This is a genomic window from Ideonella sp. (assembly GCF_036277275.1).
Lineage (GTDB): Bacteria > Pseudomonadota > Gammaproteobacteria > Burkholderiales > Burkholderiaceae_C > Ideonella.
The window spans coordinates 1-57,006 of record NZ_DASUNH010000165.1; the positions used below are offsets into that span (position 1 = coordinate 1).

General features: G+C 69.9%; 49 protein-coding genes (1 of these 49 only partly in view). 34 read left to right on the forward strand and 15 right to left on the reverse strand.

The window, feature by feature from the left end; genetic code table 11:
- A partial coding sequence (locus VFY73_RS27960; RefSeq protein WP_329724867.1) for an NAD(P) transhydrogenase subunit alpha occupies nt 1-904 on the reverse strand: 904 nt, incomplete at its 3' end.
- Nucleotides 905-1,022: 118 nt separating this feature from the next.
- Between VFY73_RS27960 and VFY73_RS27965 the strand changes: the two genes are divergently transcribed.
- A complete protein-coding gene (locus VFY73_RS27965; protein ID WP_329724868.1) occupies nt 1,023-1,520 on the forward strand; it encodes an NUDIX hydrolase in 498 nt (165 codons plus the stop codon).
- 81 nt (nt 1,521-1,601) lie between these two features.
- A complete protein-coding gene (gene mnmA / locus VFY73_RS27970) occupies nt 1,602-2,729 on the forward strand; it encodes a tRNA 2-thiouridine(34) synthase MnmA (RefSeq protein WP_329724869.1) in 1,128 nt (375 codons plus the stop codon).
- A 72-nt stretch (nt 2,730-2,801) separates the two neighbouring features.
- Here mnmA and VFY73_RS27975 read toward each other — a convergent pair whose 3' ends face one another.
- The 4 genes from VFY73_RS27975 to VFY73_RS27990 form a co-directional block, all read right to left on the reverse strand.
- The gene (locus VFY73_RS27975; protein WP_329724870.1) at nt 2,802-3,452 is read right to left on the reverse strand and encodes a thioredoxin fold domain-containing protein; all 651 of its coding nucleotides are present in this window, start codon (nt 3,450-3,452) and stop codon (nt 2,802-2,804) included.
- A 110-nt stretch (nt 3,453-3,562) separates the two neighbouring features.
- Complete coding sequence (locus VFY73_RS27980; protein WP_329724871.1) at nt 3,563-5,965, reverse strand: PBP1A family penicillin-binding protein; 2,403 nt, start codon at nt 5,963-5,965, stop codon at nt 3,563-3,565.
- A 415-nt stretch (nt 5,966-6,380) separates the two neighbouring features.
- Nucleotides 6,381-6,827 (reverse strand): inner membrane protein YiaA, encoded by a 447-nt coding sequence (gene yiaA, locus VFY73_RS27985; protein WP_329724872.1) that lies wholly within the window; start codon nt 6,825-6,827, stop codon nt 6,381-6,383.
- A 129-nt stretch (nt 6,828-6,956) separates the two neighbouring features.
- Entirely contained in the window at nt 6,957-7,574 is a 618-nt protein-coding gene (locus VFY73_RS27990) for a glutathione S-transferase N-terminal domain-containing protein (RefSeq protein ID WP_329724873.1), read from the reverse strand.
- 165 nt (nt 7,575-7,739) lie between these two features.
- Between VFY73_RS27990 and purB the strand changes: the two genes are divergently transcribed.
- The 3 genes from purB (at nt 7,740) to VFY73_RS28005 (ending at nt 11,568) form a co-directional block, all read left to right on the forward strand.
- Nucleotides 7,740-9,122, forward strand: coding sequence for an adenylosuccinate lyase (gene purB, locus VFY73_RS27995; RefSeq protein WP_329724874.1), 1,383 nt, complete (start codon nt 7,740-7,742; stop codon nt 9,120-9,122).
- Nucleotides 9,123-9,256: 134 nt separating this feature from the next.
- A complete protein-coding gene (locus VFY73_RS28000) occupies nt 9,257-10,501 on the forward strand; it encodes a YjgN family protein (protein WP_329724875.1) in 1,245 nt (414 codons plus the stop codon).
- The gene (locus tag VFY73_RS28005) at nt 10,498-11,568 is read left to right on the forward strand and encodes a M48 family metallopeptidase (protein ID WP_329724876.1); all 1,071 of its coding nucleotides are present in this window, start codon (nt 10,498-10,500) and stop codon (nt 11,566-11,568) included. The genes VFY73_RS28000 and VFY73_RS28005 overlap by 4 nt, the downstream gene beginning before the upstream one ends.
- 28 nt (nt 11,569-11,596) lie before the next feature.
- On the opposite strand, the gene VFY73_RS28010 is transcribed toward VFY73_RS28005, so the two are convergent.
- From VFY73_RS28010 to VFY73_RS28020, 3 genes are all read right to left on the reverse strand, one after another.
- Nucleotides 11,597-11,779, reverse strand: coding sequence for a hypothetical protein (locus VFY73_RS28010; protein WP_329724877.1), 183 nt, complete (start codon nt 11,777-11,779; stop codon nt 11,597-11,599).
- Nucleotides 11,780-11,990: 211 nt separating this feature from the next.
- Entirely contained in the window at nt 11,991-15,038 is a 3,048-nt protein-coding gene (locus VFY73_RS28015; protein WP_329724878.1) for a protein kinase domain-containing protein, read from the reverse strand.
- 16 nt (nt 15,039-15,054) lie between these two features.
- Nucleotides 15,055-15,654: an ECF-type sigma factor gene (locus tag VFY73_RS28020; RefSeq protein WP_329724879.1), complete on the reverse strand. Its 600-nt coding sequence runs from the start codon at nt 15,652-15,654 to the stop codon at nt 15,055-15,057.
- A 51-nt stretch (nt 15,655-15,705) separates the two neighbouring features.
- Between VFY73_RS28020 and pyrF the strand changes: the two genes are divergently transcribed.
- From pyrF to VFY73_RS28060, 8 genes are all read left to right on the forward strand, one after another.
- Nucleotides 15,706-16,521, forward strand: coding sequence for an orotidine-5'-phosphate decarboxylase (gene pyrF / locus VFY73_RS28025; RefSeq protein ID WP_329724880.1), 816 nt, complete (start codon nt 15,706-15,708; stop codon nt 16,519-16,521).
- A gap of 193 nt (nt 16,522-16,714) precedes the next feature.
- Entirely contained in the window at nt 16,715-19,498 is a 2,784-nt protein-coding gene (locus VFY73_RS28030) for a PAS domain S-box protein (protein ID WP_329724881.1), read from the forward strand.
- 61 nt (nt 19,499-19,559) lie between these two features.
- Complete coding sequence (locus VFY73_RS28035; RefSeq protein WP_329724882.1) at nt 19,560-20,438, forward strand: putative selenate ABC transporter substrate-binding protein; 879 nt, start codon at nt 19,560-19,562, stop codon at nt 20,436-20,438.
- A gap of 105 nt (nt 20,439-20,543) precedes the next feature.
- The gene (locus VFY73_RS28040; protein ID WP_329724883.1) at nt 20,544-22,376 is read left to right on the forward strand and encodes a DUF885 domain-containing protein; all 1,833 of its coding nucleotides are present in this window, start codon (nt 20,544-20,546) and stop codon (nt 22,374-22,376) included.
- A 186-nt stretch (nt 22,377-22,562) separates the two neighbouring features.
- On the forward strand, nt 22,563-24,380 hold the full coding sequence (locus VFY73_RS28045) for a GMC family oxidoreductase (protein WP_329724884.1): 1,818 nt from the start codon (nt 22,563-22,565) through the stop codon (nt 24,378-24,380).
- 2 nt (nt 24,381-24,382) lie between these two features.
- Nucleotides 24,383-25,000: a gluconate 2-dehydrogenase subunit 3 family protein gene (locus tag VFY73_RS28050; protein ID WP_329724885.1), complete on the forward strand. Its 618-nt coding sequence runs from the start codon at nt 24,383-24,385 to the stop codon at nt 24,998-25,000.
- Between the two features lie 71 nt (nt 25,001-25,071).
- Complete coding sequence (locus VFY73_RS28055; RefSeq protein ID WP_329724886.1) at nt 25,072-25,665, forward strand: DUF1080 domain-containing protein; 594 nt, start codon at nt 25,072-25,074, stop codon at nt 25,663-25,665.
- A 72-nt stretch (nt 25,666-25,737) separates the two neighbouring features.
- Nucleotides 25,738-26,358 carry a hypothetical protein gene (locus tag VFY73_RS28060; protein WP_329724887.1) on the forward strand — a complete coding sequence of 207 codons (621 nt, stop codon included), beginning with the start codon at nt 25,738-25,740 and terminating at the stop codon, nt 26,356-26,358.
- Between the two features lie 420 nt (nt 26,359-26,778).
- On the opposite strand, the gene VFY73_RS28065 is transcribed toward VFY73_RS28060, so the two are convergent.
- Nucleotides 26,779-27,705: a carbohydrate kinase gene (locus VFY73_RS28065; protein ID WP_329724888.1), complete on the reverse strand. Its 927-nt coding sequence runs from the start codon at nt 27,703-27,705 to the stop codon at nt 26,779-26,781.
- Nucleotides 27,706-27,946: 241 nt separating this feature from the next.
- On the opposite strand from VFY73_RS28065, the gene VFY73_RS28070 reads away from it, so the two are divergent.
- From VFY73_RS28070 to VFY73_RS28095, 6 genes are all read left to right on the forward strand, one after another.
- A complete protein-coding gene (locus tag VFY73_RS28070) occupies nt 27,947-28,966 on the forward strand; it encodes a sugar ABC transporter substrate-binding protein (RefSeq protein ID WP_329724889.1) in 1,020 nt (339 codons plus the stop codon).
- Between the two features lie 88 nt (nt 28,967-29,054).
- Nucleotides 29,055-30,014: an ABC transporter permease gene (locus tag VFY73_RS28075; RefSeq protein WP_329724890.1), complete on the forward strand. Its 960-nt coding sequence runs from the start codon at nt 29,055-29,057 to the stop codon at nt 30,012-30,014.
- Nucleotides 30,015-30,153: 139 nt separating this feature from the next.
- Nucleotides 30,154-30,945, forward strand: coding sequence for an ATP-binding cassette domain-containing protein (locus VFY73_RS28080; RefSeq protein ID WP_329724891.1), 792 nt, complete (start codon nt 30,154-30,156; stop codon nt 30,943-30,945).
- Between the two features lie 471 nt (nt 30,946-31,416).
- Complete coding sequence (locus tag VFY73_RS28085; protein WP_329724892.1) at nt 31,417-31,872, forward strand: RbsD/FucU family protein; 456 nt, start codon at nt 31,417-31,419, stop codon at nt 31,870-31,872.
- Nucleotides 31,862-33,100: an ROK family protein gene (locus VFY73_RS28090; protein WP_329724893.1), complete on the forward strand. Its 1,239-nt coding sequence runs from the start codon at nt 31,862-31,864 to the stop codon at nt 33,098-33,100. The genes VFY73_RS28085 and VFY73_RS28090 overlap by 11 nt, the downstream gene beginning before the upstream one ends.
- A gap of 4 nt (nt 33,101-33,104) precedes the next feature.
- On the forward strand, nt 33,105-33,677 hold the full coding sequence (locus VFY73_RS28095) for a GNAT family N-acetyltransferase (protein ID WP_329724894.1): 573 nt from the start codon (nt 33,105-33,107) through the stop codon (nt 33,675-33,677).
- Nucleotides 33,678-33,892: 215 nt separating this feature from the next.
- Here the strand turns inward: VFY73_RS28095 and VFY73_RS28100 are convergent, their stop codons facing one another.
- Entirely contained in the window at nt 33,893-34,327 is a 435-nt protein-coding gene (locus tag VFY73_RS28100) for a putative zinc-binding protein (RefSeq protein WP_329724895.1), read from the reverse strand.
- 306 nt (nt 34,328-34,633) lie between these two features.
- On the opposite strand from VFY73_RS28100, the gene VFY73_RS28105 reads away from it, so the two are divergent.
- Nucleotides 34,634-35,914 (forward strand): hypothetical protein, encoded by a 1,281-nt coding sequence (locus tag VFY73_RS28105; protein ID WP_329724896.1) that lies wholly within the window; start codon nt 34,634-34,636, stop codon nt 35,912-35,914.
- A 15-nt stretch (nt 35,915-35,929) separates the two neighbouring features.
- A complete protein-coding gene (locus VFY73_RS28110) occupies nt 35,930-36,874 on the forward strand; it encodes a hypothetical protein (protein ID WP_329724897.1) in 945 nt (314 codons plus the stop codon).
- Nucleotides 36,875-36,902: 28 nt separating this feature from the next.
- On the opposite strand, the gene VFY73_RS28115 is transcribed toward VFY73_RS28110, so the two are convergent.
- The gene (locus VFY73_RS28115) at nt 36,903-38,156 is read right to left on the reverse strand and encodes an FAD-dependent monooxygenase (protein ID WP_329724898.1); all 1,254 of its coding nucleotides are present in this window, start codon (nt 38,154-38,156) and stop codon (nt 36,903-36,905) included.
- Nucleotides 38,157-38,238: 82 nt separating this feature from the next.
- Between VFY73_RS28115 and VFY73_RS28120 the strand changes: the two genes are divergently transcribed.
- The 3 genes from VFY73_RS28120 (at nt 38,239) to VFY73_RS28130 (ending at nt 41,358) form a co-directional block, all read left to right on the forward strand.
- Entirely contained in the window at nt 38,239-39,294 is a 1,056-nt protein-coding gene (locus VFY73_RS28120) for an SPFH domain-containing protein (RefSeq protein WP_329724899.1), read from the forward strand.
- Nucleotides 39,295-39,419: 125 nt separating this feature from the next.
- Entirely contained in the window at nt 39,420-41,114 is a 1,695-nt protein-coding gene (locus VFY73_RS28125) for a DUF4178 domain-containing protein (RefSeq protein ID WP_329724900.1), read from the forward strand.
- A 22-nt stretch (nt 41,115-41,136) separates the two neighbouring features.
- Nucleotides 41,137-41,358 (forward strand): DUF350 domain-containing protein, encoded by a 222-nt coding sequence (locus tag VFY73_RS28130; protein WP_329724949.1) that lies wholly within the window; start codon nt 41,137-41,139, stop codon nt 41,356-41,358.
- A 22-nt stretch (nt 41,359-41,380) separates the two neighbouring features.
- Here VFY73_RS28130 and VFY73_RS28135 read toward each other — a convergent pair whose 3' ends face one another.
- On the reverse strand, nt 41,381-42,361 hold the full coding sequence (locus tag VFY73_RS28135; protein WP_329724901.1) for a phytanoyl-CoA dioxygenase family protein: 981 nt from the start codon (nt 42,359-42,361) through the stop codon (nt 41,381-41,383).
- A 28-nt stretch (nt 42,362-42,389) separates the two neighbouring features.
- Between VFY73_RS28135 and VFY73_RS28140 the strand changes: the two genes are divergently transcribed.
- The 10 genes from VFY73_RS28140 to VFY73_RS28185 all read left to right on the forward strand — a co-directional run bounded on the left by VFY73_RS28140 (nt 42,390) and on the right by VFY73_RS28185 (nt 53,842).
- Complete coding sequence (locus tag VFY73_RS28140) at nt 42,390-43,967, forward strand: polyamine aminopropyltransferase (RefSeq protein ID WP_329724902.1); 1,578 nt, start codon at nt 42,390-42,392, stop codon at nt 43,965-43,967.
- Nucleotides 43,964-45,583: an FAD-dependent oxidoreductase gene (locus tag VFY73_RS28145; RefSeq protein ID WP_329724903.1), complete on the forward strand. Its 1,620-nt coding sequence runs from the start codon at nt 43,964-43,966 to the stop codon at nt 45,581-45,583. Before VFY73_RS28140 ends, VFY73_RS28145 begins: the two co-directional genes overlap by 4 nt.
- A 45-nt stretch (nt 45,584-45,628) precedes the next feature.
- Entirely contained in the window at nt 45,629-46,807 is a 1,179-nt protein-coding gene (locus tag VFY73_RS28150) for a hypothetical protein (protein ID WP_329724904.1), read from the forward strand.
- Between the two features lie 38 nt (nt 46,808-46,845).
- Nucleotides 46,846-47,373, forward strand: a complete 528-nt coding sequence (locus VFY73_RS28155; RefSeq protein WP_329724905.1) for an O-acetyl-ADP-ribose deacetylase — start codon at nt 46,846-46,848, stop codon at nt 47,371-47,373.
- A 45-nt stretch (nt 47,374-47,418) separates the two neighbouring features.
- Entirely contained in the window at nt 47,419-48,294 is an 876-nt protein-coding gene (locus tag VFY73_RS28160) for a GNAT family N-acetyltransferase (protein ID WP_329724906.1), read from the forward strand.
- Between the two features lie 181 nt (nt 48,295-48,475).
- Nucleotides 48,476-49,243, forward strand: coding sequence for a hypothetical protein (locus VFY73_RS28165; RefSeq protein WP_329724907.1), 768 nt, complete (start codon nt 48,476-48,478; stop codon nt 49,241-49,243).
- On the forward strand, nt 49,240-50,601 hold the full coding sequence (locus tag VFY73_RS28170) for a PQQ-binding-like beta-propeller repeat protein (protein WP_329724908.1): 1,362 nt from the start codon (nt 49,240-49,242) through the stop codon (nt 50,599-50,601). The genes VFY73_RS28165 and VFY73_RS28170 overlap by 4 nt, the downstream gene beginning before the upstream one ends.
- A 291-nt stretch (nt 50,602-50,892) precedes the next feature.
- Nucleotides 50,893-52,473 (forward strand): hypothetical protein, encoded by a 1,581-nt coding sequence (locus VFY73_RS28175; RefSeq protein ID WP_329724909.1) that lies wholly within the window; start codon nt 50,893-50,895, stop codon nt 52,471-52,473.
- A 115-nt stretch (nt 52,474-52,588) separates the two neighbouring features.
- Nucleotides 52,589-53,362, forward strand: coding sequence for a hypothetical protein (locus VFY73_RS28180; RefSeq protein ID WP_329724910.1), 774 nt, complete (start codon nt 52,589-52,591; stop codon nt 53,360-53,362).
- Nucleotides 53,363-53,422: 60 nt separating this feature from the next.
- On the forward strand, nt 53,423-53,842 hold the full coding sequence (locus VFY73_RS28185; protein ID WP_329724911.1) for a VOC family protein: 420 nt from the start codon (nt 53,423-53,425) through the stop codon (nt 53,840-53,842).
- A gap of 66 nt (nt 53,843-53,908) precedes the next feature.
- Here VFY73_RS28185 and VFY73_RS28190 read toward each other — a convergent pair whose 3' ends face one another.
- The 3 genes from VFY73_RS28190 to VFY73_RS28200 all read right to left on the reverse strand — a co-directional run.
- The gene (locus VFY73_RS28190) at nt 53,909-54,226 is read right to left on the reverse strand and encodes a hypothetical protein (RefSeq protein ID WP_329724912.1); all 318 of its coding nucleotides are present in this window, start codon (nt 54,224-54,226) and stop codon (nt 53,909-53,911) included.
- A 260-nt stretch (nt 54,227-54,486) separates the two neighbouring features.
- The gene (gene otsB / locus VFY73_RS28195; protein WP_329724913.1) at nt 54,487-55,263 is read right to left on the reverse strand and encodes a trehalose-phosphatase; all 777 of its coding nucleotides are present in this window, start codon (nt 55,261-55,263) and stop codon (nt 54,487-54,489) included.
- Nucleotides 55,241-57,006, reverse strand: the 3' portion of a protein-coding gene (locus tag VFY73_RS28200; protein ID WP_329724914.1) for a trehalose-6-phosphate synthase. 490 nt of this gene lie beyond the right edge of the window; only the last 1,766 of its 2,256 coding nucleotides appear in the window; the start codon falls outside the window, past its right edge — the gene reads right to left on this strand; it ends in the stop codon at nt 55,241-55,243. The genes otsB and VFY73_RS28200 overlap by 23 nt, the downstream gene beginning before the upstream one ends.

The following is a 57,006-nucleotide window of genomic DNA, read 5'->3' on the forward strand; positions in this document are numbered from 1 at the left end:
CGGCTTCACCGTTCGGGCCGGTCGGGCCCTTGCCGGCGGCGATGTCGATGATCACCGAACCCGGCTTCATCGACTTGACCATCTCTTCGGTCACCAGCACCGGCGCCGCACGGCCCGGGATCAGCGCAGTCGAGATCACCACGTCGGCCATCGCAACGCGCTTGGCCACCTCGACCTTCTGCCGCTCGAGCCAGCTGGGCGGCATCGGCCGCGCATAGCCGCCCACACCTTCCGCGGCTTCCCTTTCTTCGGCCGTCTCATACGGCACGTCGATGAACTTGCCGCCCAGCGACTCGACCTGCTCCTTCACCGAGGGCCGCACGTCGGACGCTTCGATCACCGCGCCCAGGCGCTTGGCGGTGGCAATGGCCTGCAGGCCGGCGACGCCGACACCGAGGATCACGACGCGTGCGGCCTTGACCGTACCCGCCGCCGTCATCAGCATCGGGAAGAACTTCTGGTACTTGTCGGCGGCCATGATCACCGCCTTGTAGCCGGCGATGTTGGCCTGGCTGCTCAGCACGTCCATGCTTTGCGCGCGGGTCGTGCGTGGCGCCGCTTCGAGCGCGAAGCTGGTCAGGCCAGCCGCGGCCATCTGAGCAAGGCCGTCCTTGTCGAACGGGTTCAGCATGCCGACCAGCGCGGTGCCCGGCTTCATCAGCGCCAGCTCGTCGGCCGACGGACGCTGCACCTTCAGCACCAGTTCGGCCGCGAAAGCCGCAGCGCGGTCGACGATCTGCGCGCCCACGGCTTCGTAGGCTGCATCGGTGGCGCTGGCGGCGACACCGGCACCCGACTGGACCCTCACGGCATGGCCCTGGGCCACGTACTTCTTCGCCGTCTCGGGGGTGACGGCAACGCGGGACTCGCCCGCCGCCGTCTCGAGCGGAACGCCGATCAGCATGGAACTCTCCTCTTGACCCGGGAAGCGGCCCGTCATGGCAGGCCACGTGACTGTCCGGCGGCGAGCTTACCAGCCGAAACCGACATGATGGCTTGGGGACAGGCTCTAAGATCGTCGCATGGGAGACAACCACGTCCGCTGGAAACCCAGCGTCACCGTCGCCGCCGTCGTCTCGCAGGGCGGCCGCTACCTGCTGGTCGAAGAGATGACCGCCGAGGGCCTGAAGCTGAACAACCCGGCCGGCCACCTGGACCCGGGCGAGTCGCTGCTCGATGCGGTCGTGCGTGAGGTGCTGGAAGAAACGGCCCGCCCGTTCCACCCCGAAGCGCTGGTCGGCGCCTACCTCGCACGCTTTCGCCACGCGCGCAGCGGCGAGGACATCAGCTACCTGCGCTTCGCGATCTGCGGCGAAGTCGGCGAGGCGATTGCGGGCCGGGCCCTTGACGCACCGGTGCAACGCACGCTGTGGATGACACCGGCCGAGTTGCGCGCCTGCCCTGAACGCCACCGCAGCCCCCTGGTGATGCAATGCATCGCGCACCACCTGGCCGGCGTGCGGGCGCCGCTGTCGCTGCTGCACGCCGACCCCAGCCTGTACGGCCACACCGCCACCTGACTGCCCCGACAAGCGCCCCGGGCCGCATGAGGCCAAGGCCTTCGGCGGACAATCCGGTGGTTGTCCAGCTCGGGTGTGAAGGTGAATCAGCAAAAGCAGCGCGTGGTCGTGGGCCTGTCCGGCGGGGTCGACTCGGCCGTCAGCGCCTGGCTGTTGAAGCAGCAAGGCCACGACGTCGTCGGCATCTTCATGAAGAACTGGGAAGACGACGACAACGACGAGTACTGCTCGTCGCGGCAGGACTTTCTCGACGCCGCCTCGGTGGCCGACGTGATCGGCATCGAGATCGAGCACGTCAACTTCGCGGCCGAATACAAGGACCGCGTGTTCGCCGAGTTCCTGCGCGAATACCAGGCCGGCCGCACGCCGAACCCCGACGTGCTGTGCAACGCCGAGATCAAGTTCAAGGCCTTCCTCGACCACGCGATGCGGCTCGGCGCCGAGAAGATTGCCACTGGGCACTACGCCCGCGTGCGCGAACACGGGAACGCGGTGCAGTTGCTGAAGGGCCTCGACCCGCTGAAGGACCAGAGCTACTTCCTGCACCGGCTCACACAAGCGCAGCTGGCCAAGACGCTGTTCCCCGTCGGCGAATTGCCGAAGACCGAGGTGCGACGCTTGGCGGCCGAGATCGGCCTGCCGAACGCGAAGAAGAAAGATTCGACCGGCATCTGCTTCATCGGCGAGCGGCCGTTCCGTGAGTTCCTGAACCGCTACCTCAGCCACGCGCCCGGCCCGATCAAGGACGACCGCGGCCGCAAGCTCGGCGAGCACGTGGGCCTGAGCTTCTACACGCTAGGTCAGCGCCAGGGCCTGGGCATCGGTGGCGTGAAAGACAAGAAGGCCGCCCGGGGTGGCGGCGAGCACGCGCCCTGGTATGTGGCACGCAAGGACCTCGACACCAACACGCTGGTCGTCGTACAAGGCCACGAGCATCCGTGGCTGCAGTACCGATCGTTGCAGGCCGACGACCTGAGCTGGATCGCCGGCACGGCCCCGGCGCCCGGCGCCTTGGCCGCCAAGACGCGATACCGCCAGGCCGACGCGCCATGCACGCTGGCCGGCGCCTCGGCCATCGGTATGCGGCTCGATTTCGCGCCAGAGGCGTTGCAGTGGGCCGTGACGCCGGGCCAGTCTGCCGTGCTGTACGACGGTGATGTGTGCCTGGGTGGCGGCGTGATCAACGAAGCAACCATGGCAACGGCCTGAGGACCGGTCGCGCTTGCCGAGGCGACGGGTCTCAGGCCTGGCGCAGCCCCGACGAGGGCGTGGGGGCTCTCTTTATAGGCCGGCGAACGCCAACAGCTCGGCGGCCGTGACGGCGCCGGCGTGCTGGCCCACCTGGCCGGTCTTGCCGTTGCGGTAGACGATCAGCGGCACGCTGTCCGAATTGAGCTGCTTGAACATCGAGGTGTTGGCCTTGACCTTCGCAATCACGGCATCGTCGAGCGAGGTCGATGCCGTGATGCCGTTGCCGCGGTGGGCCACGCTGGCCTCGTTCTCGTCCATCGCCGCGATCGGGTCGGCGGCGCCCAGGATCGTCGCCCCCTGTGGCAGCGACTGCGGGCGCAAGAAGGCCACCGGGATCCAGACGACCTTCAGCTGGCCGGTCACCGTCTTCGCCGCCTGCCACAGGTGGGCACAGTGCGGGCAGGTGGTGTCGAAGAACACGTAGACCGTGTGCGCCGACATGATCGGGCCAGTGCTGAAGCCGTTGCCGGTGGCGGCGAGCACGTAGGCGTCTTGCGCGGTGCTGATTGCCGTAGCAGCCGGGCTCTCGGTGCCACCGGCCCCGGCGGGCGTGGGGGCGGGCGCGCCGGCTGAAGCGGGAGAAGAGGTCGTCGATGAGGCTGTCGTGTCGGCCTGCTTCTGACAGGCACTCAACCCGATCAGCGAAGCCAACGCGGTCAAGGCAAAAAGGCGTCGTTGCATGGCAGGTGGACTGGTTGGGGTGAAGGGTGTCGGCATCCCGGCGTGCGCCCCTGTCGGGCGCTGGCCTCTGATGCGACAGACGCCCGCCGAGCCGGATTGGTTCCGTCGCCTCAAGGGCTGAACACCGGCACGGCGTTCGGCGCTGGTGGCGCCGAGGCCGAAGCAGCCGGCACCGAGGCCTCCGCCTCGAAGCCGATGCGTTCGACGGCACCGCCTTCGGCCCATTCGCTGTAGACCCACTCGCCATCGCGCTGTGTCACGCCTTCGGGCGCCGGATCGGCCACCACCGGCACGCGGGCCAGCGCGACGCGCATGTAGTCCAGCCAGATCGGCAGCGCCAGGCCGCCGCCGGACTCGCGGCTGCCCAGGCTCCTGGGGTCGTCGTAGCCGACCCAGGCCACCCCGACCAGGCCCGGCTGGAAGCCTGCGAACCAGGCATCGACCGCATCGTTGGTGGTGCCGGTCTTGCCGTACAGATCGTCTCGCGGCAACGCCGCGTGGACGCGCGCCGCAGTGCCGCTGGTGACCACATCGTGCAGCAGCCGGCGGGTGATGAAGCTGTTGCGTGCCGGCAGTACCCGGCTGTTTTCTTCCAGTGTCGGCGCAGCCGGGGCCTCGTAGACCAGCTTGCCGTCGGCATCGGTGATGCGCTCGATGACCTGCGGCATGACGTGCCAGCCGCCGTTGGCCAGCATCGCGTAGGCACCGGCCAGTTGCAGCGGCGTGGTGCTGCCGGCGCCCAGTGCCAGCGTCAGGTTGTCGGGTTGCTTGTCGGGGTCGATCCCGAAGTTCGCGGCCCAGGCGCGCGTCGTGTCGATGCCGATGTGCTGCAACAAGCGGATGCTGACCGAATTCTTCGAGCGTGCCAACGCCTGGCGCAGCGTCAGCGGGCCGTCGAACTGGCCGTCGGAGTTCTGCGGCCGCCAACCGGTCGGCCCGGTCGCATCGGGCAGCGCCAGCTCGGTGTCATTGATCAGCGTAGACGGCATCACGCCGTGCTCGAGCGCCGCCGAGTAGAGGAAGGGCTTGAAGCTGGAGCCCGGTTGGCGCCACGCCTGCGTCGCGTGGTTGAACGGCTGACGCGCGAAATCGAACCCGCCGACCAGCGCGCGCACGCGGCCGCTGACAGGCTCCATCGCGACGAAGGCCGCCTCGGCCGCCGGCCACTGCGCGATCGCCCAGCCGACCTTGTCGAGTTTTTGCAGCCGCACGATCGCGCCACGCTTGATCGCGAGTGACGCCTTGGCCTTGGGCGACAGCGCCGGCAGCGCCCAGCGCAGGCCCGTGCCGCTGAGCTTGACCTGCTCGCCGCTGGCCAGCTGCAGCTTCAGCTCCTTCGGCGCCGCATGGAGCACGATCGCGACGCGCAGCTCTTCGTCGTCGCGATGGTCCTTCAGCGCCTGCGCGGCGGCACGCTCCAACTCACCGGCGTCGCTGTCCTCGTCGGGCAGATCCTCATGGTCTTCCGGCCCACGCCAGGGCTGGCGGCGCTCGTGTTCGATCAGGCTGCGCCGAACACCGGCCCACGCGGCCTGCTGCTCGGCAGCGACCAGCGAGGTCACGACCTTGTAGCCGCGGGTGTAGGCCTGCTCGCCGAAACGCTCGACGACCGCACGGCGCGCCATCTCGGCCACATGCTCGGCGTGGACCTCGACGGCGAGCTGCGAATGAATGCTCAGCTTTTGCTCACGCGCGGCGTCGTGTTCGGCGGCGCTGAGCAGCCCCTGATCGCGCAGCACCGCCAAGACGACACGCTGACGCTCTTGCGCCCGGGGCAGGTTGACGATGGGGTTGGCGAAGTTCGGGTTCTTGGGCAACCCCACCAGCACGGCAGTCTCAGCCTGCGTGAGCTGATCCAGCGGCTTGCCGAAATAAGTGCGCGCCGCCGCACCGAAGCCATAGGCGCGTTGGCCAAGGTAGATCTGGTTCAGGTACAGCTCGAGGATCTCGTCCTTGCTGAGCGCCTGCTCGATCTTCAATGCCAGCAGTGCCTCCTTGAACTTGCGCTCCAGGGTGCGGCGCTGCGACAGAAAGAAATTGCGCGCCACCTGCTGCGTGATGGTCGATGCGCCTTGCCACCGACCACCACCGAGCTTGACGACCACGGCGCGGGCGACGCCGATGAGATCGATGCCGAAGTGCCGGCGAAACCGCTTGTCCTCGACCGCGACCACCGCATCCTGAAAACTCTTCGGGATCTGCGCCAGCGGCAAGTAAATGCGCCGCTCCGCGCCGAACTGCGCGATCTCGACGCCGTCGCGCGTCAACACCGTCAGCGGCTGGCGCGGCTGGTAATCGGTGACGCGGTCGAGTGATGGCAGGTTGGGCAATGTCAGTGCAACGGCGATGCCGAGCACGAGCAGGCCCGAGGCGAAGGTGATGCCACTGACCAGCGCCCACGCGCGCCAATCGCGCCCGCCACGCCAGTCGGCCCAGGTGGGCCAGCGCAGGGCGCCGCGTTGCACACGTCGAGAAGCCGGCACTTGCTGCCGGCGCGAGATCGGATCGGGCATGGTGTGGGGCGATTATCGACAAGTCACTGACGGTCGCTGCCGACACATCGCCGGTCAGCCGTGGTCGTGTGAAAGCGAGCAAGGGTCGACCGCTCACGCAGCGGTCGGAGCCCTTGTCGACTCTGCCGGCTACACCAGTGCGGTTGGCATGGCGATCAGGGCGCGCGCCGTCAACCAATCCCCCCGATCGTGCAGCGGCTCGCCGCTCGCAGCTCCGGCGCGGAACGCGGCCATGGCATCGACCAGTTGTGCCGCCGCCAGGCAACCACGCCGATTTGCTGTCGCGAAATCAGGGTCGCCAATGCTGCGCTCGGGTTGCCACGGCGCCTTGTGACGGGTCGTCACGATCAACCAGCCCGGCCGGCCCTGCGGGGGGAGATCAACCGTTTGTTCAGGCTCACGCGACGAGCTACCGTCAAGAGCCTACCGTGTCGCCGTTGTCGTCTGCGGCGCCCGCCAGCAAAGCCACATCCCGCACGTTTTTCTGCACCGCCACCGCCGCGAACAGGCTCATCAAGAAGCCCATCGCATAGAAGCCTTTTTCGCTGGCGCTGAGGGTCGCGTTCCACAGGCCGATGCCCAGCAATGCGACCGACAGGCCCAGCGAGAACCAGCACAGGCCGAAATAGATACCGGTGACGGGGATGCCTTCGAGTCGGTCGCGCACCGACTTCTGCAGCGACACGGCCGAGAACAGGCCATACATCAGCAGCGTGAAGTAGTAGCCCTTCTCGTTGAGCGCCATCGCGGCGTTCCACAAGCCGAAGAGGTAGGTCGCCGCGCCGACGAACAGCGCGGCCCATGAGGCGCCGATGAAAGCACCGGTCGGGCGCTGAAGGGTCTTGGGCTGACGGGCGGGCATGGTGTGTTCTCCTCCTTGGTGGCTCGGCAGTGTAGGCGGGGCCATGTGGCCTCGCGCTGCGGGCGCGCCCTAGGCGAATGCGTTGCCGAGCGCCTTGTCGTGCATCAATGCGCGCGACGCGCCGACACCTCACGCGGCCGGCGGCAGCGTGTCGACGAAGCTCGGCCGCGCGGCCAGCTTGTCATGGAGCTTGTGCAGGTTGGGGTGTTCGCTGCGCCAGTCGATGGCCGGGTAGCGGAAGTCGAGGTAGCCGAGCGCACAGCCGACGGCGATGTCGGCCAGCGTGAAATGGATGCCGGTGCAGTGCGGCTTGTCGCCCAGGCCACGGCTCATGGCCTTCAGCGCGGCGTCGACGCGGGTCATCTGACGGTCGGCCCACGCCTGGCAGCGTTGGGCCTCGGTGCGGCCGGGCCAGTGCATCTCGAGCCGGGCCAGGACGCTGGCGTCGAGCAGGCCGTCGGCCAACGCTTCCCAGGTGCGAACTTCGACCCGCTCGCGGCCGCTGGCGGGAATCAGCTTGCCCACAGGCGACAGCGTGTCGACGTATTCGACGATGACGCGTGAGTCGAAAACGGCCTCGCCGCCTTCCATCACCAGGCAGGGCACCTTGCCGAGGGGGTTGGCCGCCAGGATGGCCTCGCTGTCCCAGACGTCTTCCAGCGCGAACTGGTAGTCGAGCTTCTTTTCGGCCAGCACGATTCGGACCTTGCGCACATAGGGGCTGGTGTAGGAGCCGATCAGTTTCATGAGCTGTGTGGTCTTCCCTTGATGAACGATTCTATCGAAGCACCCCCTGCGCCATGGGGCTTCGCCAGGCGGGGTGCCCCCCTAAAATGACGGACTGCCTCGACTGCGGCGAGACCTCGTCTGTGCCGCACCACAACGATCGAACGACCTGCTGGAGCTAAGGCCATGCCGAATCCTCTCTCGACCCTGATGGCCCTGTCTCCGCTCGATGGGCGCTACGCGCCGAAGGTGGCGCCGCTGCGTCCGTTGCTGTCCGAATTTGGGCTGATGCACCGCCGCGTGCAGGTGGAAGTGGAGTGGTTCATCGCCTTGTCCGATGCCGGTCTGGAAGGTTTCGCGCCTTTTTCCGAAGCCGCTCGCGGCTTGCTGCGCGGTCTGGTGGTGCGTTTTTCGGAGGTCGACGCGTCGGCGATCAAGGACATCGAGAAGACCACCAACCACGATGTGAAGGCGGTCGAATACTGGCTGAAATCGCGGCTGGAAAACCAGGCCGAATTGAAGGCCGCGTCCGAATTCGTGCATTTCGCCTGCACCAGCGAAGACATCAACAACACCAGCCACGCGCTGATGCTGAAGGCCGCGCGCACCGACGTGGTGCTGCCGGCCATCGACAAGATCGTCACCAAGCTGACCGAGATGGCGAGGGCCTTTGCCACCGTGCCGATGCTGTCGCGCACGCATGGCCAGACGGCCAGCCCGACGACGGTCGGCAAGGAAATCGCCAACGTCGTGGCGCGCCTGCACACCGCGCGTGCCCGCATCGCGGACGTCAAGCTGCTGGCCAAGATGAACGGCGCGGTGGGCAACTACAACGCCCATCTGGTCGCCTACCCAACGAAGGACTGGGAGGCTTTCTCGCGCCAGGTCGTCGAGCAGCGTCTGGGCCTGGTCTTCAACCCCTACACGATCCAGATCGAGCCGCACGACTACATGGCCGAGCTGTTCGATGCGGTCACGCGCACCAACACGATCCTGATCGACTGGTCGCGCGATGTCTGGGGCTACATCTCGCTCGGGTTCTTCAAGCAGCGCCTGAAGGAAGGCGAGGTCGGTTCGTCGGCGATGCCGCACAAGGTCAACCCGATCGATTTCGAGAATGCCGAGGGCAACTTCGGTCTGGCCAATGCGCTGCTGACCCATCTGTCGCAAAAGCTGCCGATCAGCCGTTGGCAGCGTGACCTGACCGACTCCACCGTGCTGCGCAACATGGGCGTCGCGCTGGGCTACGCGGTGCTGGGCTACGACTCGTTGGCGCGCGGGCTGGACAAGCTCGAGCTGAACACCGAGGCGCTGGCGGCCGACCTGGACGGCGCGTGGGAAGTGCTGGCCGAGGCGATCCAGACGGTGATGCGCCGCCACGGCGTGCCGCAGCCCTACGAGCAGTTGAAAGCCTTCACGCGTGGCAAGCCGATGACACGCGAGCTGATGCAAGGCTTCATCAACGACCCGGCGCTGAAGCTGCCGGCTGACGAGAAAGCGCGCCTGCTGGCGATGACCCCGGCCGACTACACCGGCCTGGCCGCCACGCTCGCGCAGCGCATCGGCTGACCGATCGACACGCCTCCAAAGGCGGTGATCTTTCGCAGCCCCCGTCGTGAATTGCGCAAAACACTGAGGGCGGCTGGTCGAGACCTCCCTACACTCGGGCGCACCAAAAAATGTGCGCACCGAGGGAGGTCTCCATGCACCACGACACCACCGAACACGGCGGCGACGCAGACGCGTCCGCAACGATGTTCGCCGCGACGCAACCCAGCACGCTGGACGAGTCGCCCACCAGCCCGCAACGATTGAGCGTTGAGTTCACCGGCTCGGGCAGCGAGTACTTCCGCATCTGGCTGGTCAACCTGCTGCTGAGCATCGTCACGCTCAGCCTGTACCGCCCGTTCGCCAAGGCCCGCCGGCTGGCCTACTTCCACGGCAACACCCTCGTCGGCGGCCAGCCGCTGGGCTTTCACGGCAACCCGTGGAAGATGCTGCGCGGCTACCTGCTGATGCTGGCGTTCGGCGCCGTCTACTTCACCTCGGGGCGCTTTTCCCCGATGGCCGCCGGCGCGGCGATCGTGTGTGGCGCGCTGCTGTGGCCGGCACTGTGGCGGGCCTCGTTGCAGTTCCGCCTGGCCAACACCAGCTGGCGTGGCGTGCGTTTCAGTTTCGGCGGCAGCCTCGGTGACGCCTATGTCGCGATGCTGCCGGCTTTCCTGCCGTGGCTCGGTTTCCTCGCCTTTGGCCTGTTGATGCCCCGGCCGGACGCCGACGGTGCGGCACCGGTCGCGCCGCCACCAGGGCTGATGGCATTGCTGGGCGCCTCGTTCGTGGCCGCGGCGGTGCTGTTTCCCTTGTCGCTGGCGTGGGTCAAACGCTACCAGCATGGCCACTACCACTACGCCGGCGAGCAAACCAGGCTGGACGTCGGCACCGGCCGTTTCTACATCTTCGCGCTGAAGATCCTGGGCGTTTCGTTGCTGGCGTTGGCCGTGGCGGGCGCCGTCTTTGCCACCTTGATGACCGTGACCCTTGCGAGCCACACGCGCGGCAGCGCGATGCCGCCTTGGTTCATGCCGGTCATGATCTTGGGCTCGCTCAGCATGTACGCGATCTACTTCGCGCTCGTGATGCCGTTTGCACAGTCCCGCCTGCAGAACCTGGTCTGGGGCCACACCCGGTCGCAAGCCCTGCGGTGCCACAGCCAGTTGAAGCTCTGGCCGATGGGCACGCTGACGCTGAAGAACCTGCTGCTGGTCATCGTCACGCTGGGCCTGTACTGGCCGTTCGCGGCGGTGGCCATGGCACGCCTGCGCCTGTCGGCGATCAGCGTCGAACTCGACGGCGACCTGTCTCAATGGCGGGCCAGCGCCGCGGGGGGCCAGAATGACGCCACCGGCGATGCTGCCGGTGACTTCTTCGGCATCGACATGGGCCTGTGAGCACCAACGACTTCCCCACTTCGCACCCGACGCTGGCCACCGAGTATTTCGATGGCCAGCGCCCAGTCGCCCAGGCGGTCACGCTGCGCATTGACGGCGGAGACCTGTTGATCGAAGGCGCTGGCGTCAGCCGTCGCGTGCCACGCCGCCAGTTGCGCTGGCCCGAGCGTCAGCGCCATGGCGCCCGGCTGATGTACCTGCCGCAACACGGCCTGATCAGCCATGCCGATGGCGCCGGCTGGGACGCCTGGGCCCGCAGCCAGGGCCTGCGCGACCCCTGGGTCGTGCGCTGGATGCAAAGCTGGCGCGGCGTGCTGTGGGCGCTGCTGGCCTGTGTGATGCTGGCGGGGGCGATCTGGCAATGGGGCGTGCCCTGGGCCGGCCACGCCGTGGTGGCGGCGATCCCGGCCTCTGTCGACCAGACGGTTGGCGAGCAAGCGCTCGCTTCATTTGATCGTGAGGGTTTGAGCCCGAGCCGGCTCGGCGCCGAGCAACAGGCGGCGATCCGGCGGGCGTTCGCCGCCGCGGTCGAGCGGGCCTACCCGGCGGCCGAGCGGCCCGCGTACACGCTGCACTTTCGCAGCAGTGGGCGCATGAAGATCGGCCCGAACGCGTTCGCGCTGCCGGGCGGGCTGATGGTGCTGACTGACGAGCTGGCCGAGCTGCTGGTCGCCACGCCCGATGTGATCACCGGCGTGCTGGCCCACGAACTGGGCCACGTGCGACACCGCCACGGCATGCGCACCGTGGTCCAGGCCGGCTTGCTGGCCGGCTTGGCCGGCCTCGTCGTCGGCGACTTTTCCAGTGTGCTCGCCGCCGTGCCGGCCGTGCTGGGTCAACAGGCCTATGCACGCGATTTCGAGCGCCAGGCCGACCAGGAAGCGATCGCCGTGCTGCGGGCCAACGGCGTGCGGCCGAGCCAGATGGTGGTGCTGTTCGAACGCCTGGCCGATTGGCGCCGGCGCCAGGGTGAGACGCAGCTGACCGAGTTGCCGATCGCGGTGGCCGACCATCCGGCCGACGCCGAGCGCACGCGCGTCTTCCGCGACGCCGACGCGGTGCGCTGACGGCCGGCCGCCGCGGCGGCCGGGCCGCTCAGCGAGCGGCCACCACCACCGGCGAAGGCCGGACGGCGCCGAGGCTGCCCTGAGCCGGGGCCTCGGCCTCGGGCGACATCACCGACATGCAGACGCTGATCAGCATGACCGAGGCGATCACCGAGCCGCCCAACATCAGCAGCGGCGACCAGGTCAGCCACAGCACCAAGCGGCGGGGCATGTCTTGCAAGAGGTTTCGCATCTGGGTTCCGGGGGACAGGTGGCGGATGGGCGGCCCGTCCGTTCAGGACGGCCATAACCACACATACGCAAACCAGCCGCCAAACCGGACACTGGACGGCAGCTGTTACACAAATGCGTCAATCGGCGTGACTTGGCGCACAAGATTGCACCGGGCCGGTGCGCCAGTGGGGGTTCCGCGCGAGGCCCGCTCAACGCGCGAACGCGCGGGCCGCCGCCAGATCGCGCTGCTGCCAGGCCGGCACGGCCTGCAGCCGCCGGTGCACTGCTCCTGTCGGCAACGCCACGCCCCGACAGCGGGCGTCGATGCGGCTGGCCAGCCAGGTTTCGGGCGCCGTCGGCACCGCGGCCACCAGGTCGAGCGCTGCACCGGCCGCCACTCGGCAGGCCTGGTCGCGGTCGCCGGTCGTGGCCAACAAGGCCTCGGCCCAGACTGCCCGCAGTTGGCCCTGCTCGATGGGCCCGACGCGCGCCAGCACCTCGTCGTCGACCGCTGCGAGCCCGGCCTGAGCGGTGCGCGCCGCCAGCGCCGGTTGGCCGGCCCACAGTGCAGCACGGGCCCGCCACAAGGCCAGCTCGGCCTCGACACGCGCCCGCAACACCCGATGCGCATCAGCGACCTGCTGCTGCGCTTGCACCTGCCAGGCCGCCAGCTTCGTGTCGGCCTCGCTGCGAGCCTGAGGCTGCGTGGCCAGCGTCATCACCGCAGCGATGGCCTCGGCACGCGCCAGGGCCAGCTGCACGCGCGGCACGTGTGCCACCGCCGCGGGCACGGTGCGGGCCCGCTGCAGCGCGGCCTGCGCAGCCGCCGAATCGCCGGCTTCGGCGCGCAGCGCCGCCAGTCCGGCCCACCAGATCGCGCTGGTGTCGGTGCCGGTGGCCACCGCCTGCCTGGCGCGGCGCGCCAGGCCAGCCAGTGCTTGCTCGAAATCCCGCTGCGCCTCGTCCCACTGGCCCAGCACCGCATGGGCCTCGGCCAGCTCGCGCTCAATCGACGGCAACGTGTAGGCCTCGTCCCGGCCACTGGTGGCGACCAACGTGTCACGCAGCGGCGACAGCAGCGCCAGGGCCTGCTGCGGTCGGCCGGCGTCGCGCTGCGCGCGGGCCAGCCGCAGCCCCGTCTGCAGGCTGTCGACATGGGCCGGGCCGAGCCCGTCGCGGCTGCGCGCGTGGGCCTCCTGGTACAAGGCCCGCGCAGCGGGCAGCTCGCCCAGGCGTGACAGCACGTCGGCCAGCTCGGCTTGCGGCTTGGTCAACGCAAACGCCGGCGTGGCCGGATCGGCGCGCAACACCGCCAGCGCCCGTTCGTACAGGCCGCGGGCATCGGCCAGGCGGTTCTGGCTCATCCAGCGCACACGCGCCAGACCGATCAGCGCGCGGCTGAAGTACGGCGCCTGTGCGGGCTGGCCCTGCAGCAACGCGATGGCTTGGCCAAAGGCCTGCTCGGCCTCAGCCGGGTCGTGGTCCTCGCTCAGGTTGCCGCGCGCCAACCAGTAGCGCGCCAAGGCGCCCAGCGCGGTGCGCGGCACCTGCGCCAACAGCGTCGCGGCCCGGTCGAGCAGCCGTCTCGCCTCGGCCTGGTCACTGCTGGCGGCAGCCAGGCTCTGCCGCACCAGCGCATCGAAGTGCTCCGGCGAACGCGCGCCGAAGGCACGCGCGGTGAAACCGGCCAGCTCGGTCGTCACCTCGCGCTGGCGCGCGTCGTCGTCGACGTCGCCATACAGGTCGGCCAGCGTCGCCAGCACGTCATGCTGCACCTCGGGATCGGCCACCGGGTGATCGCGCAGGCGCTGGGCCGACAGGTCGAGCAGTTCGCGCGCGCTGACCTTCGCCCCGCGTGCCGGGTTGGCATCGAGCCACGACACCGGCTTGTACAGCGCCAACAGGAAGTCTCGCGTCGCCGCCGCACGGCGCGCCTCGCGTTCGGCCAGCAGCCCCTGGCGCACCGACACCGCGGTGGTGACGATCAGTGTGCCGGCCAGCAGTGCCCCCATCGCGACGGCGGTGTGGTGCCGGCGCACGAAGCTGCGCAGCCGGACCCAGCGTGAGTCGGGCCGCGCCCGCACCGGCAAGCCGTCCAACCAGCGCTGCAGGTCCTCGCGCAGCGCCGCCACGCTGGCGGTGCGCTCCAGGGGCGACTTGCGCAGCGCCGCGAGCACGATCGCGTCCAACTCGCCGCGCAGCGCATGCGCCAGCCGGCGCGGCGTCAAGCCACGGGCCCGCGCTGCCGCGGCCAGCGGCTTCGCGCTGGGCCGGGTGGGCGGGGTCTGGAGCACTGCCGTCTCACGCTGGGCCGGGCTGGCCTGTTTCAGGCGATGCGGGCGTTCACCGCACAGCAGCTCGTACAGCAGCACACCGAGCGCATAGACATCGCTGGCGGTGGTCAGCGGCTCGCCGCGCAGCTGTTCGGGGCTGGCGTAGTCGGGCGTCAGCAAGCGACCGCAGAACTGCGTCAGCTGCGTGTCGGTGGTGCGCCCGAGCTCTTCGTCGAGCAACTTGGCGATGCCGAAATCGAGCAGCTTGACCTGCCCCCGCCGGTCGACCAGGATGTTGCTCGGTTTCAGGTCGCGGTGCAGCACCAGCGCCGCGTGGGCGTGGGCCACCGCGTCCAGCACCTGCAGGAACAGCTTCACCCGCGCCCGCAGGCCGAGCGCGCGGGCATCGCACCAGTCGGTCAGCGGCTGCGCCTGGTCGACCAGCTCCATCGCCAGCCACGGCAGGCCTTGGTCCACGCCGGCGTCGTACAGGCGTGCGACGTGCGGATGTTCGAGCCGCGCGAGGATGTCACGCTCGCGCCCCAGCCGCGCGGCCAGGTCGCCGCGCCAGGGCAGACGCTGCGGCAGCTTCAATGCCACCTGGCGCGCGTACGCGCCGTCCGCCCGCTCTGCCCGCCAGACCACGGCCATGCCGCCGGCACCCAACGGCTCGGCCAGCCGCCACGGCCCGATGCACTGGCCGGCCTGCAGGGCGCGGCCCGCATCGAAGCCGCTGGTCGCGTCGCCATGGTGCCGCCCCAGTGAAGGCAAGTGGGCCAATGGGTCGTGATCGCCGCAGGTCGCATGGGCTTGCAGCAGCCGCGTCAGCTCGGGTGCCAGCGTCGGCTCGCGCTGCATCAGTGCCGCCAACCAGGCGTCTCGCGCGTCGGCCGCCAAGTCCAGGGCCTCGTCCAGCAGCGCGCTGACGCGAGCCCAGCGCTGCGGTGCGGGCACCGCATCGAAGGGCGCGGCCAGTGTGGTCATGCACGCCCCCGTGATTTCAGGCGCGCAAGCGGTCGAGCAGGAAGGCGCGCGCCTTGTCCCACTGGCGGCGCACCGTGCGTTCGGACGCATCGACCAGCTCGCCGATCTGGCGCTGGCTGTAGCCGGCGAAGTACTGCATCTCGACGATGCGCGCGAGCGCCGGATCCAGCTGCTCCAGTTCGGCCAACGCGTCGTGGATGCGCAGCAAGAGCTCGTCGTTGCCGACGTCGCCGCCGGCCAGTGGCTCTTCGGCCGGCGCCAGATCGTCAAGCGCCACGTGAGCCGCACCGCCGCCGCGACGCTGCGCCCAATGCGCCCGCGCCAGGTCGATCACGACGTGGCGCATCACCGTCGCGGCATAGGTGAAGAAGTGCCGCCGATCGGCAAGCGCCAGCCCCGGGGTGCGAACAAAGCGCAGGAAGCTCTCGTGCACCAGCTCGGTGGTCGACATCGAGGCGCCCCCGGTGCCGGCCGCGAACAGCCGCGCATGGGCGATGCGCCGCAGCTCGGGGTACAGGCGCGCGAACACGCGGTCGAACGCGCCCGGTTCGCCCTGGGCGGCGCGTTGGATCCACTCGGTCAGTGGCGGGTCTTCGATCACGGATGAATCGTCCACGGCCCCAGCATAGTCAGGGCCGCCCCAACCCGTCTCCCTAAAATGCGGGACATGCACTTCCCTAAGATGCTGGCCGAGGCCAGTGCGCGCCACCAGTCGCTGCTGTGCGTCGGGCTCGACCCGGACCCGGCGAAATTCCCGGCCCCGTGGCAAGGCGATGCCAGCCGCATCCACGATTTCTGCGCCCGCATCGTCGACGCCACCAAGGACCTGGTGTGTGCCTTCAAGCCGCAGATCGCCTACTTCGCCGCGCACCGCGCCGAAGACCAGCTCGAGCGGCTGATGGCCTACATCCGCCGCGTCGCGCCCGAGGTGCCGGTGATCCTGGACGCCAAGCGCGGCGACATCGGCCCGACCGCCACGCAGTACGCCCGCGAGGCTTTCGAGCGCTACCAGGCCGATGCGGTGACCTTGTCGCCGTTCATGGGCCAGGACTCGATCGAGCCTTACCTGAAGTACGACGGCAAGGGCCTGATCCTGCTGTGCCGCACGTCGAACCCCGGCGGCAGCGACCTGCAGGCGCAGATGCTGGCCAACGGCGATCACCTGTACGAACACGTCGCCAAGCTCGCCGCCGGCGCGTGGAATCGCGACGGCCGGCTCGGCCTGGTCGTCGGTGCGACCTTCCCACGCGAGCTGGCCCGGGTGCGCGAGCTGGCGCCGACCTTGCCGCTGCTGATCCCTGGTGTCGGCGCGCAAGGCGGCGATGCGGCCGAAACGGTGAAAGCTGCCTGGCGGCCTGATGCGCCGATCATCGTCAACTCGTCGCGCGCCGTGCTGTACGCCGGAACCGGCGACGATTTCGCCAACCGCGCCCGCGCGGTGGCCGATGCGACCCGGCGCGAGCTGGATGCCGCCCGCGGCTGATCCCCGCACTCCCGAGGGAAGCCCTCTCTCGGGCTTCTCGGGTTTTGGCGCGCACTCGACCGTTCCCCAGTTCCATCCCACGGCGGTTCCAGCGGCGGGCGTTCGTTCCGCCGCGGAATTCGCGTCGACCGCTCGGCAGCGCTTCCTGGTCAGGGCGGGTCTTGCCGCCGCGGCCATCGGCGCGCTGGCCTGGGTGCTGCCCGAAGCCTGGAGCTCCGCCGCGCGCGCCGCGACGCTGGCCGGCACCTCACTGCTCGCGTTATGCGCCGCGGCATGGCCGTTGTGGCGCGCCGTGTCGGCCAGCGGCACCGCTGCGGCCAGCGCCAACAAACACCTCGCCGCCTGGCTGGACGTCACCGCCCACGCCTACATCGAGTTGAACGATCGCGGCCAGGTGCTCGAATCGACCTCGCACGGCGAGCATTCGCTGTTCGGCGCCGAACCGCCGCACGTCGGCCAGGCGCTGTGGGAGCTGGCGCAGGCCCAGCTCGCGCCCGAGATCGCCAAACGGTTGCGCCACGCGGTGCAGGCACGCGAGGCCTGGCCCGAGATCGAGCTCGACTGGGCCGACGGCCGCGGCGGCCTGCGCCCGTTGAGCCTATGCGGCGTGCCGCGTTTCGACGCGCTCGGCCGCTTCATCGGCCATTGGGTGCTGCTGCGCGATCGTCGGGCCGAGGTGCACACCCGCGACGCGCTGAAGGCCACCGAGACACGCTTTCACGACCTGTTCCGCCGCATTCCGCAGCCGCTGGTGCTGCACCGCGAAGGCATCGTGCTGGACGCGAACCCGGCCGCGGTGGCGCTGTTCGGCCACCAGGATCTGCATTCGATGCTGGGCAGCAACCTGCTGCAGTGCTATGTCGAAGGCGACGACCGCGAACGCGCGCGCGCCCGACTGCGGCAGGTCGAAGGCATGCCGCTCGGACAGACGCTGCCGGCCAGCGAATACCGGCTGCAGCCGGCCCATGGCAAGCCGCTGATCGTGCAGGTCAGCAGCGCACCGGTGGATGTGGAAGACGGCCGCGCGACGCTGTCGATCTACACCGACGAGACCGAGCGCCGCGAAGCCGAGCAGGCCGTCCAACGCTCGGAGGCCTTCCTGTCGCACCTGGTCTCGACCAGCCCCGACCTGATCACGCTGACCGAGTTGGCCACCGGCCGCTACACGATGGTCAACCCGGCCTTCGAGCGCGTGACCGGCTTCTCGGCCGCCGAGGTGTTGGGCCACACCTCGGTCGAGTTCGGTCTCTGGGCCGACCACGACGATCGCCGTCGCCTCGTCGCGGCGCTGAAGGAACACGGTGCGGTGCAGAACTTCGCCGCCGGCATGCGCACCCGCGATGGCCGCTTGTTGACGATGCTGCTGTCGGCCGCCGTGTTCGCGATGGACGGCCGCGACTACCTGGTCATCAATGCGCGCGACATCACCGCCGCCGAGCAGGCCCAGCAAGAGCGCGAGGCCATCCTCGACAACGCCTTGATGGGCATTGCACTGACACGCGACCAGCAGTTCGTGCTCGTCAACCCGCGCTTCGAGCAGATGTTCGGCTGGCCGCCAGGTTTGGTCGTCGGCCAGCACGGCAGCGTGGTCTGGCCGACGCCGAGCGATCACCAGGCGGTGGGCCGCGAGGTCGGGCCGGCCTTGTCGCGCGGCGAACAGATCGAGATCGAGCGGCCGATGATGCGGCGCGACGGCAGCGTCTTTCTCTGCCGGTTGCTGGCCAAGTCGCTGGCCGGCGCCGGCCCGGGCCGCGGCGGCACGATCTGGCTGGCCGAGGACGTGACCGAGAAGCGCCAGGTCGAACAGGCGCTGGCCAAGGCCCGTGACGACGCCGAAGCGGCCAGCCGCGCCAAGAGTGCGTTCCTCGCCAACACCAGCCACGAGATCCGTACGCCGCTGAATGCACTGCTCGGGCTGGCCCGCCTGGCGCGACAGCCGGGTGTGGACGAATCTCGCCGGCGCCAGTACATCGAGCAGATCAGCGATTCGGCCGAGACGCTGTCCGGCATCCTGTCCGACATCCTCGATCTGTCGAAGATCGAGGCCGGCAAGATGCACATCGACCAGATCCCGTTCGACCTGCACGGGCTGCTGCGCACAGTGCACCAGGCCTATGGTTCGCTGGCCGACACGAAGGGCCTGGAGATGTCGGTCGAGCTGGAAGACGACCTGCCGCCGGTCGTGATCGGCGACCCGGTGCGTGTGCGCCAGATCCTCAGCAACTACCTGAACAACGCGCTGAAGTTCACTGAGAGCGGGCGCATCCGGCTGGCGGTGTTGTGGTCACGCGCCCATCGCCTGCGCTTCGAGGTCACGGACACCGGCCCCGGCATAGACGCGGCGCAGCAGGCGGTGCTGTTTCGCCCGTTCTCGCAGGCCGACGTCTCGCGGACGCGGCGCGTCGGCGGCACCGGCCTGGGCCTGTCGATCTGCCGCCAGCTGGCGCAGCAGATGGGCGGCGAGGTCGGCGTCGTCAGCGTGCCTGGCCAGGGCAGCTGCTTCTGGGCCGAGCTGCCGCTGCCCGCCGGCGACAACGAGGCGCTGGACTCCGGCTCCAGCGGCTTCGGCGCCGACCCGATCAGCGGCTCGCGGGTGCTAATGGTCGAGGACAACGCGGTCAACATGATGATCGCGGTCGCCCTGCTGGAGCAGTGGGGCGTCGAAGTCTCGCAGGCCGGCGATGGCCCGGAGGCCATCGAGGCGGTGGACCGCGCGCAGGCCCACGGCCGGCCGTTCGACATGGTGCTGATGGACGTGCAGATGCCCGGCATGAGCGGCCACGAAACGACCCGGCTGCTGCGGCTTCGTCACCCGGCCAACCGCTTGCCGGTGATCGCGCTGACGGCCGCCGCGCTGGTGTCCGAACGCGACCAGGCGCTGGCCGCCGGCATGAACGACTTCCTGACCAAACCGATCGACGCGGCCCGCCTGCGCAACACGCTGGTGCGTGCGCTGCGCATGCGCGACACCGCCTGAGCGTCACCCGAGCCGCACCGCGGCCACAATCCCGCCACCCTGCTGACCGGAAGCCTCGCCCATGACTCAGAACCCGCTCTTTGGCCGCCGCCCGTGGCTGCTGGCCGCCGCCGCACTGTTCACCGCCACGGCCGCGCCGGCCGTGCTGGGCCAGGCCGTGCTGCGCGTCACCGCGATCCCCGACGAGGCGCCGACCGAGCTGACGCGCAAGTTCGCGCCGCTCGGCCGCTACCTGGAGGCTCAACTGGGCATGAAGGTCGAGTGGACGCCTGTGACCGACTACGCGGCGGCGGTCGAGGCGCTGGTCAACCGCAAGGTCGACCTGGCCTGGTTCGGTGGCTTCACCTTCGTGCAGGCCAGCGTGCGCTCGAGCGGCAAGGTGCTCCCGCTGGTGCAGCGCGAAGAAGACGCGAAGTTCCGCTCGGTCTTCATCACCGACGCCGGCAGCGGCATCAAGCAGCTGGCCGACCTGAAGGGCCGTACCGTGAGCTTCGGGTCGGCGTCGAGCACCTCGGGCCACCTGATGCCGCGCCACTATCTGCTCGATGCCGGCCTGAACCCGGAGGCCGATTTCAAGCGCATCGCCTTCTCCGGCGCGCACGACGCGACCATCGCCGCGGTCGCCTCGGGCAAGGTCGATGCCGGGGCCTTGAACGGTTCGGTGTGGGAGAAGTTCGTCGCCGACAAGAAAGTCGATGTGCGCCAGGTCAGGGTCTTCTTCACCACGCCGCCGTACTACGACTACAACTGGAGCGTGCACGCCGAGATGGCGCCGGCGCTGCGCGAAAAGCTGCTGAAGGCCTTCCTGACACTGGACCCGGCCAACCCGGCGCACCAGGAGATCCTGGCGCTGCAACGTGCGACGCGCTTCCTGCCGACCGTGCCGGAGAACTACAACGGCATCCGTGCCGCGGCCGAAAGCGCCGGGCTGCTGAAGTGAGGGCAGCCGTGGGCGTCCGGCCGGCGGGGCTGCGCGATGCGGCCGCGGCTGATCGCGCCAGCGTTGGGCGGGTGGCGGCCCAACGCTCCGCTAAGCTGCGCCCCCATGCGCAAAACCATCTTCCGCACGCTCGCTGGCCTGATCGCCGCGGCCCTGCTGCTCGTTGCGATATTTGTCGTCAACCTGGTCTGGTTCCGGCCCTTCAGCCTGAACCACTTCTACGAGAAGGTCTTCGTTGCCTTCATGCTCGACAACCCCGAGCTGCTGACGATGATGGGCGTGGCCGAGCAGTTCGGCTACCGGCGTCACAACGCACACCTGAACGACGAGTCCGACGCCAAGGCCCAGCGCGACTTCGCGCAGTGGCGCCAGAACCTGGCCGACCTGAAGGCCTATGACCTGGACCGCCAGACCGAAGAGCAGCGCCTGTCGACACGCGTGCTGACCTGGTTCATCGAGAGCCAGCTCGAGGGTGAGCGCTTTCGCCTTCACAACTACCCGGTCAACCAGCTGTTCGGCGTGCAGAGCCAGACACCGGACTTCCTGATCAACCAGCACCGCATCGCCGACCGGCGCGGCGCCGACGACTACCTGGCGCGCCTGGGTGAGATCGGCCGCAAGTTCGACCAGGTGCAAGAAGGCCTGGTGCTGCGCGAACAAAAGGGCATCGTCCCGCCGCGCTTCGTGATCGAGCGCGTGCTGGCCGAGATGCGCGGTTTTGCCGGCAAGCCATCGGCCGAGAACCCGCTGTGCGTCAACTTCAAGACCAAGGTCGAGGCGCTCACCGATGTCGGCGCGGCCGACAAACCGGGCCTGGAAGCCCGCTGCCCCGAGCTGGTCGACCAGGTGGTGCGGCCGGCCTACCAGAAGCTGATCACGTTCTTCGAAGGCCAGCTGACGCGGGCGACCACCGACGACGGCGTCTGGAAGCTGCCCGACGGCGACGCCTACTACGCCTACCGCGTGCGCCGCGAGACGACCAGCACCATGACGCCGCAGCAGGTGCACGAGCTGGGGGGGTCGGAGGTGGCGCGCATCGAAAGCGAGATGAAGGCCATCCTCACCGCGCAGGGCCAGTTGCAGGGCGACGAGACCGCGGCACAGGCGCTGAGCCGGCTGGCGAAGGATCCGAAGTTTCTGTACCCCAATACCGAAGAGGGCCGCAAGGCGGCGCTGGCCACCTACAGCCAGATGATCACCGAGCTGCTGCAGCGCTCACGCGCGGTGATCGGCCTGAGCCCCAAGGCGCCGATCGAGGTGCAACGCGTGCCGGAGTTCAAGGAGAAGACCGCGCCCGGCGCCTACTACCAACCGCCGGCGATGGACGGCTCCCGCCCCGGCGTCTTCTACGCCAACCTGCGTGACATGGGCGCGCTGCCCACGTTCGGCATGCGCACGCTGGCCATCCACGAGGGCGTGCCGGGCCACCATTTCCAGATCGCGCTGTCGCACGAACAGCAGGGCGGCCCGACCTTCCGCAAGGTGCTGCCGTTCACCGCCTACATGGAAGGCTGGGCGCTGTACGCCGAATGGCTGGGCACCGAACTCGGCGTCTACAAGGACGACCCGTTCGGCGACCTCGGCCGGCTGCAGGCCGAGATGTTCCGCGCGGTGCGGCTGGTGGTCGACACCGGCCTCCATGCCCAGCGCTGGACGCGCCAGCAGGCGATCGACTACATGGTTGCCAAGACGGGGATGCCCGAAGGCGAAGTGGTCGCCGAGATCGAGCGCTACATCGTCGACCCGGGCCAGGCCTGTGCCTACAAGGTCGGCATGCTGAGCATCCGCGCGGCGCGCGATCGGGCGCAAATGGCACTCGGCGCGCAGTGGAACGCCGAGGCCGAGAAGGCCTTCCATGACGTGGTGCTGCGCGGCGGTGCGCTGCCGCTGGCGGTGCTCGACGAGCAGGTCGACGCCTGGATCAAGAGCCGCTTGTAGCGCTGCACACGCACGCTCATCGTTGCGCGCGGCCGCGCCTGGACACGCAGCGAGCCCGCTGACCACCCCGGGCCGTGGCCGAACTTCGACCCGAAACCGGCCGCACGGAAACACCCTGCAACGGCGGTGAAGCGGCTGTGGCGCGCTGGCAAACTCCGCCGCTCGACTGTCGGGATGGAGTGGCTGATGGGATTCGTGACCCCGCGGACCTTGCAACGCGACTACGACGTGATCGTGGTCGGCTCCGGCGCCGCCGGTGGGCAGACCGCGTACACGCTGGCGCTCGAAGGCGTGAAGGTGTTGATGCTCGAAGCAGGGCGCAACTACGACCTCGCCGCCGAGACGCCGATGTTCCAGACCTACGCCGATGCGCCGCTGCGCGGTGCCGGCACGCCGGACAAGCCCTTCGGCTTCTACGACGCGACCATCGACGGTGGCTGGGCCGTGCCCGGCGAGCCCTACACCCAGGCCTCGACCGACGAGGCGCAGAAGTTCGAGTGGTGGCGCGCCCGCATGCTGGGTGGCCGCACCAACCACTGGGGCCGCATCGCGCTGCGCAACGGGCCGTACGACTTCAAGCCGTACTCGCGCGACGGCCTCGGCTTCGACTGGCCGATCGGCTATGACGACCTCGCGCCGTACTACGACAAGGTCGAAATGCTGATCGGCGTCTACGGCTCGAACGAAGGGCTGGAGAACACGCCCGACTCGCCCGCAGGCTGCCTGCAGCCGCCACCGGCCGCGCGGGTGGGCGAACGACTGGTCCAGCAACGCGCGGCCAAGCTCGGCATCCCGGTGGTGCCGATCCACCGCGCGGTGCTGACACGCACGCTCGACCACCAGACGCTGCCGGCCAAGCTGCACCCCGGCAACACCAACGCGCAGCGCCTGGTCGCGCAAGCCATGCGCGAGCGTGCCGCTTGCTTCTGGGCCACACCCTGCGGCCGTGGCTGCTCGATCAAGGCGACCTACCAGAGCCCGGCCGTGCACCTGCCGCCGGCGCTGGCCAGCGGCAAGCTGGACATCGTCTGCAACGCGATGGCCTACGAGGTGACGCTGGACAAGAAGACCGGCAAGGCCTCGGGCGTGCGCTTCGTCGACAAGACCACCGGCAAGCACGAAGTGGTCATGGCCCGCGCGGTCGTGCTGGCGGCCAGCGCGTGCGAGTCGGTGCGCATCCTGCTGAACTCGAAGTCGGCTTCTTTCCCGAACGGGCTGGCGAATTCGAGCGGCCTGCTGGGTCGTTATGTGATGGACACGGTTGGCAGCGATCTCGATGGCCAGGTGCCGCTGCTCGAGGGATTGCCCGCCCACAACGAAGACGGCGCCGGCGGCTCACATCTGTACGCACCGTGGTGGCTCTATGGCCGACAGGGCAAGGCGTGGCAAAGCAGCGGCCTGGGTTTCCCGCGCGGTTATCACATCGAGCTGAGCACCGGCCGGCGCATGCCCAGCCTGGGCACCGGCGCGGGGCTCGAATGGCTGACGCAGGGCAGCTACGGCCAGCGCTTCAAGCAGGACGTGCGACGCACCTACGGCTCGTTCGTCTACTTCGCCGGCCGCGGCGAGATGATCCCGAACGAGCAGTCGTACTGCGAGATCGACCCGCAGACGAAAGACAAGTGGGGCATCCCGGTGCTGCGCTTCCACTGGCAATGGTCTGAGCACGAGACGCGCCAGGCCGCGCACATGCAGAAAACTTTTGCCGAGGTGATCGAAGCGATGGGCGGCCGCGTCAACGGAAAGCCTGAACTGGACGGCCGCAAGGCGATCGCCGCCGGCGGCTCGATCATCCACGAGGTCGGCGGCGCGATCATGGGCAGCGACCCGAAGCGGTCGGTCACCAACCGGTGGTGCCAGACCTGGGACGTGAAGAACCTGTTCATCACCGACGGCGCACCGTTCGCGTCGAACGCCGACAAGAACCCGACGCTGACGATCATGGCGCTGGCCTGGCGCGCAGCCGACCACCTGGTCGAGCAGCTGCGCCGCAAGGAGATCTGACGATGGACCGTCGCCATTCGCTGCAATGGATGCTGGCCGCCGCCGCGTTGCCCGGCCTGGCATCGGCCGGCGCGACGCCGGCGCTGAAGAAGAAGGCCACACGCGGCTACGGCACCGACCCGACGCTGGTGAAGAGTTACCGCAGCGGCGAGTTGTGGCCGTTGACCTTCAACACCGCGCAACGCCGCTGTGCCGCCGCACTGTGCGGGCTGATCATCCCGGCCGATGAGCACTCGCCCAGCGCCGCGACGCTGGAGGTGCACCTGTTCATCGACGAGTGGATCAGCGCGCCGTACCCCGATCAAGCCAAGGACAAGACCGTGATCCTGCAGGGCCTGGCCTGGCTGGACGCCGAAAGCCAGCGCCGCTTTGGCCGCCGCTTCGACCAAGCCAGCGAGGCCGAGCAGCGCGCGATCTGCGACGAGATCTGCTGGGCCGAGAAGGCCGCACCCGAGCGGGCCGAGGCGGCCACGTTCTTCGCCCGTTTTCGTGACCTGACCGCCGGCGGCTTCTACACCACGCCGGCCGGCACGAAAGACCTGGGCTTTGTCGGCAACACCCCGTCGGCCGAGTTCGCCGGTCCACCGGCCACCGTGTTGAAAATCGTTGGAGTCAGCTGATGGCTCGCCTTGCTGCCAGTGCCTTGGGCCTCGCGCTCGCCCTGTCTTTTTCGACCGCTTCCGGAGCCGACATGAACACCCTCAGCGCCGACGAGAAAGCCGCCGGCTGGCAACTGCTGTTCGACGGGCGGTCGCTCGATGGCTGGCGCGCGAGCGACGCGCCCGGCTCGTTCAGCGTCAAGGACGGCGCGATCGTGGTGCGCGGTCCACGGTCGCACCTGTTCTACCTCGGCCCGGTCGCCAACCATGACTTCAAGAACTTCGAGTTGAAGCTCGACGTGCTGACCTTCCCAAAGGCCAACTCGGGCGTCTACTTCCACACCCAGTGGCAAGAGATCGGCTGGCCGAGCAAGGGCTACGAAGTGCAGGTCAACAACTCGCACGGCGATCCCAGCCGCACGGGCGGTCTGTGGGGCATCCAGGACTATCCGAAGGTCGTCGCGCCCGATGGCCGGTGGTTCACGCTGACCACCCGCGTCACCGGCAAGCACGTGCAGACCTGGATCGACCAGCAACTGGTCGCCGACTACACCGAAGAGGCGATCCCCGCCCGGCCCAAGGGCCTGGAGCAGCGGCTGCTGGCCAGCGGCACCTTTGCGCTGCAGGGCCATGACCCCGAGAGCGAGGTGCACTTCCGCAACATCAAGGTGAGGGTGTTGCCTTAGGACCGTTCACCGTCGACGCCGGTGGTGCATGCTCCTGCATCCGCAGGAACGTGCTTTGCTGGAGTCGAGATCATGAACCGCTTTCTGTTGATCACCACCGTCGCGAGCGTGGCCGGGTTGGCCGCTTGCGCCACGCGCACGGTCGATGCGCAATGGTCATCGCCGCAGCTGGCCAACACGCCGCTGCAAGGCGCCAAGGTGCTGGTCGTCTGCGAGGCGCCGGAAGAAGTGCTGGGCCGCATCTGCCTGGACAAGCTGGCGGCCGAGTTGCGCACCCGCGGCCTGACGCCCGTGCTGCGGCCGGACACCGCGCCGCCGCCCGCCACCCAGGCGCGCGACGACAGCCGCTACCTGCCCGAGGCGCGCGCCGCCGGTGCACGCGCGGTGTGGGTCGCCAGCGTCGGGCCAGAGGCCAACTACGCCAGCAATTCGTCGGGTTCGGGCTTGTCGATCGGCTTCGGCGGCTTCAGCTTCGGCCGCAGCACGTCGGTCGGGCTGGGCGTGTCAGTGCCTGTCGGCGGCACGACGGCCAACACGGTCTATGCCGCCGATACACGCGTCAGCGACGTCGGCAACGGCCTGCTGCTGTGGACCGCACGCTCCGGCTCGCCGCCGTCGGGTGACACGCGGGTGCAGATCGAGGCTTTGCTGCAGCGCCTGGTCGACGCGGCCGGTAGCGCCAAGGTTTTTTGAGTCTGCCTGCGAAGCGCGGCACGTGGTGGGCGGCCCGGGGGCGCGTTCTCCGGCCCACGCTCGCGGGGCAATGTGTTCGGCGTGCGCCGGTATCTCGATCTGCATCGTGGGTGCTTGCCTGCGTCGTGGCGACCGCGAATGGGGCCTGCGCCCGCACCCCCGAGCCACCCACCAAGGACACGCCGCGGCGTGCTTGGGCGTGCACTGCCACCGGTGGTGCCTGCAGGGTGGTGGTGGTGCCCCCGGGCGCAGGCCCCATTCGCGGCTGCCACCACCGCACCAAGGCACCACGGTGTTGACGCGGCTGTGCATCGCTTGGCTCGACGGTGCCCCGCGAGCGTGGGCCGGAGAACGGGGGCACCGCCACCACCCTGCCGCCACGACCTCGGCAGGCTGAGGGCAATGCCCTTCTCAGGCGCGTCAAGACAGTTCCGCACGCCGCGGTAGGTCAGCTCCGCGCCGACCGCAGGTGATCGCCGCAGCGCGCGCCGCAAAGCCCAGCACCTCGGCCCAGAACGCACTCGGCAGTACCTTCAAAGCCGCCGGGTTCAGGGCATCACGCTCGGCCAACCCGGTCAGCATCGCGGCCTGGAAGGTGTCACCGGCGCCAACCGTGTCGACCACCGTCGTGGGCACAGGCGCAATCGGCAGTTCGCCGTCCTGCAGGTAGGCGCGCGCGCCCTCGCCACCGAGCGTGACCACCACCGCCGCAACGCCCGCAGCCCGCCAGCGCGCGGCCAGCTCGGCGTGCTGCACGCCGGGGTACAGCAGCGCCAGGTCCTCGTCGCTGACTTTCAACAGGTGGGTGCGCGCCGCCATCCAATCGATCGTCTCGCGCCAGCGGCCCAGGGCCGGTTCGACGTTGGTGCGCACGTTCGGGTCGTACGCGACGACGCAGCGTTGGTGCAGCCGCTCGGCCAGGGCGCGCTGGGTCGACGCGACCGGCTCGACCACCATCGCGTACGAGCCGAAGTGGATCGCGCGGGTCGTGTCGGGCACGGCATCGGCCGCGGCCACCGGCACGACGCGGTCGGCGCCACCCTCACCATAGAAGCTGTACGAGGGCACACCGCGCGCATCCAGCCCGACCAGGCCCAAGGTCGTCGGCGCGTCCAGACGCTGCACCAGGCCGGTGGCGATGCCTTCGTCTTGCAGCGCCCGCATCAGCCGCGCGCCGAGAAAGCCTTGCGAGATGCCGCCGAAAAAGGCCACCGGCTGCGCCAGCCGGGCCAGCCCCAGCGCCACGTTGAACGGTGAGCCACCGATCCGGCCATCGAGTGCCATGCCACTCGGCGTGTCGCCGGCGGCGAACACGTCGAACAAGGCTTCACCGCAGACAACGAACATGTGAGTGCTTCCTTATTGAATCTGAACAATCGACCGCAGCCGCGCGGGTCACCCGCCCATGGCGGTGCCGAGCCGCTGCGTTGGCGGTCGCCAGCATGCCCCGCCGGTCGGGGCATGGGGCCTGGGGTTTTCCATTAATCAATCCACTTGATTTATTTAATACGATGCACCCACGCGCTGAGACGATCAGTGCCATTCCCGCCCCACGCCCCACACCGAACAGCCCGCAGGAGACAACCGCATGACCCGCTACCCCGCTCCGACCGCCACGTGCCTGGCTGCCCTGGCAGCAGCCTTGTATGCGTCCGCCTTCGCCGCCGAGGCCGCCGGCGAGCCGGTGATCGGCCTGATCACGAAGACCGAGACCAACCCGTTCTTCGTGAAAATGAAGGAAGGCGCGGCCGAGGCCGCGAAAGCCAAGGGCGCGAAGCTGCTGACCGGTGCCGGCAAGACCGACGGCGACAACGCCGGTCAGGTGACCGCGATGGAAAACATGATCGCCGGCGGTGCGAAGACGATCCTGATCACGCCCAGCGATTCGAAGGCGATCCTGCCGGCGATCAAGAAGGCACGCGACAAGGGCGTGATGGTGATCGCGCTGGACAGCCCGACCGACCCGGCCGACGGCACCGATGCGCTGTTCGCGACCGACAACTACAAGGCCGGCGTGCTGATCGGCCAGTACGCCAAGGCCGCCTTGGGCGCCAAGCCGGCCAAGATCGTGATGCTCGACCTGTTCCCCGGCCACCCGGTCGGCGCGCAGCGCCACAACGGCTTCCTCAAAGGCTTCGGCCTGCCGGCGCCGGACGCGAAGACCAACGAGCTCGGCAAGGACGCCGCGATCGTCTGCATGGCCGACAGCTTCGGCGACCGCGCGAAGGGCCAGACGGCGATGGAGAACTGCCTGCAGAAGGCGCCGGACGTGACCGTGGTCTACACGATCAACGAGCCTGCCGCGGCGGGTGCCTACAACGCGTTGAAGAAGGCCGGCAAAGAGAAGGGCGTGGTCATCGTCTCGGTCGACGGCGGCTGCGAAGGCGTGGCCAACGTCGGCAAGGGCGTGATCGCCGCGACCTCGCAGCAGTACCCGCTGAAGATGGCGGCGATGGGCGTCGAGGCCGGTGTCGACTACGCGAAGACCGGCAAGAAGGTCAGCGGCTACACCGACACCGGCGTGACACTGATCGCTGCGACTGCGGTGGCTGGCGTCGAGAGCAAGGACGTGAAAACTGGGACGGACTTGTGCTGGGGCAAAAAGTGAGTTCACGGCATTGAGCCGTTGACGAATGCACCGGGCCGATCGCCGGCCCTGTGAGCCACGCTGTCACTCCGCCCAGGACGCCCGCCGCATGGACACCTCGAAGAGCAAACTCCCGCCGATCAGCCAGCTCGGCCCCTTCATCGCGCTGCTGATTGCCTGCGTCTTCTTCTCGATCACGACCGACCACTTCTTCAGCGGCGACAACCTGTCGCTGATCCTGCAGCAGGTGATGGTCGTCGGCGTGATCGCGATCGGCCAGACGCTGATCATCCTGACCGCCGGCATCGACCTCTCGTGCGGCATGGTGATGGCGCTGGGCAGCATCGTGATGACCAAGCTGGTGGCCGACATGGGGCTGCCGGTGCCGATCGCGGTGCTGGCCGGCATCGGCGTCACCGCGCTGTTCGGGCTGCTCAACGGGCTGCTCGTCACGCGCATCAAGCTGCCGCCGTTCATCGTCACGCTCGGCACCTTCAACATCGCCTTCGCGATCACCCAGCTGTACTCGGGCGCGCAGACGGTGACCGAGCTGCCCGAGTCGATGACCTGGCTCGGCAACACCTTCCCGCTGGGCAGCGCCAACGTGTCGTTCGGCGTGCTGCTGATGATCGCGCTGTACCTGGGCGCCTGGTTCTGGCTGCGCGAAACAGGTGCCGGCCGCCACGTCTACGCGGTCGGCAACAACCCCGAAGCGACGCGGCTGGTCGGCATCCCGACCGAGCGGGTGCTGCTCGGCGTCTATGTGCTGGCTGGCGTGTTCTACGGCATCGCTTCTCTGCTCGCTGTGGCCCGCACGGGGGTCGGCGACCCGAACGCCGGCCAGACCGAAAACCTGGACGCGATCACCGCGGTCGTGCTGGGTGGCACGAGCCTCTTCGGTGGCCGCGGCGTGATCCTCGGCTCGCTGGCCGGCGCGGTGGTGGTCGGCGTATTGCGCAACGGCCTGACGCTGATGGGCGTGTCGTCGGTCTACCAGGTGCTGGTCACCGGCATCCTGGTGATCCTGGCAGTCACGGTCGATCAACTCTCGCGCAAAGCGTCCCGCTGAATGCGACCCCCACGCTCCCTTCCGGTCGCTGCCCCCCGAGGGGGCTTTTGCAGCGGACCGGCAAAGCCGGATCCACGCAAACCCTTGGTTCGGTTGGTGCAATTCGCCGGTTAGGTCCGGCATCCATGGAGGTCCAAGAATGAACAACTCGGCGAACCTCGTGATGCAGGCCAAGGGCCTGGTCAAGCGCTACGGCCAGGTCACCGCACTCGACGGCGCTGACTTCGAGCTGCGCGCCGGTGAGATCCTGGCGGTGATCGGCGACAACGGCGCCGGCAAGTCGAGCCTGATCAAGGCGCTGTCGGGCGCGACGATCCCCGACGAAGGCGAGATCCAGCTCGACGGCAAACCGATCCGCTTCAAGAACCCGATGGACGCGCGGCGCGCCGGCATCGAGTGTTGCTACCAGGACCTGGCGGTGGCCCCGGCGATGACGATCACCGAGAACCTGTTCCTCGGCCGCGAGATGCGGCGCGAAGGTTTCCTCGGCAATGTGCTGCGCATGCTGGACAAGAAGAAGATGCTCGAGACGGCAGTCGCGCGGATGGCAGACCTGAAGGTCGGCATCCGCTCGATGACGCAGGCGGTCGAGACCTTGTCAGGCGGTCAGCGCCAGTGCGTGGCAGTGGCGCGCGCAGCGGCCTTTGCCGAGCACGTGGTGATTCTTGATGAACCCACCGCAGCGCTGGGCGTCAAGGAGGGCAACATGGTGCTGGAGCTGATCCGCCGCGTGCGCGACAAGGGCCTGCCGGTGATCCTGATCTCGCACAACATGCCGCACGTGTTCGAGATCGCCGACCGCATCCACGTCGCGCGGTTGGGCAAGCGCGCCGCGGTGCTGAATCCGAAGAAGATCAGCATGAGCGACACGGTCGCGGTGATGACCGGTGCGATGGCACCGGAGCAGATCCCGGCGGAGTGCTTGGCTTGAACATGAACCGTCAACGCCGGTCTGCTGCCAACTCGTTGCCGTGTTTCCACCTGCGAGGGTTGGCGCGTGGCGGGTGGCCCGGGGAAGCGTTCTCCGGCCCACGCTCGCGGGGCACCGCCTTTGGCGCGCCGCGGTCTCTCGGTCGGAACCGTTGGCGCGGGCCTGTGTTGGCGCAACCGCGAATGGGGCCTGTTCCCGCACCCCCGAGCCACCCACCAAGGACACGCCACGGCTTGCCTAGGCGGGCCCTGCCACCGGCGGTGCCTGCTGGGTGGTGGTGGTGCCTCCGGGCGCAGGCCCCATTCGCGGTCGCCACCAGCGCACCAGGGCACCACGGTGTTGACGCAGCTGCCCATCGCCTAGTGCGACGGTGCCCCGCGAGCGTGGGCCGGAGAACGGGGGCACCGCCGCCGCCCTGCCGCCACGACCAGTGCCCTCCGAAGCTTCGCCAAACACCACGGAACCACTGACATGCTGAAGGGACTCGATCCGCTGCTGACGCCCGCGCTGCTGAAGGTGCTGGCCGAGATGGGCCATGGCGACGAGATCGTCATCGCCGACGCGAACTTCACCGCCGCCTCGCTCGGGCGCGGCAAGCCGGTGCTGCAGCTGCCCGGCGCCGGCGTCGAGCGCGCCAGCCAGGCGGTGTTGTCGCTGCTGCCGCTCGACGCGGCGGTGGCACAGCCGGTCGCCTTCATGCAGGTCAGCGAATACCCGCCCGGCACGCTGAGCGCACTGCAGCGCCGCATGCTCGCCTGGCTCGACGAGGCCGGCCATGCAAAGCCCGGCCAGTGCGAGGCCACCGAGCGTTTTGCGTTCTACGATCGGGTCCGCGCCGCGCAAGCCATCGTGCTGACCGGCGAGTTGCAGCCCTATGGAAATTTCCTGTTCAAGAAGGGCGTGATCGGAGAAGCCCTTGTCCCCTGACGGCCCCACCCCTGATGCTGAGACCACCCGGCTGCGCCCCCGAGGCTCGAGCCAGGGAGGGCTGCGTCAGTACAACGAGCGGGTGATCCTGCAGGCCATTCGTCTGCACGGGGCGCTGCCCAGCGCCGAGCTGGCGCGGCTGACACACCTGACCGCGCAGGCCGTTTCGCTGATCACCAAGAGCCTGCTCGACGACGGCCTGCTGCTCAAGGGCACGCCGCAGCGCGGCAAGGTCGGCCAGCCCTCGGTGCCGCTGGCGCTGAACCCAGACGGGGCCTACTCGATCGGCGTCAAGGTCGGCCGGCGCAACCTCGATGTGCTGTTGGTCGATTTCGAGGGCCGGGTGCGCGAACGCTCGACCCGCGACTACGACTTCCCCGACCCGGCGCTGGTGCTGGCCGAGATCGTGCTGCGCGTGCAGGGCCTGACGCGACGCCTCGGCGACGCGGGCCGCGAGCGCCTGCAGGGCATCGGCATCGCGGCACCACTGTCCATGGGCGGCTGGCAGTCGCTGCTCGGCTTTCCTCAGGCCCTGGCCGAGGCGTGGGCCCAGACCGACCTGCGCGCCGAGGTCGAGCGCCAGACCGGGCTCGGGGTCGCCCAGCTGAAAGACACCGCCGCCGCCTGCGTGGCCGAGCTGGTCGCCGGCCGCGGGCGCAGCGTCAAGAGTTTTCTGTATGTCTTCGTCGACACCTTCATCGGCGGTGGCCTGGTGATCGACAGCCACCTGCGCGCCGGCCTGCACGGCAACGCCGGCGCGATCGGCTCGCTGCCGCTGGGCCTGGCCGGTGCGGGCAGCAGCGCGCCGCCACCGCAGCTGCTGAGCGTGGCCTCGCTGCTGACGCTGGAAGCGCGCTACCGCGGCGCCGGCCTGGAGACGGCCGCCAGCGGCGACGAGCGGGCGCTCGAGGCGCCCTGGCTGCCGCACACCAACGCCTGGTTGCACGAAGCCGCGACCGCCATCGCGCTGGCCACCAACAGTGCGGCCTGCCTGCTCGACCTGGACGGCGTGATCATCGACGGCAACATGGCCCGCCCGCTGCTGGCCGCGCTGCTGAAGGAGGTCGACCGCGCGCTGTCGCTCTACAGTTGGGAGGGCGTGGTGCGACCCGAGCTGATGCCCGGCACGATCGGCTCCGATGCGCGTGCGATCGGCGGCGGCCTGTTACCGCTGTACGCGAACTTCGCCCCCGACCGCGACCTGTTCCTCAAGGTGGCAGAGTCCTGATCCCATGGCCGACATCGACCCGATCGAGCTCGAGACACCCCGGCTGCGCCTGCGCTTGTGGCGCGCCGAGGACCGCGAGCCCTTCGCCGCGCTGAACGCCGACCCGCGGGTAATGGAGCACTTCCCCGCACTGATCCCGCGCGAACGCAGCGACGCCAGCGTCGACGCCTGCATCAAGGCCTTTGCCACCCGCGGCTGGGGCAACTGGGCGGTCGAGCGGCGTGACAGTGGCGAGTTCATCGGTTTCACCGGCCTGTCGATCCCGCAACGCCAGTTCCACTTCTCGCCCTGCGTCGAGGTCGGCTGGCGCCTGGCCCATGCGCACTGGGGCCACGGCTTCGCCAGCGAAGCCGCGCGCGCCGCGTTGGCGGTCGGTTTCGAGCGCCTCGGGCTCGACGAGATCGTCTCGATGACCGCGTTGAGCAACGCTCGCTCGCAGGCGTTGATGCGTCGCATCGGCCTCGTCGACACCGGCGAGGTGTTCGAGCACCCCGGTGTGCCTGAAGGCCATGCGCTGCGACCGCATTGCCTGTTCAAGCTGTCGGCGCCCGCCTGGCGGGCATTGCGTCCGGCCTGACATGTCACCCGCGCGATCCTGAAGAACATGCTCGACACGATCGGACCGCCGTGGCCAAGAACCTCACCGAACGGCTGCTCGACGCGCTGATGCGCCGCGGCGCCACCGAGCTCTTTGGCATCCCCGGCGATTCAGCGTTGCCGCTGTTTCTCGAGATCGAGCGCAGCGGGCGGCCGCTGCCCGCTCGGCCAAGCACGGCCGCTTCGTGCAGGCGGTCAGGCGCCTGTCGGCGACGCCACAGGCCGCGGCACCGACAGCGCCCGCAGCTGCGCTTCAAGGCGCGTGAAGATCTCGTCCGCCTGGGCCGCGTCGAAGTCGGCGCGATATTTCTTGCGCACGCCGCACTCGGCGAGCTGGACGTGCAACGTCGGCGCGACGTTGCGGCTGAGCAGCGAGGCCTTCGCGCAGGCCAGCGCGCAACCATCGATCGCGACCACCGCCCGGCCTGAGGCCGCGGCCGCCTGGGCCCGCCGTACCAGGCTGGGCACCCCGCCGCCGACTCCGGCGATGCACGACATCTCCGCCACGCCGGCGCGGTCCAGGCGCAGCGCGAGGTGGTTCGTCAGCTGGGCGGCGCTCGAACAGCCCGAGCATGAATAGACCAGCGGCCGGGCGGCCTGGTCCTGCGGGTTCACGGGTGTCTTGTCCATGAAGGGGCAGAGGGGTGGTGCGGCGGTCCGGCGGTTGCTCTGAAACCTCCGAGCCCGGCGCCGCCAGCGGCTGGCAGCAGTATCAAAGATGTGCCGCCTCCGATGCAGGCCATGTCCGCGGACCTTGTGTTGCGTCAATGCCGGCCTGTGCTGACGGAATTGCCAGCCGGGCATGTAACCCGTTATGCCCTCATCATTTCGCAACAATCGTGACAACAAGTAAACAATCTTGGGCGTTAGGTGCGCGTCCCGCTACAACGAGGGCTCGCTGTCGCATGCGGCGACGGTGTCTAGGGAGGAGCAACCATGGCGATGTCATACGCCCGGGTTTTGTCGTGCCTGCTCATCGGCAGCGGACTGGCCTGGTCCCCCAACGTCTTTGCGCAATGCAGCGCCGATGGCAGCCGTTGCGTGGCCGCCGTCTCCAGCACAACCACGCCTGGCGCGCAGGCCAACCGCACGGCCACGGTGATGCCCAACACCGCCACCCGGCTGCTTGGCTGGGTCGAATACAACCGCATCGAGTGCACCGGCGTCTCCGGCACCTGGACGGTCAACACGCCGCCGACCCGCGGCACGACCTCGACCGAGATCGTGATGCGTCCGCTGTCCAACGGCGACTGCCCGGGTGTGCAGTTCCCGTTCAATTTCATCGTCTACACCTGGACCGACGCCGACGAGAAGAACCTGACCGACGCGTTCGACGCGACCTGGGCCTCCCCCAGCTTCACCCAGCCCGAGCATTTCGACATCACCCGGGCGCACGTCGAGGTGCAGTCGGTCGACCTGGCCAACACCGGCGACGTGGTGCTGAACCTGTTCGGCCCGACCGGCTCGACAGGCACCGTGACGGCCACCTTCAGCGGCACGCCGGTCTCGGCCGCGCCGCAGACCACCGCCACCAGCTTTGGCCCCGGCAGTGCCACCGTGCGCATCGACCGGCCGGCGCTGCGCAAGTCGGTCTACAACAAGCTGACGGTGACCTGGAACCTCAGTCCGACGCCGCTGACGACCAAGCACAAGCCGGCGCGCAACTGGAACGTGCTCGGCGTGGTGCGCTATTCGCAATACAACTCACCGTACGAGTCCGAGTGCGGCGCCACGACCTCGAACGTCTTCGTGGTCGATTCGCTGACGGCCTGCAACTTCACCGCGACGACGCTGCGCAGTCGCTTCGCGCGCCAGGTCAACCTGAACGGCACCGGCATCTCGATCAGCCACGGGACGTTGAAGGCCGGCGCGGCGACCACGCTGGCCACCTCGTGCGCCGGCCGTTTCCCGCCCGGCGCGACCGAGGACAACTCGTACCTGCAGGTGGCAGACGTCCGCGGTGCCTGCAATGTGCCGCTGGTGGCCGACTCGTCGTTGGCCACCGCGCGCCACTACGGCGTGCCCTGCAGCGGGCCGATCGAGCTGGTGGCCACCGACAACACGCACTTCGGCGGCCGGGTGCGCCACGACACCTGCCCGGCCTGCAGCGGCGATTTCAACGGCACCGAAGGCCACATCGACCACTATTCCAGCGCGCAGGCCTGCACGTCCAACGGCGTCGGCGACCTGGGCAACTACTGGTCGATCCGCAACTAACGCAAGGGAGCCATCATGCTGCGTACCCCATTCCGGACCGGGCTCGTGCTGGCCCTGGCGGCGGCCTTTGCCGGTGTCCCGACGGCCCAAGCCGCCCCCGGCACGCTGCGCGTCGCCGCGGGGCTGTTCCAGCCCGCCCAGGCCGCGCCATTGCAACTGGACGACACCGAGCTGCGCGCCAGCACACGGCGCGACGGCGATGCCGTCTTGCTCAGGCTCGAAGCGGCCGGCACTCCGGCCCGCTCGCTGGCCCTGCCCGATGAACTGCAGCAGGTCACCGCGCTGCGGCGCCATGGCGACCGGCTGGTCGTCACCGGCTGGATGAACAGCGCGCTGGCCAGCCTGGTGCTGGTGGTCGACTGGCGCCAGGCACAGGTGATCGACCAGTTCTGGGCTTATGCCCCGTCAATCTCACCCGACGGCAGCCTGATCGCCTTCGAGCGCTTCTACCCTTCGCACGGTGTGCAGGGCGAAGAGAGCCAGTACCGTTTCTACCGCACCGCCGAGTCGCCACAGGCCAACCGGCCGGCGCTGGCTCCCAACGGTTCGGCATCGCGTGACGTGGGCCTGGCGGCCTGGCCGGCCGACCTTGCCGCCGGCCCCCGGCCGAACACCGGCGTGCCGGCAGCGCGAGCCCACCATCGGCTGTCGCCGCTGGCGTGGTCCGCCGACAGTACACGCTTCGCCGTCGTCGATGCGCAGGGCAGCGCAGCCCAGGTGCTGCTGTTCACGCCCAACGCTTCGCCGCTGGCCAGATCCCACCCGATCGCCTCACCCGAGGCACTGTGCCTGCCTGTCCGAGCCACCCCGCGCGGCTGTGCCGCGGTGCCGACCGAAGCGGTGTCGCTGCGCCACGCGGCCGATGCGGTGGAGCTGTCGGTCCACGCCGGCGGCGGCCGGGCCAAGCCACGCAGCCTGAGCTTGCCGCTGGCCGCCTTCTCAGCGGCCTCGGACCGATAACCCCGGCGGGGCTGCAGCGGCAGCCGGCTCAGCGCCGGCCGAACATCATCTGCCGCGCCAGCGCCGACTTGACCGGCGGCAGCGCCTGCAGCGCGGCAATGCCGAGCCCGCGCGCCGCCGCCAGCCCGGGCAAGTGCCAGGTGAAGCTGCGGGCGAGGAAATCGGTCGCGGCGATCATGCTCCAGCGGTCGGGTGCGCGTGACCATTCGACGCGACGCAGCGCACTGTCCAGGTTCGCGGCATCACGCAGCGTCTGCACCAGCGTGAAGGCGTCGCGCAGGCCCAGGTTCAGCCCCTGTCCGGCGACCGGGTGCAGCGTCTGCGCGGCATTGCCGATGCGCACCTGGCGGCCGTCGACCAGCGTGCGCTCGGCATTCAGGCCCAGCGCAAACGACTTCAGCGGCCCGACCTCACGCAGCGTGCCTGCGGCCTCGGGCAGCAGCGTGGCCAGCACGGTCATGCGCTGATGGTCGTTCAAAGGCGCGACCGGGTCGTCGTCACGCGGCACGCACCACACCAGCGCCGCACGCCGGCGCGTCGGCGCGTCGCCCGGCTCGGCCTTCAGCGGCAGCAACGCCACCGGGCCGTGGCGGGTGAAGCGTTCGAAGGCCATGCCGGGCGCCGCACCGTTGTCCAGCTGCACGTTACCGACCCATGCCGTCTGCTCGTAGTCGTGGGTCAGGCTCTTGCGTGTCTGATCGGCGAAGACACCGCCTTCGGCCACCACCGCCAGGTCGAACACCTCGGCGATGCCGGCGTCGATCTCGACCCGCTTGTCCGTCAACGGCTTCAGCGCCGACACCGGCGTGCCGAGACGAAAGTGGCAGCGTGCCGGCGCCGCCGCGCACTCGGCCTCCCAGGCGCGCTGCAACGGTGCCACCACCTGGCCGTAGCGCAGCACCGCGCCGAGCTGCGGCACGCCCTCGTCGAAGGCATTGATGACCAGCTCGGGCTTGATCGGCAGCCCGGTCAATGTCGGCGGCGCCTGCGACACATGGACCTGCGTGATCCCCTGCGCCTGCGCGGCCGGCCAGACGTCCAGCCGCTGCAGCAGCTGCACGCTGCCCTGGCTCAGCGCCAGCGTGCGCGGGTCACCGGACACATCCTGCCCGGGCGGGCGGGCGTCGAACAGCGTGATGTCGGCCGCGGGCCACAGCCGCGCGGCGAACAACGCCAGCGTCAGACCGACGGGCCCAGCGCCGACGACCGCCAGGCGCAGCGGGGCCGACGCAAGCGCGGTGTTTTCATGAAGAAGGTTGACGGCAGCGGCGTCGTTCGGCATGGCGCGACCCGTTCATTGGACAAGGTGGCGCGTATTATTCGCCGCGTCGGCACGTGCCGGCCACATTTGGGGGAAGCCTGCCATGGGCCTGATGGATTTCATCAAGAAACAGTTCATCGACGTTCTGGAGTGGACCGAGAGCGGCGACGGCACACTGGCGTGGCGCTACCCGATGGCCGGCAACGAAATCCAGTATGGCGGCTCGCTGACGGTACGCGAAAGCCAGATGGCGGTGTTCGTCAACGAAGGCCGCGTGGCCGATGTGTTCGGCCCCGGCATGTACAAGCTGACGACGCAGACGCTGCCGGTGCTGACCTACTTGAAGAACTGGGACAAGCTGTTCCAGAGCCCGTTCAAGAGCGACGTCTACTTCTTCTCGACCCGCCAACAGGTCGACCAGCGCTGGGGCACCGCGCAGCCGGTGACCATCCGCGACAAGGACTTCGGCGCGGTGCGGCTGCGCGCGTTCGGCAACTACGCCTACCGCGTGGCCGACCCGAAGCTGTTCCACACCGAGATTTCGGGCACACGCGACCGCTACACCGTCGAAGACCTCGACGGCCAGCTGCGCGGCATGATGCTGCAGCACATCAGCGACGCGGTCGCGGCCAGCGGCATCCCGTTCCTCGACCTGGCGGCCAACCAAATCGAGTTCGCCAGCCAGCTGAAGGAAGCCACCGCGCCATCGTTCGAAGCGATCGGCCTCAGGCTCGAGAGCGTGCAGCTGCAGAACGTGTCGCTGCCCGAGGAGCTGCAGAAGATCCTCGACCAGAAAATCGGCATGGGCATGGTCGGCAACAACATGGGCCAATTCATGCAGTACCAGACCGCGCAGGCCATTCCCGCGATGGCGCAGGGCGTCGGCCAAGGCGGTGGCGGGGGTGGCATCGCCGGCGACGCGATGGGCCTGGGCGCCGGCATGGCGATGGGCCAGATGCTGGCCAATCAGATCGGCCAGGGCCTGAACGCCGGTTCCGCGCAGACGGCGCCGGCCGGTGCAGCGGCAGCGCCGGCAGCGATCCGCCCCGACGAGGTGATGGCGACGATCGAGAAGCTCGCCGACCTGAAGGGCAAGGGCATCCTGACCGAAGACGAGTTCAACGCCAAGAAGGCCGAGCTGCTGAAGAAACTCATCTGAGCGTGCAGCCACAACGCTCCCTTCCGGTCGCTGCCCGAGGGGGCAGTTGCAGCGGACCGGCAAAGCCGGATCCGCGCAAATCCCTTGATGCGGGCGAGCTTGTGCCCAGAACTCTCGTCTGACGCTTGGCCACTGAACCACCACCACCCGGCCCGCCGCCACGCGCGCAGCGGGCTTGGCGGGCCGCGTGCCCGGGCTGCGGCGCGCCGGTCGAGTTCGCCTCGGCAGCGTCGGCCAGCGCAGTCTGCAGCTTCTGTCGCTCGACCGTGCTGCGCGATGGCGACACGCTGCGCCGCATCGGCGTCTCGGCCGAGCTGTTCGACGACCACTCCCCGCTGCAGCTGGGCGCACGCGGCAAGCACCAGGGCGTGCCGTTCACACTCGTCGGCCGGCTGCAATACGCCTACGCCGATGGCACCTGGAACGAATGGCATGTGCTGTTCGATGCCGCCGGTGCCGATGGCGCGCCCAGATCGGCCTGGCTGAGCGAGGACAACGGCGCCTACGTGCTGGCCTTCGACCTGCCGGCACCACCTGACCTGCCGGCAGCGCAAGAAATGCACGCCGGCCAGCGCCGGCTGATCGGCGCCGATGCGTGGAGCGTCGCGTCGGTCGTGCAAGCCAAGCTGCTGGCGGCCGAGGGCGAGCTGCCGCGGCCGCCGCTGCTGCAGGGCGAGTTCACCGTCGTCGACCTGCGCAACACCGTTGGCGAGGTCGGCACGCTCGACTATGCGAACCGGACGGCACCGAGCTGGTCGGTCGGCCAGTCGGTCGCGTTGTCGTCGTTGAGCCTGAGCGGACTGCGCGAGGACAGCGAAAAGACGCTGCAGGGCCGCACCGTGCCGTGCCCGAGCTGCGGTGCGTCACTGGCGCCGACGCTGGCGACCACGCAGTCGATGAGCTGCCCGCAGTGCCGGGCAGTCGTCGATCTGACGACCACCGCCGGCGCCATCGGCGTCGACCTGCGCTACTACGCCCAGAACAACGCCGGCCCCGGTGGGCTGGCGCCGCAGATCCCGCTCGGCCGCACCGCCAAGCTGGCGCTGGGCGACGGCGAACCGATCGACTGGCAGGTCGTCGGCTACATGGAGCGCTGCGACCTGCCCAGCCCCGACGACGACGAGGAAGAGCAGACCTTCTGGCGCGAATACCTGCTCTTCAACCGCACGGCCGGCTTCGCCTTCCTCGTCGATGCCGAAGATGGCTGGAGCTGGGTGCGTCCGATGACCGGCGTGCCGCAGGTCAGCGCACGCGGCGCCAACTGGAAAGACCAGTACTTCAAGCAGCGCTACCGCTACCGCGCCAAGGTCACCTGGGTGCAGGGCGAGTTCTACTGGCGCGTGCGCCGCGACGAGGAAGCCGACGTCACCGACTACGACGGCCCACGCGGCGCCAAGATGTCGCGCGAGGAAACCTCGCAGGCGGCCGGCAAGCCCGACGCCCAGGGCCGCTGGCCGACCGAGGTGGTGTGGTCGCTCGGCCAGGCGATCGACGCGTCGGCGGTGGCGACCGCGTTCCGCATCGGCCCCGATGCCGGCGCCGCGTTGTCACGCGACAGCAGCCCGCTGTCCGGCCTGACCAAGTCGAGCAGCGGCGGCAGCGGCCTGAGCCAAGGCGTGATCATCCTGCTGGTGGTGATCGTCGTCGTGGTGCTGATGGCGCGTTGCAGCGACGACGACTGCGACGACATCAAGTCGACCTTCGGCGAGGCCAGCGCCGAGTACCAGCAATGCCAGCGCAACCAGCGGTCGTCCGGCGGCTTCCGCACCGGTGGCGGCTCGTTCGGCGGCTATTCGAGTGGCGGTGGCGGCCACAAGTGACAGGACAAGGAGCACAACCATGATGGCAATCGAGTGGCTCAAGCCCGAGGTGTTTTTCGGCTCGCTGCTGTTCGCGCTGCTGGGCGTGGCGATCTTCTGGATCTGCTTCGTCATCGTCGACAGGATCACGCCGTACGACCTGTGGGCCGAGATCTGCGAGAAAAAGAACATCGCACTGGCGATCGTCGTCGGCTCGACCGCGATCGCCATCGGCATGATCGTCTCGGCGGCGATCCACGGCTGACGCGGCGTTGACGGACCCAGGCTCAGTAAGCGCCGTGCCGCGCGTCGTCGCAGGCAGCGTCCTGCGGCCGCCAGTGCGGCAGCACGCCCGGCGGCAGCGGGCCGCGTGCATGCCAGGGATCGGGCCCACCGTTGGCCCAGCCGAGTTGCCGCATCAGGTGCCGGACGGGGCCTTCCGGCTCGCCCTGGTGGCGCCAGCCGCCGGCCCACAGCTCCACCCGCATCGTCGGCCGCCTGGCCTGGGCGCGTTTGTGAAAGCCGAAGGTGTCGGCCACGATCAGCGTGTTGGCCGGCACCACCAGCCGCGCCGGGTGGCCCAGGCCCAGCGCCCCGAGTTCGTGCTTGTCGATCCGGTGCAGGCCGCTCGCCGCGACGGGCCCGCCACGTGCGGTGGCGTCTTCGGCCTGCTGCACTTCCCAATCCAGCCGCGGCGCGGTCAGCCGATGCGAGCCGGGCACGTAGCACAGCGGCGCGTCTTCCTCGCCAACGTCATTGAGAAAGAACCAGGCCTTCATCATCGGCCGCGGGCCGTCAGCGTGCAGCAGCGTCTGCGGGTCGCGCACCATCGGCCGGGCGTGGGTGACCAGCGTCTGCACGAAAGCGGCCGGCGCATGGTCCGCTGCCGCGACATAGCGCGTCAGCCCGTTCCAGAGCCGGCCGCGCAGCAGCGTGGCCAGCGCTGGTGCCGCCTGCAGCAGCGCCGGCGCGATCGCGATGTGGCGCGTCACGGTGTCGCCTTGCAGCATCTCGTGGGCCGGCCTGCGCTGGCTCAGCACCTGCTCGCACAAGGCCTCGAACTGCGCGTGGGGCAGCACCTGGCGCTTGACCAGGAAGCCGTTGCGCTCGAAGGTGGCGGCGTCGACACCGTCCAGCCAGTGTTCCAGGCTGGCGCGGCGCTGCGCGACCCGGGCGTGCACGTGCTGCAGACGCCAGCGATGCAGCGCGCCGTGCAGGTGGGCCCACGGGAGGGCGGCCGCGAAAGGGTGGCTGAGCCGCTGCACCATGCGCCAACGCTAATCCTCGAACCGCAGCATGCCAACCCCCTCGATTGAGAGCGGCGCGCCGGCCCCGCGTGTGGCGCCGGCCGAAGCGCTGCTGCTGGCCTCGGTGTTCGTCATCGCCGCCTGCGGGCTGGTCTATGAGCTGGCCGCCGGGGCGTTGGCCAGTTACCTGCTCGGCGACTCGGTGCTGCAGTTCTCGACCGTGATCGGCAGCTACCTCGCGGCAATGGGGCTGGGGTCGTGGCTGTCGCGCTTCATCGAGCGCCAGCTGGTCGCCCAGTTCCTGCGCATCGAGCTGCTGGTCGGCCTGGCCGGCGGGTTGATGCCGGCCGCGCTGTTCACCGCCCATGCCAGCCTGCCAGCCGGCAACGCCGCGCCGTTCCGCATCCTGATGTACGGCGGCGTCGTGCTGGTGGGCACGCTGGTCGGGCTGGAGATCCCGCTGGTGATGCGCATCCTGAAGCGCCAGTTCAGCCAGCGCTACGGGCTGAAGGACCTGGTCGCGCAGGTGCTGACCTTCGACTACCTCGGAGCACTGGTGGTCGCGGTGGCGTTCCCGCTGCTGCTGGTGCCGCACCTGGGGCTGGTCCGCACGGGGCTGTTCTTCGGCCTGCTGAACGCCGCGGTGGCAGCCTGGGCGCTGTGGATGTTCCGTGCCGATCTGCCGCGTTTTCGCAGCCACGCGTTCGCCTGTGCGGCGGTGGTGCTGGTGCTGGCCGGTGCGTTCGGCCAGGCCGAGCGGCTGACGACCTGGGCCGAAGACCGCTTCTACGGCGAGGCGGTGCTGTTTCGCGAAACCAGCGCCTACCAGCGCGTTGTCGTCAGCCGCGGCGCGGCCGGCGTGCGCCTGTTCCTCAACGGCAACCTGCAGTTCCACTCGCGCGACGAGTACCGCTACCACGAAGCCCTGGTGCACCCGGCGATGGCCGCTCACGGCGCGCCCAAGCGGGTGCTGGTACTGGGCGGTGGCGACGGCATGGCCGCGCGCGAGGCGCTGAAGTACCCGAGCGTCGAGCAGTTGACGCTGGTCGAGCTGGACCCGCGCATGACCGAGCTGTTCAGCCAGCAGCCGCTGCTGACAGGCTTGAACCAGCGCGCGCTGCTGGACCGGCGGCTGAAGGTCGTCAATGCGGACGCCTTCGGCTGGCTCGAGCAGCACCCCGACGAGATGTTCGACGTCATCGTCGTCGACTTTCCCGACCCCAGCAACTTCGCGATCGGCAAGCTCTACACGACCAGCTTCTACGCGCTGGTCGATCAGCATTTGGCGGCCGGCGGCTACGCGGTGATCCAGACCACCTCGCCGCTGATCGCGCGCAAGAGTTTCTGGACGGTCGCGACGACGGTCGAAGCGGTGGGCCTGCAGGCCACGCCGTACCACGCGCACATCCCCAGCTTCGGCGAATGGGGTTTCATCATCGCCAGCCGCCGGCCCTGGCAGCGGCCCGCCGCGTTGCCACCGGGCTTGCGCTTCCTGACCCTGCCGGGCTTGGACGCGCTGCTGGACTTTCCGCCCGACATGGCGCGGGTGCCAGCCGAGCCGAACCGCCTGTCCAACCAGGTGCTGGTGCACACCTTCGAAGAAGAATGGGGCCGGGTGCACCAGTGAAGCCGAACGGGCGTCGTGTGCTGCTGCGGGCCGCGCTGGCTGCGCCGGTGGCGGCCGGACTCGCCGGCTGCGACGGTTTCGGCGCCCCGCGCGAGATCGCGGCGCGCTGGGTCGGCGCGAGCCACGAACGCGGCCACCGCCTGCGCACGGCGTCCAAAGCCGGCAGCTTGCCGACGCCGGCCACCCGGCACCGCGCCGGCGCGTTGGTGCTGGGCGGCGGCATTGCCGGGTTGTCGGCGCTGCGCGCGTTGGTGCGCGGCGGCGTCGACGACGCGCAGTTGCTGGAGCTCGAAGACGACGCCGGCGGCAACAGCCGTGGTCATGTGCTGGCCGGTTTCGCCTGCCCGCTGGGTGCCCACTACCTGCCGGTGCCCGGCCCGCAAACCCGTGAGGTCAGCGAGTGGCTGCACGAGGTCGACCTGCTGCGACTCGATCCGATCCGCCGCACCAGCGTGCCCGACGAGCGGCATCTGTGCCACAGCCCGCAGGAGCGCCTGTTCATCGACGGCGCCTGGCAGGATGGCCTGCTGCCCAGCGCCACTGGCCGGCCCGGCACGCTGGCGCAATACCGGCGCTTCGCCAGGCAGGTAGCGGCGTTGCAGCGCGAACTCGGTTTCGCGTTGCCGACACTCCGCGTGCCGTGGACCAGCGGCCACGCAGCGCTGGACGCGCAGACGTTCGCCGCCTGGCTGAAAACCGAGGGCCTCGACGACGAACGTCTGCTCGCCTACCTCGACTACGCCTGCCGCGACGACTACGGCGCCGGCCTGGCCAGCGTGTCCGCCTGGGCCGGCATCCACTACTTCGCCAGCCGGCACGGCTTCCTTGCGCCGGGTGACGACGAGCGCGCAGGCGAGGCCGGCGAGAGCGCCGTCTTCACCTGGCCCGAGGGCAATGGCTGGCTGGCGCGCCGGCTCGCGGCGCCGAACGCCGAGCGCATCCACACCGGCCGCACGGTGCTGCGGGTCGACGAAGACCGACACGCGGTGCGCGTGCTGGTGTGGAACGAACAGTCGCAACAGGCCGAGGCCTGGAGCGCACCGCGTGCGATCGTCGCCCTGCCGCTGTTCGTCGCCGCGCGCGTGCTGGCCAACCCGCCACCGGCGCTGGTCGAGGCCGCGTCACGGGCACGTTATGCGCCATGGCTGGTCAGCAACCTGCACCTGAAGGCGCCGCTGCTCGAGCGACCCGGCGCAGCGCCGAGCTGGGACAACGTCGCCTACGCGCCGGCCGGCACGACCACCGCACTGGGTTACATCGACGCAAGCCACCAGGCGCTGAACCCGGTGCGCGACGCCACAGTGCTGACCGTCTATTCCGCACTGCCCGAGCAGCGGCGCGGCGCCTTGCTCAACGACAGCGCGTCAAACTGGGTCCAACGTGTGATCGGCGAGCTCACCAGCACGCTTCACCCCGATCTGCCGCGCCGTGTGCAGCAGGCCGACCTGATGCGCTACGGCCATGCGATGCGCATACCGGTGCCCGGCGCGCGCGGCGACGCGGCGCTGGCAGCGCTGCGCGCGCCGCACGGCCGGCTGCGTTTCGCCCACGCCGACCTCGTGGCCTACTCGGTGTTCGAAGAGGCATTCACGCTCGGCATCGGCGCCGCGGCGTAGGCCCGCGACAATTCCGATTCTTCGTTCTCTTCTTCGAGCGCTGCCGTGGGCTTTGTCGTTTTCTTGCTGGTGCTGGTCGGCCTCAATGTCTGGATGACGCAGCGCGTGCTGAGCGCCGGGCCGACACTCGACCACAAGGGCTTGCTCGTGGCCGGCATCTGGGTCGTTCCGCTGATGGGCGCCTTGATCGCCCGCAACCAGCTGCGCGCCCGCACCCCGTTGGTGGATTCCGAGATGCCACCGCCGCCGCCGGCCGCACCGGCGCCGGCCACGGTCGACGCGGCCGAGGTGCCCGCGCTGGCGCTGGGCACCTGCCTGCGCAACGCCAACGGCTGGCCGGTGCTCGAGTGGCCCCTCGTCGAGGGCTGGCTGGCCGGCATCAATGACGTGCAGCAACGGCAACACGCCCGGCTCGCGTGCCACCGCGCCTGGCTGATGCACCTGCGCGACGCGATGGGTCCGTACGCGACGCTGCACGAGACCGAAGACGCCTTCGTGCTGTCGACGCTGGAACCCGGCGTGCTCAAAGCCACCGCGGCATTCATCGCGCGCAGCCGCCGTCGCATCGACCAGGTGCTCGGTGCACTGGCGTCGCCGCCTGCCGGCGCCAAGAGCATCCTGGTCGTTTTCGACGACGAGGCCGACTACTACCCCTACACGGCGGCCTATGACGCAGACGATGGCGAAGCGGCGTTCAGTGGCGGCATGTTCGTCGACGCCGGCTGCCCGCACTTCGTGACCCGCCGCGACGACCTGTCGCGCATCGAGCCGGTGATCGTGCACGAGCTGACCCATGCGGCCCTGGCGCACCTGCAGTTGCCGCTGTGGCTCGACGAGGGCATCGCGGTCAACACCGAACACCGGTTGACCGGTGCACAGCGAACCGAACACACCCCACAGCAGATGCACCGCCTGCACCAGGACTTCTGGGGCGACACCGAGATCCAGCAGTTCTGGGCCGGCACCTCGTTCCGGCGGCCGGACGATGGCAACAAGCTGTCGTACGACCTGGCGCGGATCATCGTCGAGCAACTGGCCAAGACCTGGGACCCGTTTGCCGCCTTCGTCGCCAGCGCCCGGCGCAGCGACGCCGGCGCGCAAGCTGCGCACGAGGCGCTGGGCATCGACCTCGGGGCCCTGGTCTGCGCGCTGCTGCACCGCGACGCGACACCCGCCTGGTCGCCCCGGCCCGACACCCTGCCACCCCCCGTCACCGCGGCATGACACGCTCGGGCTCGGGGCTGACACGGGATACTTGCCGCATGACTGCCACGCTGAGCGCCCTGCGCGCCGACATCACCAAGCTCGACGTCGACGCGATCGTCAACGCCGCCAACAGCTCGCTGCTCGGCGGCGGCGGGGTGGACGGCGCGATCCACCGGGCCGCGGGGCCGGACCTCGTCGCCGCTTGCCGGCTGCTGGGCGGCTGCAAGACCGGCGAAGCCAAGCTGACGCCGGGTTTCAGGCTGCCGGCCCGCTGGGTCGTGCACACCGTCGGGCCGGTCTGGCGCGGCGGCTTGCAGAGCGAGCCCGACCTGCTGGCCGCCTGCTATCGCCACTCGCTGCGGCTGGCAGCGGCCCAGGGCGCACGCAGCATCGCGTTCCCCTGCATCAGCACCGGCATCTACGGTTATCCGCTGGAGCCGGCGGCACGCGTGGCGGTGGCCGCCGTGCGCCACGCACTGGCCGAGCCGCCGCTGGCCGGCATCGGTGACGTGGTGTTCTGTTGTTTCTCCGAGGCCGACCTGATGGTCTACCAACGGGTGCTGGCCGACGACGGCCCGCGCTGACCGCCATTGCACGGCCCCATCCTGATTCAGCCCCACCCGATCCCGATGCCCAACGCCGCCGCTGCCCTCACCCTCGTCCCCGGAACCGACCTCGCACCCGCCGACTGGCATGCTGCCTTCACCGCAGCCTTCGCCGACTATCTGATCGGCCCGTTCAACCTGACGCTGGCCCAGTGGCCGGGATTCCTCGCCCGCCAGGGCATCGACCTCGCCCTCAGCCGGGGCGCGGTGCTGGAGGGCGCGCTGGTCGCGTTCGCGCTGGTGGCGCCGCGCCCGACGCGTGGCCGCTGGCGCCTGGGCACGATGGGGGCACTGCCCGCGGCGCGCGGCAGCGGGGCCGCCCCGACCCTGCTGGACGACTTCGTCCATCGGGCCCGCGACAGCGGCGTCGGCGCGCTGGAGCTGGAGGTCTTTGCCGCCAACGCCCGGGCGCTGCGCCTGTACCAGGGCCGCGGCTTCGAGATCGTGCACCCGCTGCGCGGTTACGAGCGCGCGCCGGCTCCCGCGGCGAACGGGGCGTTGCCGGTGCAATCGGTGACACTGGAAGAGGCCTGGCGCTGGCTCGACGCGTCTGACGCGCGCATCGCCGACCTGCCGCTGCAGGTGACGTCGCAAGTGACGCGGGTCGCCGCTGCAGCGGCGCCGGCCGACGCCCCGCTGCAGGCCTGGCGCAGCGGCGATGCGCAGCTGATCTTCGGCGAACAGCCATCCCAGGGCGCGGTGGCCATTCACAGCCTGGTCGATCCGGGCCCGGCGCAGGCCGGCGCCCAGGCGCTGGCCGAGGCGCTGGTGGCGCGCTACCCTGGCCACCTGCTGCGGGCCCCGGCGCTGCAGCGGCCGGACCTGGGCGGCGACGCGTTGCAAAGGGTGGGCTTCGTGCCGCAGGCGCTGCACCAGTGGCTGATGCGCCGCGTGCTTTGACGGCCATGCCGGCCTGACCGCCGGTCGGGCGGATTCGCCCGGCGCCAGGCTGCGTTCGCACCGCGGCTTGCCGGCTTCGTCGCATCGGCGCGCACGGCGCGCGCCGGCCTGCCTACGCTGCGCAGCATCGCGCGGCGGGCACACCGCCCGTCACCGATGCACCGGCTCCGGGAGACCGCCAATGCTGTCCAGACGTTTGAAATCCACGCTCACCGGGCCACTGCTGCTGTCGGCCTCGCTCGCCGCCGCAGCCGCCGTGGACCCGGCCGGCCGCTGGGAAGGCGAAGCGGGCATCCCCGGGGCGCCGCAGCGGGTGGTGCTGGACCTGGCCCGTGGCGCGTCGGGCGACTGGGTCGGCTCGTTGACGTTGCCGGGCCGCGGCGTCAAGGGCGCCCCGCTGGACAGCCTGACAGTTGCCGCCGATGGCCGCGTGCAAGCCGACGCGGCCGGCGCGTTCCGTGGTCCGCCGAGTGATCTGCCGACCCAGCTGGCGCTGCGCATGCTGCCCGATGGCCGGCTCGAGGGCACCTGGCGCCAGGGTGGTCACGCCGCCGCGTTGGTGCTGCGCCGCAGCGGCGAAGCGCAGGTCGACCCGCCCCCGGCGCGCACGCCCCTGCCGGCCACCCTGGCCGGCACCTGGCGCGGACGTTACGAGTTAGGTGGCTCAGTGCGCGAGGTGACACTGACGCTGCAGCCGACGTCCTCTCCGAGCGCTGCTGCCGGCGAGTTGCTGATCGTCGGCAAGCGCCGCTCCCAACTGGTGGTCGACCGGGTCAATGCGGTCGATCGCTTCGTCACGCTGGAGGCCAGCGCCGCCGGCATCCGGCTCGAAGGACAGTGGGATGCGGCCACCGGCAGCTTCGACGCCAGCTTCACGCAGGGTCCGTTCGAAGCGCCGCTGCGCCTGCAGCGCGACGGTGCCAGCCTGCGCGGTGGGAGCGGCTCATGATGCGCGCCGCTGGTCACCGGCGCCGCCCGTCACCGGCTGCCACCGTGCTGGCGGTCACCTGGGTGGCCATCCTGGCCGCCGGCCTGACCCTCGCCTGCGGGCCGGCCGCAGCGCAAGCCAGCTTCCGCGGCAACCCCGCCCACACCGGCGTTCAGACGAGCCCCGCACCGCGCGCGCTGCCCAAGGTCCGCTGGAGCTTCCCGACCGGCGATCGCATCAGCTCGTCGCCCAGCCATGCCAACGGCATCGTCTATGTCGGCAGCGACGACGGGCAGCTCTACGCCATCGACGCCGCCAGCGGCCGCCAGCGCTGGATGCATCGCACCGGCGGGCCGGTCGCCTCGAGCCCGGCGGTCGGCGGTGGCCGCGTCTATGTGGTCAGCTACGACGGCCGCCTGCATGCGCTGGACGCGACCACCGGCGCGCTGCAATGGAAGTTCGCGACCCAGGGCGAGCGCCGCTTCGAGGCCAAGGGCCTGCACGGCATGCAGCCGCGCACGCAGACCTTTGCCGATCCCTACGACGTCTACCTGTCCAGCCCGGTGCTGGCCGAGGGGCTGGTGGTCTTCGGCAGCGGCGATGGCCAGGTCTACGCGCTCGACGCCGCCACCGGCGCACAACGTTGGGCCTTCAAGACCGGCAACGTCGTGCACGCCTCGCCGGCCTACGCCGACGGACGCATCTTCATCGGCAGCTGGGACGGCCGGCTGTACGCGCTGGACGCGAAGACCGGCCGCGAGCTGTGGCACGCGCAGGGCGGGCTGGACCCGCTGATGGCCAACCAACAAGGCTTCCAGTCGTCGCCGGCCGTCGCCGACGGCGTGGTCTACAGCGGCAGCCGCGACGCCCACCTCTATGCCTTCGACGCGCGCACCGGGCAAGAGAAGTGGCGTTTCCCGACCGGCGCGAGCTGGGTCATCACCTCGCCGGCAGTGCATGCGGGCCGGGTCTACTTCGCCACCTCGGACACCAGCCTCGTGCACGCGGTGGACGCGGCCACCGGCCAGCCGGTGTGGCAGCAGCAGGCACCGGCCTACATGTTCGCGTCGCCCAGCCTGGCCGGTGACGTGCTGCTGCAAGGCGTGCTCAACGGCAGCCTGCAGGCACGCGACGTGGCCAGCGGTGCGCTGCTGTGGGACTTCCAGACCGAGGGTTCACAAGCCAACCTGGGATGGGCGCTGACCAGCCAGCGCAAGCTCAACGCGCCGATGCTGTTCCCAACCGGTTGGCACGACGCGATGGCGATCGGCGCAGCACGTCAGTTCGGCCTCGGCTCGTTCCTGTCGACACCGCTGGTCGTCGACGGTGTCATTTATGTCGGCGCCACCGACGGCCGCCTGTACGCCCTGGCCGACTGAAGGCACGTTGAGCGCCCTTCAGGCGCTGCCGCCGAGGCGCTGACACGACCCTGACAGCCCCACCCGGGGAATTGGGGAGCGGCGCGGTGCGCGCCACGGGGAACAATGCTGCCGATACGGCTGGGCCAGAGCGTTACCGCGCTGCGCGCCCGCGACAAGACGAGGGACCACACTCATGCCACTCGGCGACTTCGGCGCCGTCTTGGAAACGCCTGCACCGGGCCGGCCACGGCGCCTGGGCGGGCGGGTCGTCGTGCGGCTCGGCCCACCGGGTGCCTGATGGACGGCCAGATGCTGACCGGGGGCCAGGACGTCGGCCGTGACGAGGCCCCCGCCCTGTGGCAGGTGCTCGATCAACTGGCCGACCGCTTGCGCATGCCCCGGCTGGAGCGTGTGGTGCTCATCACCGAGCCTGGCGCCGCAGCCATCGAGCACCAGCACCCGGGTCGCCCATGGCGCCGGCACCGCACGCTCGCGCTGGGCCTGCCTCTGCTGGCCGGGCTGTCGGCCGCCCAGATGCAGGCGGTGGTGGCCCACGAGATGGTCCACTTCTCGCGCCATTTCGGCTGGTTCGGCTATTGGCTGTGCTGGCTTCGGCAGGCTTGGCGGCGGGTCTGGCGACGCCGCGACGTCGATGCAGGCTGGGCGCGAGCGGCCGGCGGCGCGCGCTGGTTCGGCCCGCTGCTCGATCGGCCGGCCCACAACGCCGCCGCACGGGCCGAGTACGAGGCCGACGCCTGGGCCGCCCAGGTCACCTCGGCGCAGGCCCTGGGCGAAGCGCTCGTGCGCCTGGCGGTGGCGTCCGCAAAGCCGACCCCCGTCTTCGGCGACGGCCCATTGCCGGACGCGCCGTGGCACCGCGCGGCCCCCGGCCTCGGCGCGGCCATCGACGCCGCCGAGCTGGACCAGGCGCTGCGCGTCGATGGCGAGCGCCACGCCGCCCACGGCGACCATCCCCTGTCGCATCCCTCGGCCGCAGCCCGCCTGCAGGCGCTGGGCTGGGCGGCCCCCACCACACTGCCGGCGGTGCCGGCGGGCGATGCCGCCGGCCCGCGCTGGTGGAGCCCGCCGGCATGGCGCCAGCGCCTGTCGATCGAGCGGGAGCGCTGGCAGGCCGCCAACGCACGCGCCTGGCGCGCCGAAGCCTGCTGGCGCGACGCCTGCGCCATCGAGTTGAACCAGCCCGGCATCACGGACGCAGAGCACCGGCTGGAGTGCGCCCATGCCCTGGCCCATGCGCTGCCGCCGCCAGCCGACGACGGCCGCAGCCCGGACGCGGTCGCACCGCTGCAAGCCTACTGGCGCGGCGTGGCCTGGCAAGGGCACGATGCGGCCGAAGCGACGCTCTGGCTGCAGGCCTCGGCCCGCCACTGCGCCGGGTTGGAGGCCCCGGCCTGCCTGCGCCTGCTGGAGCCGATGCCCGGCCGGATGCCGCTGGGCACGCAGGTGCGGCAGTCGTTGGCCGATGCGCGCCAGCGCCGCAACGACGCCCGCCAACAGGCCGACACCCTCGGCTGGGCCGCCGCCGGGCCGGTGCGCGCCGCGGCTTGGCGGGTGGGCGCGTTGCGTCAGGCGCTGGCCGCCGACCATGCGGTGCAACAGGCGTTGTGGCTGCAGCAAGAGGTCGACGCGCCAGGCGGTCGCCGCTATCACATCGTCACGCTGTTGCTGCAGGTCGACCCCGCCTGCGGGTTGGGCGAAGCCGAGTGGGCCCAGGCCTACAGCCCCTTGCTGGCGCGCGTGATCACGCCGGCCGGTGTCGGCCAGCTGTACTGCCAGTCGGCCGACGTGCCCTGGCCCGCGGCCTTGCAGCAGCTGGCGGCCCACCAGCCTTTGTTGCGGCTCAAGGGGCCGGCCGGGCGAGCCGGCTGAGGTTGCCGCCGCGTCGGTGGTGGGTCCCGCGCCGGGCTTGCCCCAGCCCGTTCAGCGCCGACAATTCGGCGCCTGAGCGCACCGCAGTCGCGCCGTCACCTGGGGAGGAATTCACATGCCGTTCGTCGGCCTCGGCCTTCATTTTCTGGTCGCGATCTTCTTTGCGATCCATGTCGTGCGCAGCGGCCAGCCGATGTACTGGCTGATCATCCTGTTCTCGTTTCCGCTGCTTGGCAGCGTCGTCTACTTCGTGGCGGTCTACCTGCCGAACTCCCGACTCGACCGCGGCGCCCGCAAGGCGGTGGCCATCGCCGCCAAAGCGCTGGACCCGACCCGCGAACTGCGCGAAGCACGCGCCGCCTTCGACTACACCCCGACCGCGCAAAACCAGATGCGCCTGGCCGCCGCGTTGCTCGACGCCGGCCAGGCCGAAGAGTCGGCGACCCACTACGAGGCCTGCCTGAAGGGCCCGTTCGCGAGCGACCTCGACATGCGCTGGGGCGCCGCGCAGGCCTGGCTGGCCTGCGGCCGCCACGCGCAGGCGGCCAGTCAACTGCAGGCCATCCGGGCCCACGACGCAGGCTTCCGCGCGCAAGAAATCGCCCTCGCGTTGGGGCGCGCCCTCGGCGGCGCCGGCCGCCACGACGAGGCCCGAGCCGAGTTCGAGTCGGCACTGCAACGCTTCGGCAGCTTCGAAGCCCGCGCCGAATTCGCGATCTGGGCGGTGACGAACGCAGAGCGCCCGTTGGTCGACCGCCTCGATGCCGAGATCCAGCAGGCGATGGCGCGCTGGAACCACCACACCCGCGAGCTGAACCAGGCCACCTTGCAACGGCTGCGCGCGGCCTTCGCGGCGGGCGCACCCCGCAGACCCGATGCGCAGGGGTGAACACACCCAGGCGATGCCCCCTCAATGGCAGGCCCGCGGCGGGTTTGCGAGACTGGCCGGATGAAATACCTGCACACCATGGTCCGGGTGACGGACCTCGATGCGTCGCTGCGCTTCTACTGCGACGCGCTGGGCCTGGAAGTGGTCTCGCGTCGGGAGGTGCCGGCCGGACGCTTCACGCTCGTGTTCCTGGCCGCGCCGGGTGACGCTGCGGCACAGATCGAGCTGACGCACAACTGGGATCCCGAGGCCTACACCGGCGGTCGCAACTTCGGCCATGTGGCCTACGCGGTGCCGGACATCTATGCGGCGTGCCGCCGGCTGATGGAGCACGGCGTGACGATCAGCCGGCCGCCGCGGGATGGCCGCATGGCCTTCGTTCGCTCGCCCGACCAGATCTCGATCGAGCTGCTGCAGGCGGGCGAAGCGCTGGCGCCGGCCGAACCGTGGACATCGATGCCCAACGTCGGTGCCTGGTGAGCGCGGTCCGCGCCCGTTGACCCTGGCGCTCGGCCAACCCTGAGCGGGCGCGTCGCACCTGGCCGTTCAGCGGGACTGCGTCTGGCCGTAGTAGGCGGGCGCCGGGTTGCCCAGCGACCAAAGGTAGCGGCTTTGCGAATTCAGCATCGACAGCCGCGCCAGCGGGTGGTCGAGGCCGCGGCTGCGTCCATGCGCCGCATCACGCCGGTGGGCTGCTGCCGGGGGAGCGGCCGCGGTGGCGACGACAGCCGGGCTGCCCGCCGGGTTCCCGACTTGGCTGCCGATGCGCTGCGCGAGCTGTTGCCGCACGGCCGGATCGCGCCGCATCTGCGCAACGCAATCTGGCGAAGCGCTCAGCACCAACTCGCCGCCACGCATGTCCACGCATGATGCGGCACCGGCGCCGGCCGGCGCCAGCGCAGACAAGCACAGGCCCCACAGCAGGGGCCCGCGGGGACGGGCGAGAGGGTGTCGGCGGCTGGTTTTCATCGGCGACGGCGACCTTACATCACCACCGGGCCGCCCCGGCAAAGGCCCCAGCCACGCTCGGCGACCTTTCGTGACAGGCGCCGCGCCGGGCGGAACTGACTGAGCCACGAATCGGCGCAGCGATCAGATCTCGCCGCGCCGTGTCGCGTCACCCGTCACAGGCTGTCGAGTGTGTCCGACATCCCGCCGGGCAGGGACTCGAGCATGCGGTCCAGCAGGCGCGGCAGATCGGCCGGGCCGTCGAGAAAATAGCGGGCCTGCGAACTCGGGTCATCCTGCCCGACGCGCACGGTGAACCAGCTGGGTTCGGGGCGCGCAAAGACCGGCTCGTCGTTGACGTCGTCACCGACGAACACCGCCGCGTCGGCGCCGCTGGCTGCCACCAACGCGGCCACCGCATCGGCCTTGTCACGGGCCTGTGCGGCGACGATGTTGACCACCATCTTGCCGCCAAACACCGCCAGCGACGGCGGCAATGCATTGACCACGTCGGCAATCGCACGCTGCGCCGCGTCGCGATCGCTCGCCAACCGGTAATGCAGCGCCAGCGACAGGCCCTTGTCTTCGACCACCACCCCGGCCGCGCGCAAGGCGGCGGCAGACGCCTCGAGCTGCGCACGCGCCGGCGTCAGGTCGACCACGGGGGCGTCCGGCTCGGCTTCGTCCTCCGCGCCGTGGTTGCCGACGATGCGCCACGGCGTGAACAGCAGCCGCGGTCGCACATCGTGCACCCTGCGCCCCGACACCACCGCGACCGGCAAGCGGCCCGCCAGGCGCTGCAGCCGGTGGGCCACCGGCGCGGGCACCCGCGCATCCCCCGGGCGGGCGACGATCGGCGCCAGCGTGCCATCGAAGTCGAAGGCCAGCAGTGGGCGGCGCTGCATCGTGACCAGCAGCGCCGCTTCGCCTTCAGGCGTGAAGAGTCGTTTCATCCAGCTCGGTGTTCTTGTGGCGTTGCACCCGCGCGGCAATGCGCTCGCGCAGCCGGTAGCGGCCGGCGTCGGCCAGCATGCGGCCCGCCCAGCGGAAGACGTTGTTCTCTCGCACCGTCATGCGCAGGCTGGCCATGCGCTCGCGCTGCTCGGCCGCCGGCATCGTGGCGGCCTGGTGCAGCGCATCGGCCGTTTCCTCGACGTGGTACGGGTTGACGATCAGCGCCTCGGAGAGTTCGCGGGCCGCGCCGGCGAAGCGGCTCAGTACCAGCACGCCCTGTTCGTCGTCACGCGCGGCGACGAACTCCTTGCTGACCAGGTTCATGCCGTCGTGCAGGCTGGTCACGACGCAGATGTTGGCCGCGCGGAACAGCTCGTTGACCGCCTCGTGCTCGTGGTGCTCGGCCAGCAGGCGCACGGGCTGGTAACCCGGCTGGCCATAGCGCGTGTTGATGCGGTCGGCCACGCTGTGGATTCGCTGCTGGAAGGCACGGTATTCCTCCAGCGCGCTGCGCGTGGGCGCGGCGACCTGCACGAAGACGAACCTGCCGACCCACTCGGGCCGCTTTTCGAGCAGGCGCTCGACCGCATGCAAGCGCTCGAGGATGCCCTTGGTGTAGTCGAAGCGGTCGACCCCCACCGCCAGGCAGGTGAAAGGGCCCAGGCCGAGGCGTTCGAACACGCGCCGGCGGCATTCGTCCACCGGAGCCCAGCCCTGGTCGCCCTCGGGCCAGTCGATCGAGATCGGATAACTCTCGACCAGCGTCTCCTTGTCGTGGAACGAGATCGTCGAGTGCTCGTGCTCGATGCGCGCTTCGAGATTGCGGTCGACCGTCTCGATGAAGTTCTTGCAGTGAAAGCGCGTGTGGAAGCCGAGGATCGTGCTGCCCAGCATGCCCTGCAGGATCTCGCGCCGCCACGGGCAGATGCTGAACGACTCGGGGTTCGGCCAGGGGATGTGCCAGAAGGTCAGGATCGTCGCGCGCGGCAGGCGCTCGCGGATCATCGCCGGCAGCAGCGCGAAGTGGTAGTCCTGCACCAGCACGACCGGGTCCTCGCCGCGCGCTTCGGCGACCACCGCATCGGCGAAGCGCTCGTTGACATGCTTGTACATCTGCCAGTCGGACTCGCGGAACACCGGGCGCACGTGCGCCACGTGGCACAGCGGCCACAGGCCTTCGTTGGCGAAGCCGTTGTAGTAACCCTCTTCCTCGTCCTTGGTCAGCCAGACGCGGCGCAGCGAGTATTCATTGGTGCCCGGCGGCACGGCGATGCGGTCGTGCCTGTCGACGAAATCGCGGTCGGCGCTGCCGCTGCCGTGCGCGATCCAGGTGCCCGAACACGCGCGCATCACCGGCTCGACCGCGGTCACCAGCCCGCTGGCCGGGCGGCGCACGATCACCTGGCCATCGTCCAGCCGTTCATGCAGGTAGGGCTCGCGGTTGGACACGACGATGACCTGGTCGCCGCGCAACTGCGTCTGCAGCAGCGAACGCAGCCGCTCGGGGTTCCACACCGTGACCAGGTCGAGCCCGCGGCGGTATTCGTCTTCCAGGTCGCGCAAGCGCGCGCGGACTTCGCTGGCAAAAGGCTGCAGCTCGGGCGGCGGCAGCAGCGGCACCAGCAGGCCCTCGCCCCGCAAGATGCCCTGCATGCCCGAAACCCAACCGCGCCAGCTGATCTGCGCCACGATCACGGTGATCAGCGCGATCGCCAGGCCCAGCAGCACGATGAAGCCGACCA

Excerpts from the sequence above, each read along its gene's own strand:
- VFY73_RS27965 (WP_329724868.1), top strand. The coding sequence starts at position 1,023 with ATGGGAGACAACCACGTCCGCTGGAAACCCAGCGTCACCGTCGCCGCC.
- VFY73_RS27975 (WP_329724870.1), bottom strand. The coding sequence starts at position 3,452 with ATGCAACGACGCCTTTTTGCCTTGACCGCGTTGGCTTCGCTGATCGGG.
- VFY73_RS27980 (WP_329724871.1), bottom strand. The coding sequence starts at position 5,965 with ATGCCCGATCCGATCTCGCGCCGGCAGCAAGTGCCGGCTTCTCGACGT.
- yiaA (WP_329724872.1), bottom strand. The coding sequence starts at position 6,827 with ATGCCCGCCCGTCAGCCCAAGACCCTTCAGCGCCCGACCGGTGCTTTC.
- VFY73_RS27990 (WP_329724873.1), bottom strand. The coding sequence starts at position 7,574 with ATGAAACTGATCGGCTCCTACACCAGCCCCTATGTGCGCAAGGTCCGA.
- purB (WP_329724874.1), top strand. The coding sequence starts at position 7,740 with ATGCCGAATCCTCTCTCGACCCTGATGGCCCTGTCTCCGCTCGATGGG.
- VFY73_RS28000 (WP_329724875.1), top strand. The coding sequence starts at position 9,257 with ATGCACCACGACACCACCGAACACGGCGGCGACGCAGACGCGTCCGCA.
- VFY73_RS28010 (WP_329724877.1), bottom strand. The coding sequence starts at position 11,779 with ATGCCCCGCCGCTTGGTGCTGTGGCTGACCTGGTCGCCGCTGCTGATG.
- VFY73_RS28015 (WP_329724878.1), bottom strand. The coding sequence starts at position 15,038 with ATGACCACACTGGCCGCGCCCTTCGATGCGGTGCCCGCACCGCAGCGC.
- pyrF (WP_329724880.1), top strand. The coding sequence starts at position 15,706 with ATGCACTTCCCTAAGATGCTGGCCGAGGCCAGTGCGCGCCACCAGTCG.
- VFY73_RS28035 (WP_329724882.1), top strand. The coding sequence starts at position 19,560 with ATGACTCAGAACCCGCTCTTTGGCCGCCGCCCGTGGCTGCTGGCCGCC.
- VFY73_RS28040 (WP_329724883.1), top strand. The coding sequence starts at position 20,544 with ATGCGCAAAACCATCTTCCGCACGCTCGCTGGCCTGATCGCCGCGGCC.
- VFY73_RS28045 (WP_329724884.1), top strand. The coding sequence starts at position 22,563 with ATGGGATTCGTGACCCCGCGGACCTTGCAACGCGACTACGACGTGATC.
- VFY73_RS28050 (WP_329724885.1), top strand. The coding sequence starts at position 24,383 with ATGGACCGTCGCCATTCGCTGCAATGGATGCTGGCCGCCGCCGCGTTG.
- VFY73_RS28055 (WP_329724886.1), top strand. The coding sequence starts at position 25,072 with ATGAACACCCTCAGCGCCGACGAGAAAGCCGCCGGCTGGCAACTGCTG.
- VFY73_RS28060 (WP_329724887.1), top strand. The coding sequence starts at position 25,738 with ATGAACCGCTTTCTGTTGATCACCACCGTCGCGAGCGTGGCCGGGTTG.
- VFY73_RS28065 (WP_329724888.1), bottom strand. The coding sequence starts at position 27,705 with ATGTTCGTTGTCTGCGGTGAAGCCTTGTTCGACGTGTTCGCCGCCGGC.
- VFY73_RS28070 (WP_329724889.1), top strand. The coding sequence starts at position 27,947 with ATGACCCGCTACCCCGCTCCGACCGCCACGTGCCTGGCTGCCCTGGCA.
- VFY73_RS28075 (WP_329724890.1), top strand. The coding sequence starts at position 29,055 with ATGGACACCTCGAAGAGCAAACTCCCGCCGATCAGCCAGCTCGGCCCC.
- VFY73_RS28080 (WP_329724891.1), top strand. The coding sequence starts at position 30,154 with ATGAACAACTCGGCGAACCTCGTGATGCAGGCCAAGGGCCTGGTCAAG.
- VFY73_RS28085 (WP_329724892.1), top strand. The coding sequence starts at position 31,417 with ATGCTGAAGGGACTCGATCCGCTGCTGACGCCCGCGCTGCTGAAGGTG.
- VFY73_RS28095 (WP_329724894.1), top strand. The coding sequence starts at position 33,105 with ATGGCCGACATCGACCCGATCGAGCTCGAGACACCCCGGCTGCGCCTG.
- VFY73_RS28100 (WP_329724895.1), bottom strand. The coding sequence starts at position 34,327 with ATGGACAAGACACCCGTGAACCCGCAGGACCAGGCCGCCCGGCCGCTG.
- VFY73_RS28105 (WP_329724896.1), top strand. The coding sequence starts at position 34,634 with ATGGCGATGTCATACGCCCGGGTTTTGTCGTGCCTGCTCATCGGCAGC.
- VFY73_RS28110 (WP_329724897.1), top strand. The coding sequence starts at position 35,930 with ATGCTGCGTACCCCATTCCGGACCGGGCTCGTGCTGGCCCTGGCGGCG.
- VFY73_RS28115 (WP_329724898.1), bottom strand. The coding sequence starts at position 38,156 with ATGCCGAACGACGCCGCTGCCGTCAACCTTCTTCATGAAAACACCGCG.
- VFY73_RS28120 (WP_329724899.1), top strand. The coding sequence starts at position 38,239 with ATGGGCCTGATGGATTTCATCAAGAAACAGTTCATCGACGTTCTGGAG.
- VFY73_RS28130 (WP_329724949.1), top strand. The coding sequence starts at position 41,137 with ATGGCAATCGAGTGGCTCAAGCCCGAGGTGTTTTTCGGCTCGCTGCTG.
- VFY73_RS28135 (WP_329724901.1), bottom strand. The coding sequence starts at position 42,361 with ATGGTGCAGCGGCTCAGCCACCCTTTCGCGGCCGCCCTCCCGTGGGCC.
- VFY73_RS28140 (WP_329724902.1), top strand. The coding sequence starts at position 42,390 with ATGCCAACCCCCTCGATTGAGAGCGGCGCGCCGGCCCCGCGTGTGGCG.
- VFY73_RS28155 (WP_329724905.1), top strand. The coding sequence starts at position 46,846 with ATGACTGCCACGCTGAGCGCCCTGCGCGCCGACATCACCAAGCTCGAC.
- VFY73_RS28160 (WP_329724906.1), top strand. The coding sequence starts at position 47,419 with ATGCCCAACGCCGCCGCTGCCCTCACCCTCGTCCCCGGAACCGACCTC.
- VFY73_RS28165 (WP_329724907.1), top strand. The coding sequence starts at position 48,476 with ATGCTGTCCAGACGTTTGAAATCCACGCTCACCGGGCCACTGCTGCTG.
- VFY73_RS28170 (WP_329724908.1), top strand. The coding sequence starts at position 49,240 with ATGATGCGCGCCGCTGGTCACCGGCGCCGCCCGTCACCGGCTGCCACC.
- VFY73_RS28175 (WP_329724909.1), top strand. The coding sequence starts at position 50,893 with ATGCTGACCGGGGGCCAGGACGTCGGCCGTGACGAGGCCCCCGCCCTG.
- VFY73_RS28180 (WP_329724910.1), top strand. The coding sequence starts at position 52,589 with ATGCCGTTCGTCGGCCTCGGCCTTCATTTTCTGGTCGCGATCTTCTTT.
- VFY73_RS28185 (WP_329724911.1), top strand. The coding sequence starts at position 53,423 with ATGAAATACCTGCACACCATGGTCCGGGTGACGGACCTCGATGCGTCG.
- otsB (WP_329724913.1), bottom strand. The coding sequence starts at position 55,263 with ATGAAACGACTCTTCACGCCTGAAGGCGAAGCGGCGCTGCTGGTCACG.